Consider the following 57,081-nt stretch of genomic DNA (forward strand, 5'->3'; position numbering starts at 1 on the left):
TGAGACCGCCGACTGCCGGGGTCGAAGTATTGCCACCGGCACGCACACCGATCACCGCGCCCAGACCGTCGGCGCCGCCGATGTCGTTGTCCAGCACATTGCCGCTGACGGTGCCGCCTTCCTGTACGGAGTCCGCGTCAGGCTTGGCGGTGGGCAAATCATCGACGATGTTGACGTTGATCTGCCCGGACGCGGTGCTGCCATCGGTGTCAGTCGCGACGACGTTGAAGTTCTCGGTGATGCTGTTGGTGCCGTCGGCATCCGGATGGGTTTCGTTGTCGACCAGGGTGTAGCTGTAGCTGACCACGCCGGTTTCGGGGTTGAACCCGGTGATGGTCAGCGTGCTGCCCAACGGGGTGGTGATCGATTGTGGGAAACCGACGGCCACGCCACCGCTGACCACGGTAATGCCGCCCACTGTCAGGGTTTGCAGGCCATCGAGTGCAGTCACCGTGAAGGTGCCGCTTTGGGTCAGCGCCGGAGTGTTTGGACTGGTGCCGTCCGTGAGGTTTTTCTCGTAGACCGTGAGTTCACCGCCAGACACGTCGAGGCCGTTGAGGGTCACCCCATCGTCATTGTTGTGGATGTTCAGCACCAGATTGGCCGTGCTGGTATCGCCATCGGCATCGGTCAGCGTGTAGGTGAACGTCTCGGTGCCGTTGCCACCGCCGTGCAGGGCTTTGAAATCGGCGTCGCTGGTGTTCAGGGTGTAGGTGTAAGTGCCGTTGGCATTCAGCACCAGGGTGCCGTACGTGCCGACGAACGTACCGGGGGTGATCGGCCCGGAGTTTTCACCGACCGGCACACGGTCCGCGCCTTGCACATCGTTGGTCAGCACGTTGCCGTTGAGGGTCAGCAAGGACTCCGACGCGGTCGAAAGGTTACTGTCATCCACGCCTTTGGGCAGGTCGTCGACGATGTTGACGTCCAGGCTGCCGTTGGCGGTGGTGCCGTTGTCGTCGACCACGGTGACCGCGAATTGCTCGGACAGGCTGTTGGCACCGTTGGCGTTCGGATGCGCTTCGTTGTCGGTCAGGGTATAGCTGTAGCTCACCACACCGGTTTGCGGGTTGAATCCGGTGATGGTCAGCGTGCTGCCCAACGGCGTGGTGATCGATTGCGGGAACCCTGCGCTCACACCGCCGACCACCACGTTGATGCCGCCGATGGTCAGGGTCTGCACGCCGTCGAGGGCGGTGATGGTGAAGGTGCCGCTCTGGGTCAATGCCGGTGCATCAGAGCTACTGCCATCGCTGAGATTTTTTTCGTAGACGGTCAGTTCACCGCCCTCGACCTCGAGGCCGTTGATCGTCACCCCATCGTCGTTGTTGTGGATGTTGAGCACCAGGTTGGCGGTGCTGCTGTCGCCGTCGGCATCGGTCAGGGTGTAGGTGAACGTCTCGGTGCCGTTGCCACCGCCGTGCAGGGCTTTGAAATCGGGGTCGCTGGTGTTCAGGGTGTAGGTGTAAGTGCCGTTGGCATTCAGCACCAGGGTGCCGTACGTGCCGACGAACGTACCGGGGGTGATCGGCCCGGAGTTTTCACCGACCGGCACACGGTCCGCGCCTTGCACATCGTTGGTCAGCACGTTGCCGTTGAGGGTCAACTGGGTTTCCGACGCCACGCCGTTATCGTCGTCGATGGCTTTGGGCAAGTCGTCGGTGATGTTGATGTCCAGCGACCCGGTAGCGGTGTCGCCATCGCTGTCACTGGCCACCACGGTGAATTGTTCGCTGAGGCTGGTGCCGTCATCGGTGGTGTGGGTTTCACTGCCATTGAGGGTGTAGCTGTAACTCACCACGCCGGTGACCGGGTTGTAACCGGTGATGGTCAAGGTGCTGCCCAACGGAGTGGTGATCGACTGCGGGAAACCACTGGCCACACCGCCGCTGATCACGTTGATCCCGCCGATGCTCAGGCTGCTCAAACCGTCAGGGGCGTTGATGGTGAACGTGCCGTTCTGTGTCAGGGCACCTGGATTGCTGGCCGACCCAGTGGCGAGGCTGGCTTCCTTGACGGAGAGTTCACCGCCTTCCACCGACAGGCCGTTGAGCGTGACCGGGTTGTCTGCCGCCGGGGGAACCTGTGGGGTAACCACTGGCGGCAGCACTGGGGCAGTTACCGCCGCCGGGTCGCCGTCTGGATCAATATCGCCCGCGAGGCGCTCGTCCGGAAACTCGGGGATGCCATTGAACCCGGCAGTGGGAAACCCGATGTTCGGATCGACGCGCCCACCGACCTCTTCGAGCATCACGAAACTGTGCCCGCCCCCTGCCGCACCACCCGGTGCTCCGGTCGATGGCCCGGCCGCCGTGGCTTCGGCGGTTTGCGTCGGGTCGTCACCGGCAGCAATGGCTTTTTGCAGTTGTTCGACATCGCTCAGTTGCGCCTGGCTTGGCGTCACCGCTTCGGCGGTGTCTACGTGAGGCACTTGATTGGCCAGCAATTGAGGGGTCATTTGCAGGCTGCTGCCGCGGCCGAGGGTCAGCTCCTGGCCATTTTGCAAACGCACCGCTACCGCGCCTTCGGCTCCGGTATTGAGTTGATCACCGGCGAACAGCCGGTCGCCCTCGACCAGGACACGACGCGTGCCGTCGCTCGCTACCGCGAACACCTGACCGATGATCTTGCTGACTGTACCGATGAGCGTAGCCATGTGCATTTCCTCCGCTGCCAACCGCTGTCGGCACCTTTTTCTGTTGCGGAGAACATGCACATGGCTCAAGCGGGCTGCCGGGCGGATCGCCCACCGGTCAATGGCGCAACCTGAGTCAGCCACTGCCCTGGCGATGATCTCGCCCTGCGTGTTGCTCACCGGCGGTGGTGAGGTTTTTGACCTCAAATGCCTTTGCAATCAATGGCATCGAAATCCCGAACAAAAACAGTCCGCCCTGTGAGCGTTGCGTAACGGTTTTGAACTACCAGAGTGACAAAAAACCGTCACCCAATCCGCTCCGCGTCCCTCCCCTCCAGCACTTCTCCGCCCATGTCGATAAGTGGATTGGAACTTTCCATCAAGCCCCCGATGAGCGCCCTAAAGCTCATAAAACAAGGGCTTTCGAATTGAACAATGTCTTGGATTTGGCAGAGCGCATAAGTTTTTTTTGGCATAGGCGTTATGAAAAATACTTCTTAGGTTCTCTCCAGAATGTTCTTAGCTCTTCTGTAAAACGCGTGAAACGGTTGACCTATAAATGTCGTCAAATAAATGGCGACTTATAAAGAACCATCAGGACTCCAGGGAGATGCACCATGCGCCTATTAACCCCCCTCTGCAGCGCAGTTTTATTGGCCATGGCCTGCACGTCTCAAGCTCACGCCATGTCATTGACCGAAGCCATCCAGAGCACCATCGCCACCCACCCGGAACTGGCGTCGCGAGTAGACAGCCGTTTGTCGGCTGACGAAGACGTGAAGGTCGCGAAGGGGGGCTTTTATCCATCAGTGGACTTGAATGCCGCGTACGGGCGCGGGTACAGCGATAACACCAACACCCGCGCGTTCGGTAACCATCACACCGAAATCCTCAATTACACCCAGTCGGAACTGCGTCTGCGGCAGATGCTCTTCGACGGGTTCAACACGGCCAACGAAGTCGAACGCACCAAAGGCGTGGTCAACTCCCGAGCCTACTACGCCCAGGGCACCGCCCAGGACCTGGCCCTGCGTACCATCGAGGTCTACCTCGAAGTGCTCAAGCGCCGCGAACTGGTGACGCTGGCCAAGAACAACCTGCAGGCTCACTTGCGCGTCAACGATCAGATCGGCCTGCGTACCGAGCGCGGGGTCGGCAGCAACGCTGACGCCGACCAGTCCACCGCACGTCGGGCACTGGCGGAGAACAACCTCGACACCGCCGAAGTTGACCTGGCGGACGCCGAATCGAACTTCGCGGCTGTGGTCGGACGCCTGCCCGACGAGCTGGAAACACCGCCGTCGACCCGCGGCGAACTGCCGGCCACGCTGCAGGAAGCTCAGCAAAGCATGGTGGAAAATAACCCGTATCTGAAATCCGCCCAGGCCGACGTGCAATCGGCCGAGAGCCAGTACGAAGTCGCCAAGTCGCCGTTCTACCCACGTTTCGACGCCGAGGCGGCAGTGGGCGCGAACAACAACATCGCGGGCGAAGAAGGCCATGACAACGAATGGCGGGTCGGCGTGGTGATGAACTACAACCTGTTCCGCGGCGGCAGCGACAAGGCGCGCCTGCAATCGGATGCGCACAAGATCAATCAGGCGATGGACATCCGCAACAACGCCCTGCGCCAGCTCAACGAAAACATCAATCTGGCCTGGAACGCCATGGTCAACGCCAAGAAACAAACCCCGACCGCCCGTGAATACGCCGACACCAGCAAACGCGTACGCATGGCGTATCAGGATCAGTTCGGCCTCGGCCAACGCACCCTGCTCGATCTGCTGGACAGCGAAAACGAGCTTTACAACGCCAACCGCCGCTACACCGAAGTGCGCTACACCGAAGAGTTTTCGATGTACCGGGTGCTGGCGAACATGGGGCAGTTGTTGAGCAAACAACGGGTCGTCCTGCCCGCCGACGCCATCGCGCAGACCGAAGTGAAAAGCGATGCCCGTCTGCCTGCTCTTAGATAAACACCACCCGCAGGCTGCGGCCGCCCTTAAAGGGTGGACTTGTAGATATCCGTACCCATTGTTGTAGCGCAAACGGAGCGATCAAATTGACCAGCATGGAACCTGGCAACACGGGTGTCGATCCGCGCCTGAGCTTCGATGACCCGCTTCTGGACGGTCTGCTGATTCTCTGCAAACTCCACGGCGCGACGGTCAGTCGCGCCAGCCTGAGTGCCGGGCTGCCAATGGCACACCAACGCCTGAGCCTGGACCTGCTGCCCCGCGCTGCAGCCCGGGCCGGTTTGCAGGCGCGCCTGCTGCGCCGTGATCTGAAAGACATCTCCCCGCTCAACCTGCCCGTGATGCTGCTGCTCACCCATGGACGCACCGCTGTCCTGCGCCGCTATGGCGAAGACGGCCGGGTGCTGATCCTGCCCAGCGAAGCCGACGGTGGCGAACAATGGATCAGCCCGCAAGAGCTGGCAGAACATTACACCGGGCAAGCCTTGTTCGCCCGGCCACGGCACGAACTCGAAGACCTGCGCTCGCCACTGGTGCCCCGGGTACAGGCGTGGTTTCGCGACACCCTGAAACTGTCGAAATGGCTGTACAGCGATGCGATCCTCGCCAGCTTCCTGATCAACCTGTTGGGCCTGATGGTGCCGCTGTTCGTGATGCAGACCTACGACCGCGTGGTGCCGAACCAGGCCACTTCGACCTTGTGGGTGTTGTCCATCGGCTTGCTGATCGGCACCGGTTTCGAACTGGTGCTGCGGGTGGTACGCGCCCACTTGCTGGACACCGCCGGCAAGAAGACCGACGTAATCCTCTCGGCGACTTTGTTCGAACGCATCACCGGCATGGCGATGAAAGCACGGCCGGCGACCATCGGCGGCTTTGCCCAGAGCATCCATGACTTTCAGGGCCTGCGGGAGTTTCTCACGGCCGTGACCCTGACCAGCCTGATCGACCTGCCCTTCGCACTGCTGATGCTGGTGGTGATCGGCCTGCTCGGCGGCTGGCTGGTGGTGATTCCGCTGCTGGCGTTTCCGATCACCATCATCTTCGCCATGATCATTCAGACACGCCTGCGCGACACCGTGCAGAAAAGCTTGAGCCTCGGCGCTGAACGCCAGGCGCTGCTGATCGAAACCCTCGGTGGCCTGGAAACCCTCAAGGCATGCAGCGCCGAAAGCGAGCGCCAGCACAAGTGGGAAAGCACCCACGGCGCCCTCACCCGCCTCGACAGCCATGCGCGCAACCTCTCGGCACTGGCCACCAACGGCACGTTGTTCATCCAGCAGTTTTCCGGCATGGCGACCATCGTGGCCGGGGTGTACAGCATCATTGCCGGTAACCTCAGCGTCGGCGCACTGGTGGCGACCTACATGCTCGGCAGTCGCGTGCTGGCACCGCTGGGGCAAATCGCCGGGCTGATCACCCGCTACCAGCAAGCGCAACTGACCATGAAAAGTACCGATGCGCTGATGTCGCTGCCCCAGGAGCGCGATGCCCGGCAGCGGCCTCTCGAACGCACGCAACTGCGAGGCGCACTGGATGTGGTCGGCGTGACGTTCCACTACAACGGCCAGGCCGCGCCGGCGCTGGCCAACATCAGTTTCAGCGTCAAACCCGGCGAACGTATCGGCATCATCGGTCGCAGCGGTTCGGGCAAAAGCACGCTGGGGCGACTGGTGATGGGTTTTTATGAGCCGCAAGAAGGCCAGCTCCTGCTTGATGGCCTGGACCTGCGGCAACTGGACGTCGCCGACCTGCGCCATCAGATCGGTTATGTCGCCCATGACTTGCCGCTGCTGGCCGGCAGCCTGCGCGACAACCTGACCCTCGGCGCACGTTACATCAGCGACGCCCGCATGCTCGAAGTCGCCGAACTCACCGGCGTCACCGAACTGGCCCGGCAACACCCGCAAGGCTTCGACCGGCCCGTCGGCGAGCGTGGGCAGCTTCTGTCCGGCGGGCAACGCCAGGCCGTGTTACTGGCCCGGGCGCTGCTGCTCGACCCGCCGATCATGTTGCTCGACGAACCCACTAGCGCCATGGACAACAGCAGCGAGGATGTTCTGCGGCAAAAACTCCACAACTGGGTCCAGGGCAAAACCGTGCTGCTGGTCACGCACCGCACATCGATGCTCAGCCTGGTGGATCGACTGGTGGTGCTCGACAACGGGCGGATCGTCGCCGACGGGCCGAAAGAAGCGGTCATCGATGCATTGCGCAAGGGCCGCGTCGGCTCTGCCGCGGTCTAGGAGACGCTCATGTCTGCTTCAACGGATGCTTCCAAAGATCGCGGGTACTTCGAGAGTTTCGGCAAAAGCGCCGAGGCCGAATTCATGCCGGAAACCGCCGGCGCCTCGTTGCAGGACTCGCCGCGCTGGTCACGGGTGACCGTGTGGCTGGCGGCCGCGCTGCTGATCAGCGCGCTGGTGTGGGCCAAATTTGCGGTGTTGCAGGAAGTCACCATGGGCGAAGGCAAGGCGATACCGTCGAGCAAGGTCCAGGTGATCCAGAACCTGGAGGGCGGCATCGTCACTGAGATCTTCGTGCGCGAAGGGCAAATGGTGAACAAGGGCGACACCTTGCTGCGCCTCGATGACACGCGCTACCTGTCGAACAAGGGCGAAAGCGAAGTCGATCGTTATGCACTGACCGCGCAGGTCGAACGGCTGTCGGCGGAAGCGGAAGGCCGGCCCTTCAAGCTGTCGGACGAAGTGATCGCCAAGGCGCCGCAAGTGGCCGAGGACGAGCGCTCTTTGTACGAACAACGGCAACGCCGACTGGCCAGCGAGCAACGCACACTGTCAGAACAACTGAGGCAAAAAACCCAGGAACTGGCGGAATTCCGCTCGAAAGCCGGTCAGTACAGCTCGAGCCTGGCGCTGGTCAATCAGGAGATGAATATGTCCGAGCCCCTGGTCAAGACCGGCGCCGTGTCGCCGGTAGAGATCCTGCGGCTCAAGCGCAGCGCCGTGGAAATCCGTGGCTCGCTGAACGCCACGACCCTGGCGATTCCCCGAGCGGAATCGGCGATTGCCGAGATCAGGAGCAAGATCGACGAATCGGAACAGTCCTTCCGCTCGGACGCGGCCAAGGAGCTCAACGAGAAGCGCACCGACCTGTCGAAAATCACTGCATCGAGCATCGCCATCGACGACCGCGTGACCCGCACCACCGTGACCTCGCCGGTCAAAGGCATCATCAAGGTATTGAAGGTCAACACCATCGGCGGCGTGGTCCAGCCCGGCAGCGACATGCTGGAAATCGTGCCGCTGGAAGACAACCTGCTGATCGAAGCCAAGGTCCGGCCACAGGACGTTGCGTTCCTGCATCCGGGCCAGAAAGCCATGGTCAAGTTCACCGCGTACGACTACACAATCTACGGTGGCTTGAGTGCGAAGCTGGAGTTGATCGGCGCCGACACCATCACCGATGACAAGGGCAACAGCTTCTACCTGATCCAGGTGCGCACCGATAAAAACCATCTGGGCGGGGACGTGAAACCGCTGCTGATCATTCCTGGGATGGTGGCGACGGTGGATATCATTACCGGGGAAAAGACCGTGCTGGATTACTTGCTGAAGCCGGTACTGAAAGCCAGGACCGAGGCGATGCGGGAAAGGTAGTCTTGCCCTGAGAGCTTCGGTGATTGAGCCGCCGCCTTCGCGAGCAGGCTCGCTCCCACAGTTGTTCGCGTTTCTTCTTAAGGAACCCAATCAACAGTGGGAGCGAGCCTGCTCGCGAAGAGGCCGGCGCATACAACGATCATCTGTCAGCATGATTACGCTGGTAAGTCTCCTCCCCCATCGCCGCAATCTGCCCCTCGATCAACGCCTCGAACGGCTTCAGCAACGGCGCAAATGTTGCCGGTGCCTCGAGGGTTTCCAGCGCCTGCGCAATTGCCTCTACTGTCGACAATGCTCCCGGTCCCGGTGCCTTGCGCAGTCGATAGCGGGACACGCCGCCCTCGGCCAGCGTCACCCGAGGCAGCGCCGCCAGCAGCGGATTGAGGTGCAGCATCTTGCGCGCCTTGCGCCAGGTGCCGTCCGGGACCACCAGCAACAGCGGCTCATCGGCGGCGGTATACGCCTGCATCGGTTGCGCGTCCTCGCCGGGAAACAACAGCCGCGCCCGATAACCTGGCTGATTCAGCAGCGCCGGCAAATCCTCAAACACCTCACCGACGATCAGCTCGGCCTTCTGCAACCCGAGCGCTGCCAGTCGTGCGGTGTTCAACGCATGATTGACTTCACTCGGATGCTGCAACAACAGCACCCGGGTGCGGCTGTCGAGGCTGGGAATCAGCGGGCACAGGCAATGGCTTTGCGGGCGCAGGCAACGGGGACATTGAATTCTGGACATCGTCTTTACGCCTGATTCAGTTGTGCTTTGAGCAGATCACGGAAAGTCTGGATCAACGGCTCGCGGCTGCGGCCCCGGCGCACGATCATCGAGAACGGCGCCTGATAGCCGAAAGTCGCCGGCAGCAGCACGCGCAAATCGCCCTTGTCGGCCCAGGCCTGGGCGTAGTGCTCCGGCAGGTAGCCGATGTAGGCGCCGGACAGCACCAGGATCAGTTGCGCCTCCATACTCTCCACCGTGGCGGCGCTGTGCTTGAAGCCGTGGCGGGCCAGTTCGGCCTGGCTCCAGTAGCCGCGACCGACCATGCGCTGTTGGGTGATGACTTGCTCGGGGATGCGCCGCTCATTGAACAGGGGATGCCGCGAGCTGCAATACAGCCAGTGCTGCTCGCGATACAGCGGCATGTACACCAGGCCGCTCATACGCGTGGAGAACGCGCCGATGGCCAGGTCGAGGCGGTTGTCCTGTACGCCGAGCTGCAATTCATAAGGGCTCATGACCGAGAGGTGCAAGTGCACCGCAGGATGTTCCTGGCTGTAGGCGCCGATGGCTTCGGCGAACGGCAAGGCCTTGTCGCTGACGGTGGAGTCGATCACCCCGAGGTTCAGCGTGCCGCGTAGTTCGCCCTTGAGCGCGGCGGCGTATTGTTCGAAACCTTCCAGCTCGCCCAGCAGGCGCAGGGTTTCCTGATGGAACAACTCGCCTTTGCTGGTCAGGCTGAAGCCGCCCCGGCCGCGATGGCACAACACCAGGCCCAGGGCCGATTCGAGCTGGCTCATGTAGGTGCTGATGGCCGACGTCGAGAGGTTGAGCGCTTGCTGGGCGTTGGCGAATCCCTGATGGCGCACCACGCTGACGAAGATGCGCAATAGTTTCAGGTCGGGTAAAGCGTTGGCCATGCGGGCTCCGAATACAAGCTAATTCAGGTTGCTCTTGTGGCGAGGGAGCTTGCGCCCTCGCCTCAGGGCTTCTTTGCAGAGCAAGAAGTCTATCTCCGCTCTCGCCATTAGTTTAGAAAAATCTGAACTAAGTATTTGCCCGTAGCGATTCTTCCCGCCCACTACATTTCGCAGAATCGGCCCACAAGGTTCGCCCGTCCCGTCCGTGAACGGCGCAACCCAATAAATAAAACAACGACGATGAGGCCCTACCCGTGGACAAGATTCTTCACCAACCACTGGGCGGCAACGAAATGCCGCGTTTCGGCGGCATCGCCACCATGCTGCGACTCCCCCATGTTCCTACCGCTGCTGGCCTCGACGCCGCCTTCGTTGGCGTGCCGCTGGACATCGGTACTTCGCTGCGCCCCGGCACTCGCTTCGGGCCGCGTGACATCCGCGCCGAATCGGTGATGATCCGCCCTTACAACATGGCTACCGGTGCAGCACCGTTCGACTCACTGTCGGTTGCCGACATCGGCGACGTGGCGATCAACACCTTCAACCTGCTGGATGCCGTACGGATCATCGAAGAATCCTACGACAACATCCTCGAACACGATGTGATCCCGCTGACCCTGGGCGGTGACCACACCATCACCCTGCCGATCCTGCGTGCCATCCACAAGAAACACGGCAAGGTCGGCCTGGTGCACATCGACGCCCACGCCGATGTGAACGATCACATGTTCGGCGAGAAAATCGCCCACGGCACCACTTTCCGCCGCGCCGTCGAAGAAGGCCTGATTGAACCGGACCGCGTTGTGCAAATCGGTCTGCGTGCCCAGGGCTACACCGCTGACGACTTCAACTGGAGCCGTAACCAGGGCTTCCGTGTGGTCCAGGCCGAAGAGTGCTGGCACAAATCCCTCGCGCCATTGATGGCCGAAGTTCGCGAGAAAGTCGGTGGCGGCCCGGTTTACCTGAGCTTCGACATCGACGGCATCGACCCGGCCTGGGCACCAGGCACCGGCACCCCGGAAATCGGTGGTCTGACGACCATTCAGGCCATTGAGATCGTTCGCGGCTGCCAAGGCCTCGACCTGATTGGTTGCGATCTGGTAGAAGTCTCGCCCGCTTACGACACCACCGGCAACACTTCGCTGCTGGCCGCCAACCTGCTGTACGAAATGCTCTGCGTACTGCCTGGCGTGGTCCATCGCTGAGGATCGGTGATGAACGAACGTGATCAGGTGTTGAAAGCGGCTGCCGATCTGGTTTCCGCCTTCGCCCGTAACGATCGCGAAGCCTACTTCGGCGCGTTCAGCGTCGATGCCAGCTTCGTCTTCTACACCCTCGAACAACCGCTGCTGTCGCGCGATGCCTATCAAGCGTTGTGGGACAGCTGGCGTACCGAGGATGGCTTCGAAGTGCTGTCGTGCACGTCGAGCAACGCCTTCGTCAGCCTGCAGGGTGACGTGGCGATTTTCATCCATGACGTGGCCACCGAACTGCGCATGCAAGGGGAGCAACACTTCAGCCAGGAGCGCGAGACGATTGTTTTCAAGCAACAAGCGTCTGGCCAAGAACAACAAGGCCTATGGCTGGCCTGCCACGAACATTTGTCCGCAATGCCGGAAGGGCTGCCACCCCCTTAGCCAAACAGGTGACGCTCACACACGATGAGCGCGCCTTTATGATCGGAGCAGATCATGAATAACAACAACAACGAAAAAAGCCTTAGCAGCATCGAAACAAACGGGGTCGAACAGATCCCGGACAATGAGCGTACCGCCCGGCCCAGCGACCTGTTTCGCTTGATCTTCGGCGGCGCCAATACCTTTGCCACCGCCGTACTCGGCAGCTTCCCGGTACTGTTCGGTCTGTCCTTTCAGGCAGGCGTCTGGGCGATTGTGCTGGGCGTGGTGCTCGGTGCATTGATCCTCGCGCCGATGGGTCTGTTCGGCCCGATCAACGGCACCAACAATGCCGTGTCGTCCGGCGCACACTTCGGCGTGCACGGGCGGATCGTCGGTTCTTTCCTGTCGTTGTTGACCGCTATCGCGTTCTTCTCGCTCTCCGTCTGGAGTTCGGGCGACGCACTGGTGGGTGGCGCCAAACGCCTGATCGACCTGCCGGAAACCGACCTGACCCTGGGCCTGGCCTACGGTCTGTTCGCGCTGTTGGTACTGACGGTGTGCATCTACGGTTTCCGTTTCATGTTGTGGGTCAACCGCATCGCAGTGTGGGCGGCCAGCCTGCTGTTCCTACTGGGCATCTTCGCGTTTGCCCCGGCGTTCGACAGCCAATACGCCGGCACCGTGGCCATGGGTCAGGCGGGGTTCTGGGCGGCGTTCATCGGTGCAGCATTGGTCGCCATGAGCAACCCGATCTCCTTCGGTGCATTCCTCGGCGACTGGTCGCGCTACATCCCCCGTGAAACGCCGAAGGGCCGGATCATGGTCTCGGTGATTGCCGCGCAACTGGCGACGCTGATTCCTTTCCTGTTCGGCCTCGCCACCGCGACCATCGTGGCGATCAAGGCACCGGACTATATTGCGGCCAACAACTATGTCGGCGGCTTGCTGGCAGTTTCGCCCACCTGGTTCTTCCTGCCGGTGTGCCTGATTGCGGTGATCGGTGGCATGTCCACCGGCACCACCTCGCTGTATGGCACCGGGCTGGACATGTCCAGCGTGTTTCCTCGGGTGCTGTCGCGGGTCAAGGCCACGCTGCTGATCGGTGTGATGTCGATTGCCTTCATCTTCATCGGTCGCTTTGCGGCGAACCTGGTGCAGAGCGTGTCGACTTTCGCCGTGTTGATCATCACCTGCACCACGCCATGGATGGTGATCATGATCATCGGCCTGCTGGTGCGTCGCGGCTTCTACTGCCCGGATGACCTGCAAGTCTTTACCCGTGGCGAAAAAGGTGGCCGCTACTGGTTCACCCACGGCTGGAACTGGCGCGGCATGGGTGCCTGGCTCCCGAGCGCGGCCGTCGGCCTGTGCTTCGTCAACTTGCCGGGGCAGTTCGTCGGCCCGCTGGGCAACCTGGCCGATGGCATCGACATCAGCTTGCCGGTGACCCTGGGCCTGGCCTCGGTGGTGTACCTGGTGCTGCTCAAGATGTTCCCGGAAGCGAACGTGGTGTTCGGCCCGAATGATTCACGCAGCAAGAGCACGGACCCGCTCGTAAAACCGGCGATGCACCCAGTCGCCTGATTTTTAGCCTCACATAAAAAAGACAATCGGAGACACGCCATCATGGCTTTGGATTTATTCGTCGTACTCATTTACGCCGCCGCGATGCTGATACTCGGCTACTGTGGCATGCGCAAGGCCAAGACCCATGAAGACTACCTGGTTGCGGGCCGAAACCTCGGCCCGACCCTGTACATGGGCACCATGGCTGCCACGGTCCTCGGCGGCGCGTCCACCGTGGGCACCGTACGCCTGGGCTACGTGCACGGTATCTCCGGTTTCTGGCTCTGTGCCGCACTGGGTTGCGGGATCATCGCGCTGAACCTGTTCCTGGCCAAACCCTTGCTCAAACTGAAAGTGTTCACCGTCACCCAGGTGCTGGAAAAACGCTATAACCCAATGGCCCGTACCGCCAGTGCGACCATCATGCTGGCTTACGCCCTGATGATCGGCGTGGTCTCCATCCTGGCCATCGGCACCGTATTGCAAGTACTGTTCGATCTGCCGTTCTGGGTTTCCATACTGGTGGGTGGCGGTATCGTCGTCATCTATTCGACCATCGGCGGCATGTGGTCGCTGACCCTGACCGATATCGTGCAGTTCGGTATCCAGACCGTCGGCCTGATGTTCCTGCTGTTGCCGATCTGCCTATACCGCGTGGGGGGCTGGGACCAACTGGTCGCGCAACTGCCGGCCGCCAGCTTCAACTTCACCAGCATTGGCTGGGACACCATCATCACCTACTTCATGATCTACTTTTTCGGCATTTTGATCGGTCAGGACATCTGGCAACGGGTATTCACCGCCAAGAGCGAAAAAGTGGCGAAGTACGCCGGTACGTCAGCCGGTATCTACTGCATCATCTACGGTCTGGTTTGCGCCTTGATCGGTATGGCTGCTCACGTGCTGATACCGGACCTGGACAACGTCAACAACGCTTTCGCGGCTATCGTCAAAGTCTCGCTGCCAGACGGCATACGGGGCCTGGTGATCGCTGCTGCACTGGCGGCCATGATGTCCACCGCCAGCGCCGGCTTGCTGGCAGCGTCCACTACCCTGACCGAAGACCTGCTGCCGAAACTGCGCGGCGGTAAAGAGTCGAACATCAGCACCAACCGCTTGTTCACCCTGCTGACCGGCCTCGTTGTGCTGGGCATCGCCCTGGTCGTCAATGACGTCATCAGCGCCTTGACGCTGGCCTACAATCTGCTGGTAGGCGGCATGTTGATCCCGCTCATGGGTGCAATCTTCTGGAAGCGCGCCACCACCGCCGGAGCAATCACCGCCATGGCGATGGGCTTTATCACCGCCCTGATCTTCATGTTCAAGGACGGAATGGATGCCAACTCGCCGATCTACTACAGCCTGGGTGTCAGCCTGGTGAGCTTCGTGCTGGTCAGCCTGATGTCCCGTCGCCCCGCGACACTGGCCAGCGCCGTTTGATCTGAACATAACGACTTGATGCTTTCTTCGACGGGTGTGGCGTCGGTTGCCACACCCGTTTTTTTCATCCGCAGAAAACCCGTGAAGCGGGTTGACCAGCGGCAACGCCTGCACCGTTGAAGCCTGCTGTACTCAATGGCAGGAACAAGCCCGCAGGGACAAAAAACCGCTTCAGCCTCGAAGAACCGCCATGAACAAAGCCGCCGTACGCGCCGCCGTGCATCGATTCATCAGCCGCTCGCTCGAAGGCCGGGATGACTTCGACGACAACGCCAGCCTGGTGCAATTGGGATTGGATAAAGCGGATATCGAGGACCTCATCTTCCACCTGGAAGACGAGTTCGGTTTGACGGCCTTCACCGCCGAGGAAGACCGGATGCTCAAGACCGCCAGGACGGCAAATGACTTGAGTCGGTTTCTGATGGAAATCGGGCGGCATTGACACCCTGCATGAGCCTTTCGACCGCCAGGCTCACAGCCTGCGGCAGCGCCTGCAGGTGCACCGACAATCGCAGCATCAGAGCAGCACCTGCAGGCGCTGCCGAAGACTGCGATCTATTCAGCCCTTGATGGACTTATCGACGGCGCTGCTGGCGTCGGCGCTGTTCGTCATCTGTACGGATGGGCACAGGTTGCAGAGGCGGTTCGATCAAACCGAGTGCGACACCCAGGTCGTGCAGCCAGTTCTGGATTTTCTCTTTCATGATGCCCCCTTCAGGGTAGTGCCGAGCGGCCAAAATTCTGTAGCCCCTTCGCACTGATAATAGTCCGAAGTCCGGAGCAATGCTCGCCGAAAGTGGCAATGATCTGTTACTGAATGGATCACAATCGAACGCCATTAAATCATGCAATCGCCCGGGTCTGGCTTTGCGCCGACGGATAGACCGCTTGCTGCTCCTCGATCCACGCGTTCAGGTTGGCGCCGACCATGCCCTTGCGCCACATCAGCCAGGTGGTGGCGCTGGCAAATGGCTCGGGTAACGGATGCACCGCCACACTTTCACGGCCCGGCAGGCTGGCGAGCATCGACTCCGACATCATCGCCACGCCGGAGCCGGCAATCACACACGCGAGCATCCCCGGGTAGGACTCGATTTCCATCGCCCGGCCCATGACCGCGTGATCGTGGGAGAACCAGGATTCCAGGCGCATCCGATAGGAGCAGCCCTGACGAAAGGTGAACACCGAACGCCCTTCGATGTCCCGCGCACTGAGCACCGGCGGGTGGTCGGCCTCGCTGATCAGCACCAGCCGCTCCTCGCACAACAGCACGCCGTCGATCACTGCCAGTTCTGGCGGCCCGTCCACCAGCGCCGCATCGAGGCGGCCGGTGAGCAAACCTTCCAGCAGTTCACCGCTCGGCCCGGACTGCACTTGCAGGTTCACCGCCGGATAGCGCCGGTGGTAGCGCGCCAACAACGCCGGCAGGTGAATCGCGGCGGTGCTGTACATCGTGCCAAGGACGAAGTCGCCAGCCGGTTGCCCACCCTGCACCGCCGCGTTGGCTTCATCGTGCAAGGCGAACAATTTGGCGGTGTAGTCCAGCAGGACTTTCCCCGCAGGCGACAATTGCAAACGCTGACGCTCGCGCACGAACAATTCAACGCCAAGTTGCTCTTCGAGCTGCTTGAGCCGTGTCGACAGGTTGGATGGCACCCGGTGCAGGCGTTCGGCGGCGCGGGTGATGGAGCCTTCTTCCGCCACCGCCTGGAAGATTCGCAACTGGCTGAATTCCACACCTTTCTCCAAACATGAACAAGTCACCAACTATTGTTCTTTAAAAAAGAAAGTCAATCACTCCCGGCCTGACGGTCGTCGACCTTCCCGGCTCAGCTTTGCCCCAGTACTTTGCGCAAACGGCGGCGGACCCACTGCTCAGCGCTGACAAAGGTGATCCCCAGCAACACCAGCACCGCGCCGATCACAAAGTTCAGGCTCAATTCTTCACCCAGCAGCAACACGCCGAACGTGACACCGAACAGCGGCGTCATGAAGGAAAACACCGCCAGATTAGCCGCCAGATAGCGGCGCAACAGCCAGAACCAGATCAGATAGCTGAAGAACGACACCACCACGCCTTGAAACAGCACGCTGGCCACCGCCACGGGGGTCAGGCTGACATGGGTGATCTGGCCGCTGAGCAGCGCGATCAATACCAGGCCGACAAACCCGACAAGCAACTGATAGAACAACGTCAGCGTCACCGGCGCCTCCGACAACCGCGAAGCGCGCACCACCACGGTTGTTGCGCCCCAAGCCGCACCCGCCAGCACGCCCAGTGCATCGCCGAGCAGCATGCGGCGGTCAAGGTTGTCCCAGGAAACCCCTCCGGCAAACGCGATGCCGATCCCGATGAACGCCAGGATAATCCCCAGCCATTGCACCGGTCTCAATCGTTCACTGGGCAACAACCAATGCACGCCCAACGCGGTGAAAATCGGCGCGGTGTAGAGAAACACCGACATGTGCGCCGCGGTGGTCAGTTGCAGTCCTTCAGAGATAAAGAAAAACTCCACGCCAAACAAGGCACCGGCCAACAGCCCGCCTCGCCATGTAGCGCTGACCTGATCCCAGCCACCCTTCCAGCAGATCAACAATCCTACGAGCAATGCAGAAATGCCCGACCGAGCCGCCGCCTGCATGACCGGCGCGATGTCGGGCGCCGCCCACTTGATCATCACCTGCTGGACACCCCAGACCAGGCACAACCCCAGCATCACTTGCAGGGCAAATCCATCGGCGCTGCGCCGGGTGGCGCTCACCTTGAAACCTCGACAACACAGAACATGGCAGTGGCTCGACAGTAAAAAGCAAAGCCCCGGCCTGCTTGTTGACCAAGCGGTGCCGGGGCGAATTTTCATGCTGTCGATTATTAACCAGATGGCGTGAAATTGCCGCCTGTCACAGACCTTTATGTAGCGGGTTGCGTCATCCCGCCGTGGCTAGCGCAACGGGCTGCTGCGCCTGTTCACGTTTGGCCAGAATGAAAAACAGCACGCCACCGAGGAAACAACCAGTGAACCAGGCAAAGTTGGCCATTGGCTGCAGGATTGGGGTGAAAGTAATCGCCACCCCCATCAGCGTGGCCGGCACCAGCGCCTTGACCGCTGTCCAGTTCACCCCGCCGCTGTAGTAATAACGCCCGCCCGGGCCGTCATTGAACAGCGCATCGACGTCGATCTGTTGTTTTTTGATCAGGTAGTAATCCACCAGCAGGATGCCGAACAACGGGCCGATGAACGCCGCCAGTACATCGAGGGTGTAGTGGATCACTTCCGGGTTGTTGAACAGGTTCCATGGCGTGATGAAGATCGAAGCCACTGCCGCGATCATGCCGCCGGCGCGCCAGCTGATTTTGCTCGGGGCGACATTGGCGAAATCGAAGGCCGGGGAAACGAAATTGGCAACGATATTAATGCCGATGGTCGCGGTGACAAAAGCGAATGCACCGAGCAACACCGCCACACTGTTGTCGATGCGCGCCACGGTGGCAATCGGGTCGTGAAGCATCTCACCGAACACCGGCAAGGTCCCGGAAACAATCACCACGGTCACCAGGGAGAACGCCAGAAAGTTTACCGGCAGGCCCCAGAAGTTGCCGCGACGCACGTCTTTCATACTCCGGCAGTAACGACTGAAATCACCGAAATTCAGAGTCGGACCGGAAAAGTACGACACCACCAGGGCCATGGCCACGATCACTTGTCCGAAAGCTTCCCAACCCGACAGGGATTTTTCCGCGAGGGTGAAACTGATGTTGCTCCAGCCGGCCTGCCAGACAATCCACCCTGCCAGCAGGAACATGACGCCGTATACCACCGGCCCGGCCCAGTCGATGAACCGACGGATCGACTCCATTCCGGCCCAGAACACCAGCGCCTGAACAAACCACAGGCTGAGGAACTCGAACCAGCCGAGATAAGACAAACCGGCGAAGTGCGGTTCGGCGTAGGCAGCCATCGAAGGGAAGAAGCGCAACACCACGATGATTAGCGCACTGGACGCCAGGTACGTCTGAATGCCGTACCAGGCCACGGCAATCAGCCCGCGAATAACCGCCGGAATATTCGCCCCGAACACGCCGAAAGCCAATCGACAGATCACCGGATAGGGCACTGCTGCTTGCTGGCTGGGTCGGGCCACCAGATTGGCGATCAATTGCACGATGCAGATACCGCCGAGCAACGCGATCAACACCTGCCAACTGGCCAGACCCAGCGCAAAAAGGCTGGCCGCAAATACATAGCCGCCAACGCTGTGCACGTCGCTCATCCAGAACGCAAAGATGTTGTACCAATTCCATTTCTGCGGCAGCGGTCCCAGGTCCTGGTTATACAAGCGCGGGCTGTAGCCGTTGGGCATTTGCTCGGTCATCGCGGAGCTCCTCGAAAGCGCCCCCGTGTCGATGTGACAAGCACACTGCGTACGGGAGTCGTCATGGTTTGTATACGAGTCCCTACGCAGAATGCGTGCCATATGTAGGAAAGGTGTGACGAATCGCGGCTTTCGGGTGATTTAACGAGGGTCAAACCGGGAGCATTGCGGGAGATTTGTGCCCACCCACAGGGCATCCGCGCTTATAAACGGTGCAAAGATTTTGTATACATGAAGGATGAGTGACTGCAACCCTATCAATTGCGAGCAGGCTTGCTCCCACATTGCTCCGGCTGGCGCGGACCAGATGTGTGGGAGCGCGCCAGCACTCAGGGGTGCTGGCTGTAATGCAACATCAGCTCAGTTCAATGCGATCGGCATGAATGACAATCTGGCCATTCTTGTACAACGCACCAATGGCTTTCTTGAAGTTACCTTTGCTGACCCCGAACAGGCTGCTGATGACAGTCGGATCGCTCTTGTCGCTGACTGGCAGAGTTCCGTTATTTTCGCGCAACTTGGCGAGGATCTTCGAGTTCAGGCTGGTGGCCGCTTCCTGGCCGACCGGTTGCAGGCTCAGGCTGATCTTGCCGTCGGTGCGAACTTCCTTGATAAAGCCCTTCTCTTCTTTACCGGCGCGCATGAACTTGAATATTTCGTTCTTGTGGATCAGGCCCCAGTGCCTGTTGTTGATGATTGCCTTGAAGCCCATATCGGTGGCTTCGGCAACCAACAGGTCAACTTCCTGACCCGCCGTGTAGTTGGCCGGCGTCTTGTCCAGGTAGCGGTCCAGACGCGCTGTCGCGGTGATGCGGCGGGTGTGCTTGTCGAGGTAGACATGCACCACCACATATTCACCGGCTGTCAGCTGACGCTTTTCTTCCGAATACGGCAGCAACAGATCCTTTGGCAGCCCCCAATCCAGGAACACACCGATGCTGTTGACTTCAACAACTTTCAAACTGGCGAATTCACCGACTTGAACTTTCGGCTTTTCAGTAGTTGCGATGAGTTTGTCATCGCTGTCCAAATATACAAATACGTTGAGCCAGTCTTCATCTTCGCTTGGAATATCTTTTGGAATATAACGGTTCGGCAAAAGAATCTCGCCGTCCGCGCCACCGTCCAGATATAAACCGAAGTTAGTGTGTTTAACCACTTGCAAACTGTTGTAACGCCCGACTAAAGCCATGTCCAATACCCTCATTGCGTGGCGGCATTCTACCCGGTTTTGCAGGCCGCGTTCGGTGGCCGGTCCGGCGGCAGGAGAAAAACCTGCGCAGGCCTTAATTTTTCCGGGTTTTGCGCTAACAAACGGCCGCTCGTCTGACCGAACCGTCGACTTCCGCGCCGGCCGGAGCAGTGCATAAAGCGTTTTTTCAGAGACTTGTTTTTATTTAAAACAGCGACTTAGGGAAATATACCAACAACAATCCGCCATTTATTTTGCTCCTATGCCGTATTCCGCACGGGATATTTGCCAAGCAAATTGCGGGTATTTCCTGTACGATGCCTGGCCAAGTTAATTTTCTACAGGTTAATGGCCGCCATGCGCGTAAAAGCATCCAACAGCAAAGCAAAGCCAGCTCCAGCCGTCGAAACCAGCGAGTCGATCAACAGCCAGATCGCTGCATTCCTCAAATCCGGCGGTGAAATCCAGCAAATTGCCAAAGGCGTCAGCGGCCAGACGTTCGGCCCGTCCAAGCAGATCACGCTGGGCAAGAAGTAAACACCACGCGTTACCTGGTCCCTGAGCGCTTTGAGCATCGAAGCGCCTGGACTGGAACACTCGCAACAACCTCCCCGACCCCCTCAATATTGTAAAAATCGACGAACGGCCCTCGATGGCTGTCATTCGTCGGTATCCTTGCACGCGTCTAGATCAAGCGTTCCAGTGGGCCAAACCGCCCGCACTCGCTGTTCATGGAGTGACGCATGCTCAAATCCCCCTGTTTATCATTACTGCTCGGCGGCCTGTTGGCTTGCCCTTTCGCCCATGGGCAAGTGTTCCAGCGCGAACTGGGGGATTTCGACCTCAAGCTCGGCACCAGCCCCAGTCGCAGCATGGCCCAAGGCCTGGTCAAACCCTCCGCCGCCGGTTCGTTCCATGGTGGCCTGGACCTGACGCATGACAGCGGTTTCTACTTCGGCCAGTGGTCACCCAGCATGGGAATCACCCCGGGGAAAAATCTCGAAATCGATTCCTACGCGGGTTTTAAACAACCTTTCGACCAAACCTTGGGCTACGAGGTGGGGATCATTCACTACAGTTACCCCGAAGTGGACACCCTCGACAGTCAGGAACTGTTTGGTGGTTTGACCTTGCTGGGCAGTCGCTTCGGCGTCGCCTTGAGCAACGACCCGGATAAACAGAACAGCACCTTGTTCGCCGACCTCAGCGGCAATCAGCCTTTCGGTATCGGGATCAGCATGAAGTACACCACCCACCAGTTGAATGCGCCGGTGGCGGTGGACGGTGGTTACGTAGGCAGTTTCACCGATTGGTCGGTGAAACTGTCCCGTCCTTTCATGGGCATCGACCTTGACCTGATCTACAGCGACTCCAGCCTCAGCGGCAGCTATTGTTCGGCCTATTCAGGGCACAACAGCCAATGTGACGGACTCGTCACCCTCAAGGCCGAACGCAGCTTCTATTGATTCGCTGAACTGCCGGCCTCATCTTGCGTTCACATGAGAATCAGATCCCGAAGCCAGGCTTTCGCAAGGATTCGCCCATGTCTCGCTGGTTGAAATACATCACTTTTGTGCTCATGTTCAGCCTCACCCTCGGCGGATGCAGCCGCATGGGCCTGGCCTATCGCAACCTCGACGTGATCATTCCCTGGACGCTCGGCGACTACCTGGACATGAACGGCGAGCAAAAAGGCTGGTTCAACGAACGCCTCAAAGAACACTTGAGCTGGCACTGCACCACGCAAATGCCCAGCTATCTCGATTGGCTCGACCGTTTGCAAAGCATGGTGGCCAGCAATCAGGTAACCGATGACGCGCTGCAGGCCCGTGCGACCGAAGCCAAGCAGGCAATCGCCGAAACTGCACGGGAAATCACTCCCTCAGCCGTGGAATTACTGCAAGGTCTGGATGACAAACAGGTCGCGGAAATGAACGAAGCGTTCGCCAAGGACCAGCGCAAGCGTGAGGTGCAATATCTCAAACCGTCTCTCGATCAGCAGATCAAGGAACGTGGCGAGCGCATGGAAAAACGCCTCAATGACTGGCTCGGCCCGCTCAGCCCGACGCAGCGGCAACGCGTTGCGGCGTGGTCGAACGCGCTGGGCGATCAGAATACGCAGTGGATCGCCAATCGCGTTCATTGGCAGAAGCAGTTCAGTGCAGCGGTGGCCCAACGCCAGAGTCCGGAATTCCCACAGCGAATCGAGACACTTCTGGTTGACCGAGAGCGTTTATGGACGCCGGAATATCGTCAGGCCTTCGCCAAAACCGAGGCCCAGGCACGTTCGCTGTTCGTTGAACTGATGACAGAAAGTACACCGACGCAACGTCAGCGTTTGCAGACAAAGATTGAAGGGGTGAAGAAGGATTTCAGTGACCTGAAATGCCTGAAAGCGGCCAAGCAGAGTTAAAGATCAAAAGATCGCAGCCTGTGGCAGCATCTACAGGGGTCGAGTGATTCTGTAGGAACTGCCGCGGGTTGCGATCTTTTGCTCAGGCAATCTGCGCCTTCGAGGCCACTTCATCGAACGTCAGCTCATCCAGCGCATCTTCTTGCTCGTCCAGCACCTGCCGCGGATGGTCATTGCCCGGAATGCTACTGTCGATCAGACTCAATAAACTTGAGCCTCGGGGCGTCAGGATGTAATTGGAACCGGTACCGCCCTGCTCCTCCGGCCGAGACTCGATATAGCCTCGCTCCAGCAGTAATTTTTCGTACTCCCCCGCCACCGCTTTCAAATGGTCAAGGTTCTCCGTGCGCTCACCTTCCGACGCTTTTTCCGCAGCGTATTGCTCGGCATAGGGCCGTGGGGTAAAGCTGGCTTCACCGCGCTGCACTTCGTGCAACAGGCGTTCAATCAAATCCCAATTGTAAGTCGTCATCCTGCAACCTCCGGTGCCCGAGAGTGGGGCCTTCATAGGTTGTGACCGGTATGCCCGACGGCCGTTCACCTGAGTTTATTGTCACGACCGACCGGCGGCGTGTCGAATTCCAGGCAAGCCGAACGACTAGGCTGTGTAAGTCCCCTCCCAGCCCCACGCAGGAGATATCACCATGAACGTCCAGAATCATCCCGTCGTGTCCCGGGAAGAATGGCTCGCCGCTCGCAAACAGCACCTGGCCCACGAAAAAGCCTTCACCCGCGAACGAGACAAACTCAGCGCCGAACGCCGCGCCCTGCCTTGGGTGAAAATCGACAAGGACTACCACTTTCAGGGCCCCAATGGCGAACTGAAGCTCGCCGACCTGTTCGGCGATCACAGTCAGTTGGTCATTTATCATTTCATGTTCGCCGAAGGCTGGGACGAAGGTTGCCCGGGATGCTCATTCCTTTGCGACCACATCGATGGTGCCAACCAGCACCTGGCCCACCATGACGTGGCCGTGGTGGCGGTGTCCCACGCACCGTTCGGCGAATTTCAGGCGTTCAAGCGACGCATGGGCTGGAAGTTCGATTGGGTCTCGTCAGAAGGTTGCGACTTCAACTACGACTTTGGCGTCTCGGCCAGAGCCGAAGACGTCGCCGCCGGAAAAGCGACTTACAACTACGAAAAAACTGACGGCTCCGAGGAAGAACTCCCAGGCCTCAGCGTGTTTTATCGCGACGACGCCGGCGAAATTTTTCACACCTACTCCACCTATGCCCGAGGCCTGGACCTGTTGGTAGGTGCCTACAACTACCTTGATTTGACGCCCAAGGGGCGCAATGAAGAGGAAATCATGGAGTGGGTGAAACATCACGACAAGTACGATGACGCTGCCCCGGCCAGTTGCTGCCACAGCGGGTGAAAATGCGCCTGAACTTTTTTCCTCTTTCAGGCCTCAACCGGTTAACCCGCCTTAACCGGAACTGAGGCCTGACTCATGAAAACCCTGCTCAAACTCACCCTCGCCGCCTCCCTCGCTTGCGCCCTGCCCGCCTGGGCCTGTACCCCCGAAGAGGCCACGGCCAAACGCGAACAATTGGCCAAGGAAGTCACCCGACTCACCGAACAGAATCCGGACAAGGCAAAGGAGATCAACGATGAGTTGCAGAAGATGGATCTAGGCACCGCTTCCAAGGATCTGCCGGACAAGTGCCAGTTGATTGATCAGCGCCTGAAAGAGTTGGGTTCGGCGCAGAAGAAAGCCGAGACCTGATGAACGCCGATCATAAAAAAACCGGACGTTTTTCCGGTTTTTTTATGATCGACTAAAGCGCTTACTCAGCCGCCGGCGCTTCCGGCTTGCGGCGCTTGAGCGGGGCCATGCCGTCCTTGCTCACCAGCGAATCGCTTTTCGGGCGATTGGCGCTCTTGCGCTTGGTCGGGGTCTTGGCGGCGACTTTTTTCTTGTCACCCTTGGCGTCGGTCTTTTTCTTTTTTACGCCAACAGCCTTGCCCGAAGCCTTGACCTTTTTCGGTCCGCCGTAGGTGCCTTTGACTTCCTTGATGGTGCGGCGCTCGAAGCTCTGCTTGAGGTAGCGCTCGATGCTCGACATCAGGTTCCAGTCGCCGTGGCAGATCAGCGAGATGGCCAGGCCATCGTTGCCGGCGCGACCGGTACGACCGATACGGTGTACGTATTCGTCGCCGCTGCGCGGCATGTCGAAGTTGATCACCAGGTCCAGGCCGTCCACGTCCAGGCCGCGAGCGGCGACGTCGGTGGCCACGAGGATTTTCACCCCGCCCTGCTTCAGGCGATCGATCGCCAGTTTGCGATCCTTCTGGTCTTTCTCGCCGTGCAGCACGAACGCTTTGTATTCCTGCGCCACCAGACGACCATAGATGCGGTCGGCCATGGCCCGGGTGTTGGTGAACACGATGGCCTTCTGATAGGTCTCGTTGGCCAACAGCCAGTTAACGATTTGTTCTTTGTGCTGGTTGTGGTCAGCGGTGATGATTTGCTGACGGGTGGTTTCGTTCAACTGGCTGACCGCGTTGAGCTGCAAGTGCTCAGGGTTGTTCAGGACCTTGGCGATCATCTCGCGCAGGCCGGAACCCCCGGTGGTGGCGGAGAACAGCATGGTCTGCTGACGGTGGGTGCATTCGTCGACCAGACGCTGCACATCGTCGGCGAAGCCCATGTCGAGCATACGGTCGGCTTCGTCGAGCACCAGCACTTCAACTTCTTTCAAGTCGAGGTTGCCAGCGTTCAGTTGCTCGATCATCCGGCCCGGCGTGCCGATCAGGATGTCCGGCACCTTGCGCAGCATGGCAGCCTGGACCTTGAAGTCTTCACCACCAGTGATCAGGCCGGACTTGATGAAGGTGAACTGCGAGAACCGTTCAACTTCTTTCAGGGTCTGCTGGGCCAGTTCACGGGTCGGCAGCAGGATCAGGGTCTTGATGCTGACGCGGACTTTGGCCGGGCCGATCAGGCGATTGAGGATCGGCAAAACGAATGCAGCGGTCTTGCCGCTACCGGTTTGCGCTGTCACCCGCAGGTCACGCCCTTGGAGCGCCAGCGGAATGGCCGCTGCTTGCACAGGCGTTGGCTCGACAAATTTAAGCTCGGCCACGGCTTTGAGCAGGCGTTCGTGCAAGGCGAATTCGGAAAACACGGGTGCTACCTCGAAGAAATGCAAAAAAACAGCTGCATAGGGTACCGGTTTCGAGCGCCCAGGCCGAGTTTCTTTATGCAATCGACCGTAAACAGTGGCTTTTTTGTTGCCTGATTTGTCCCCAAACGCAATACAAAGCGTCTTAAATGCTCTAATCGCCCGTCGCGTCTCATAGAAGAATCGTTTTTGCACATGGATATCAAACAGCTCTGGCTCAATGCCCAAGACCTTTGGGGCACTCTCGACCAACATCCGCTCCTGCATGCCAGCCTGGCGCTGATGGTGTTGCTGATCATCGCGCTGCTCCTCGGACGAGTGGCCCGCTACCTGATTCTGCACGCCAGCCGAATGCTCGGCCGTCAGCCCGCCCTGCACTGGGTCAACGACCTGCGCCACAACAAGGTGTTTCAACGCCTGGCGCAAATGACACCGTCACTGGTGATCCAGTTCGGCCTGCACCTGGTGCCGGAGCTGAGCAAAACGGCGATGGTGTTCCTCGGCAACGTAGCGTTGGCGTTCACCATCCTGTTCCTGCTGCTGTCCGTCACCGCCCTGCTCAATGCGCTGCTGGACATCTACGCCCGCACCGAACATGCCCGCACGCGCTCGATCAAGGGCTATGTGCAACTGACGAAAATGGTCTTGTACGTGTTTGGCGCGATCATCATCGTCGCCACATTGATCGATCGCTCGCCGCTGTTGCTGCTGTCGGGTCTGGGTGCGATGTCGGCGGTGATCCTGTTGGTCTACAAGGACACCTTGCTGTCTTTCGTCGCCAGTGTGCAGTTGACCAGCAACGACATGCTGCGCGTCGGCGACTGGATCGAGATGCCACAGGTCGGCGCCGATGGTGATGTGGTGGACATCACGCTGCATACGGTCAAGGTGCAAAACTTTGACAAGACCATCGTCTCGATCCCGACCTGGCGCCTGATGTCCGAGTCGTTCAAGAACTGGCGCGGCATGCAGCAGTCAGGTGGCCGACGGATCAAGCGCAGCTTGTTCATCGACGCCAGTGGTGTGCGTTTCATCCGCGATGACGAAGAATTGAAACTGTCCCAGGTGCATCTACTGACCGACTACATGAGCCGCAAGAAGGCCGAGCTTAAGGCCTGGAACGAAGCCCAGGGTAATGTCGCCGCCATGTCGGCCAACCGCCGACGCATGACCAACATCGGCACGTTCCGCGCCTATGCACTGGCCTACCTGAAAAGCCACGCCGAGATCCAGCCGAACATGACCTGCATGGTCCGGCAGATGCAAACCACCGCGCAGGGCATTCCACTGGAAATCTATTGCTTCACCCGCACCACGGCCTGGGCCGATTACGAGCGGATTCAGGGGGATATTTTCGACTATCTGCTGGCGGTGCTACCGGAGTTCGGACTGAATCTGTATCAGCAACCGAGCGGGACGGATTTACGCGCCGGGCTGCTGCCGGCCGTGTTGGGCACGAGCCACATTCCCGAGGCGGAAAAACACGTGATGTGACACCACAAAAAACTGTGGGAGCGAGCTCGCTCCCACAAGGTTTAGTTGACGGTCAAAGATTTGCGCATACCCAGCCGACTGATCCAGACCGCCATCAGAATCACCGACCCACCCAGCAGCAACCGTCCCAGGTCCTCATGCTGATTCCAGATCAGCAGATTGATCAGCAACCCTACCGGCACATGCAGATTGTTCATCACCGCCAGCGTCCCGCCATTGACCAGGCAAGCACCTTTGTTCCACCAGTACAGCCCCAATGCGGTCGAAACAAGGCCGAGGAACAACAGCACGCCCCATTGCAGCGGCGCCTCCGGCCAGAAGTTCTGTTTACCGAACAACAGAAACGCCGGCAACACCACCGCCAGCGCGCCCAAGTAGAAGTAACCGAAGCGCCGGTAGTGCGGCAGATCGCTGGGATGGCGTGCCACCAGGTGCCTGTAAAGCACCTGCCCGGCGGCATAGGTGAAGTTGGCCAATTGCAGCAGCAGGAAGCCCATGAAGAAATCCGGATTGATCCGGTCGTAGCGAATCACCGCCGCGCCCGCCACCGCCACCAGTGCAGCGACCAGCGCCCAGGGATTGAAGCGACGGTTCAGCGCATCTTCGATCAGGGTCACGTGCAACGGCGTGAGGATGGTGAATAGCAGCACTTCCGGTACCGTCAACACGCGAAAGCTCAGGTACAGGCAGACGTACGTCACCCCGAACTGCAGCGCGCCGATCAGCAACATGCCGCGCATGAACGCCGGCTCGACCGAGCGCCAGCGCGTCAGTGGAATGAACACCAGCCCCGCCAGCAGCACCCGTACCAGTACCGCGAAGTAACTGTCGACATGACCGGCCAGGTACTCGCCGATCAAACTGAAGGAAAACGCCTGGATCAGCGTGACAAAAAGTAGATAGCCCATGCTCGCCTCGTTTTGAATGGCGGCGAAGATAGCGGGTTTTGCCGATGATCGCGAACGCTAAACCAACACAAACCCTGTGGGAGCGAGCCTGCTCGCGAAGACGCTACGCCAGACACATGGATGCTGGATGTGCCGACGCTTTCGCGAGCAGGCTCGCTCCCACAGCGTTGCGTGGATGCCTATAAATCGCAGGCAAAAAAAAGCCCGATCTCGCTAAAGCGTTCAATCGGGCTACAGCACTCAGGAGCAATAAGTGCAAAGGGAGGTTCGATGCGCGTACAGGCTTGAAGGGGTGCGCCAGGTCACTAGACCATCCAGCGATTATCTGGCGATTAACGGGTCAGGCCACTTGCGAAAGCCTGGCATTGGCCTGGTTCAGGCCTTTCTCCTGGAAGTCGCCCCCCAGGTTCATGCCTTCGGCGTGGATGAACGTCACGTCGTGAATCCCGATGAACCCCATGACCTGACGCAGGTACGGCTCCTGGTGATCCGCCGTGCTGCCGGCGTAGATACCGCCGCGGGCCGTCAGCACGTAGGCGCGCTTGCCGCTGAGCAGACCTTGGGGGCCGGTTTCGGTGTATTTGAAGGTCACGCCGGCACGCAGCACATGGTCGAGCCAGGCCTTGAGGGTGCTCGGAATGGCAAAGTTATACATCGGTGCGGCCATGACCAGCACATCGGCGGCCAGCAGCTCATCCGTCAGCTGATTGGAGCGCTCCAGCGAAACCTGTTCGATGTCGCTGCGTTGCTCGGCAGGTTTCATCCAGCCACCCAGCAGGTTGATGTCCAGATGCGGCACCGGGTTGACGGCCAGGTCACGAACAGTAATCTGATCGTTGGGATGAGCGGCTTTCCACTGGCTGATGAAGGTCTGGGTCAGTTGACGGGAAACCGAGTCTTGCTGACGGGCACTGCTTTCAATGATCAGAACGCGGGACATGGGATGTAGGCTCCATCTGAGAATGCTGTAAGTCGATGGAGTGAAGGTTAAACAGAGTCATATCGATGAAAAAGCGCAAATAACTGCTATAAACCATCAATAAATTCGTTTATAAGCGGAGCATGCCCGTCAGGTTTGCTCCGTTTTGTTTTATTTCGGGGTGCAGATCAACTCGATACGCAGCTTGATGATGTTGCGATTGAACTTGGCGGTGGCGCTTTTGTGCTTGCCGGCCGGTACCTCGATCTTGCGGGTTCGTGGTGCTTCCGGGCCATTGCTGAACACCGCCTTGCAGCTCGCGTCGACGTCACCATAGTTGGCCACCCGAATGGAGCCGATATCGCTATCGGTGTCGAAGGTTTCGTAATCGATCTTCAGGCCGTTGAGGTCTTTTTTCACATCGATCGGGTACGCCATCGCCGTTAGCGGCAACAGCGCCAGCAACACACAACACATTTTTTTCATTCAGCAGTCTCCAATAAGAACTGCCCAGCTTAGGACAAGAGGAGCTCATCATGAAAGCGCCCCGCGTGACCCTTGATCAATGGCGAACACTTCAGGCCGTGGTCGACCACGGTGGTTTCGCCCAGGCCGCCGAAGCGCTGCATCGCTCGCAATCGTCAGTCAGCTACACAGTAGCGCGGATGCAGGACCAGCTCGGCGTACCTTTGCTGCGCATCGACGGGCGCAAAGCCGTGCTGACCGAAGCCGGTGGCGTGCTGCTGCGCCGCTCCCGGCAACTGGTGAAACAGGCCAGTCAACTGGAAGACCTGGCCCACCACATGGAGCAAGGCTGGGAGGCCGAAGTGCGCCTGGTGGTCGACGCCGCCTACCCGAGCGCCCGCCTCGTCCGCGCCTTGACCGCGTTCATGCCGCAAAGCCGCGGATGTCGGGTGCGCTTGCGCGAAGAGGTGTTGTCGGGCGTGGAAGAAGTGCTGCTCGAAGGTGTGGCCGACCTGGCCATCACCGGGTTCAGTATTCCAGGCTACCTGGGTGCGGAATTGAGCGACGTCGAATTTGTCGCCGTCGCCCACCCCGAACATTCCCTGCATCGCCTCAACCGCGAACTGAATTTCCAGGACCTCGAAAGCCATATGCAAGTGGTCATCCGCGACTCTGGTCGCCAGCAACCACGGGACGTCGGCTGGCTAGGCGCCGAACAGCGCTGGACCGTCGGCAGCCTGGCCACCGCCGCGACATTCGTCGGCAGCGGCCTGGGGTTCGCCTGGTTGCCACGGCACATGATCGAACGGGAACTCAAGGAAGGCACGCTCAAGCTGCTACCGTTGGATCAGGGCGGCAGCCGTAATCCGAGTTTTTACCTGTATTCGAACAAGGACAAACCGCTCGGGCCCGCGACGCAGATTCTCGTCGAATTGCTGCGAACCTTCGACACCGCACCACTGGACGCACCGTTCGCCGCCCCCGAACAAGCCTGACACGGAGTGTATGCATGGCCTATTTCGAACACGAAGGTTGCAACCTGCACTATGAGGAATACGGCCACGGCACGCCGTTGCTGCTGGTCCACGGGCTAGGTTCAAGCACTTTGGACTGGGAAAAACAGATCCCCGCGCTGGCTGCCCGCTACCGGGTGATCGTCCCGGATGTGCGTGGCCACGGGCGCTCCGACAAACCTCGCGAGCGCTACAGCATCGCCGGCTTCAGTGCCGACCTGGTCGCGCTGATGGAGCATCTGAACCTGGGCCCGACACATTATGTGGGACTGTCCATGGGCGGCATGATCGGTTTTCAACTCGGTGTCGATCAGCCACAACTGCTGAAAAGCCTGTGCATCGTCAATAGCGCGCCCGAGGTCAAGCTGCGCAGCCGCGATGATTACTGGCAGTGGTTCAAGCGCTGGAGCCTGATGCGCGTACTCAGCCTGCGTACCATCGGCAAAGCCTTGGGCGGCAAGCTCTTCCCCAAACCCGAGCAGGCAGATTTGCGACAAAAAATGGCCGAACGCTGGGCAAAAAACGACAAACATGCTTATCTCGCCAGCTTCGATGCCATTGTCGGTTGGGGTGTTCAGGAACGACTGTCGAAGGTGTCCTGTCCAACCCTCATCGTCACCGCCGACCACGACTACACTCCGGTCGCGCTGAAAGAAAACTACGTAAAACTGCTGCCCAATGCGCGGCTGGCAGTGATTGCCGATTCGCGTCACGCCACCCCGCTGGACCAACCCGAACACTTCAATCAGACGCTGCTCGAATTTCTCACCGCAGTCGACACTACCCATCAGGATCACTGACCCATGCTGAAAAAAATCGCCCTCGCCGCTGGCTCCGTTCTGTTCGCCGCCAACCTGATGGCGGCAACGCCTGCCAAGGCGCCGCACGTTTTGCTGGAAACCACCAACGGCCAGATCGAAATCGAACTGGACCCGGTCAAAGCCCCGATCAGTACCAAGAACTTTCTTGCGTACGTCGACAGTGGCTTCTACAACAACACGATTTTCCACCGCGTGATTCCGGGCTTCATGGTCCAGGGCGGCGGTTTTACCCAACAGATGCAGCAAAAAGAAACCAAGGCGCCGATCAAGAACGAGCACAACAACGGCCTGGTCAACGTGCGTGGCACCTTGTCCATGGCGCGCACCTCGGTGCCTGATTCGGCCACCAGTCAGTTCTTCATCAACGTCAAGGACAACGACTTCCTCGACCAGGGTGACGGCTACGCAGTGTTCGGCAAAGTGGTCAAAGGCATGGATGTGGTCGACATCATTGTCAACTCGCCGACCACCGTGCGCAGCGGCATGAAAGACGTACCGGCTGACCCGGTGTTCATCAAGTCGGCCAAGCGCATCGACTGAAACCAGGCTGGACAAGGATGTCCGAGCCGTTGCCGGTGCACCCGGCAACGCTCAAACCGTTGAAGGAGAGCCCGTTCGCGGGTAAATAACCGATGCTTTATCGCCGTTTTGAACAACTGATCGACATCTTCCGCGACGCCCCGACAGCCGCACCGCCGGATCGCGTCCTGCCCTTCTATACCTATTACCTCAAGCAGGTCTGGCCGAGTTTCGCCGCCCTGCTGATCGTCGGCCTGTTCGGCGCATTGATCGAAGTGGCGCTGTTCAGTTACCTGAGCCGCATCATCGACCTGGCTCAGGGCACACCCAACGCTGATTTCTTCAAGGATCACGCCCTGGAACTGACCTGGATGGTGGTGGTAGCGCTGATCCTGCGACCGGTGTTCGTCGGCCTGCATGACTTGCTGGTGCACCAGACGCTGAGCCCCAGCATGACCAGCCTGATCCGCTGGCAAAACCACAGTTACGTGCTCAAACAGAGCCTGAATTTCTTCCAGAACGACTTTGCCGGGCGCATCGCCCAACGCATCATGCAAACCGGCAACTCCCTGCGCGACTCCGCCGTGCAAGCGGTGGACGCGCTTTGGCACGTGTTGATCTACGCCATCAGCTCGCTGGTGCTGTTCGCCGAAGCCGACTGGCGCCTGATGATCCCGTTGCTGACCTGGATCGTCGCCTTTATCAGCGCCCTTTACTACTTCGTGCCACGGGTCAAGGAACGCTCGGTCGTGTCCTCCGATGCGCGCTCCAAGCTCACGGGGCGAATCGTCGATGGCTACACGAACATCACCACGTTGAAGCTGTTTGCCCACACCCATTTCGAACAGCAATATGCCCGCGAAGCGATCAAGGAACAAACCGAAAAAGCCCAGCTGGCCGGTCGTGTGGTCACCAGCATGGACGTGGTCATCACCAGCATGAACGGCCTCTTGATCGTCGGTACCACCGGCCTCGCCCTGTGGCTGTGGACGCAGTCGCTGATCAGCGTGGGCGCCATCGCCCTGGCCACCGGGCTGGTAATCCGTATCGTCAACATGTCAGGCTGGATCATGTGGGTGGTCACCGGCATTTTCGAAAACATCGGCATGGTTCAGGACGGTTTGCAGAGCATCTCGCAACCGGTCAGCGTCACCGACCGCGACCAGGCCAAACCCCTGACCGTGGCCAAGGGCGAAGTGCGCTTCGAGAACGTGGACTTCCACTACGGCAAGCGGAGCGGGATCATCGGCGGGCTCAACCTGACGATCAAACCCGGCGAGAAAATCGGCCTGATCGGACCGTCCGGTGCCGGCAAATCAACACTGGTCAATCTGCTGTTGCGCCTCTATGACGTAGAAGGCGGGAAGATTCTCATCGACGGCCAGAACATTGCCGATGTCAGCCAGGAAAGCCTGCGCGAGCGTATCGGCATGATCACCCAGGACACGTCGCTGCTGCACCGCTCGATCCGCGACAATCTGCTTTACGGCAAACCTGACGCCACCGATACCGAACTCTGGGAAGCGGTACACAAGGCCCGGGCCGACGGGTTCATCCCAACGCTGTCTGACGCTGAAGGCCGCATCGGTTTCGATGCCCACGTGGGTGAGCGCGGGGTGAAACTCTCTGGTGGTCAGCGTCAGCGGATCGCCATTGCACGCGTGCTGCTCAAGGACGCGCCGATCCTGATCATGGACGAAGCCACATCGGCACTGGACTCGGAAGTCGAAGCGGCCATTCAGGAGAGCCTCGAAACCCTGATGCAGGGCAAAACCGTCATCGCCATTGCCCACCGGCTCTCGACCATCGCCCGCATGGACCGCTTGGTGGTACTGGAGAACGGCAAGATCGCCGAGACCGGCAGCCATGCTGAATTGCTCGCATTGGGCGGTTTGTATGCGCGGCTGTGGCAGCATCAGACGGGTGGGTTCGTGGGGATCGATTGATTCCCTGAATCAATACTCGCGCCTACAGAAGTCGAGTAATGCCTAAAACTCCAAAAAACCGCCAGACGCCTTGAACAACGGGGGCTGGCGGTTTTTTACGCCTGCTGGAATTCTGAAAAAACCGTGCTGTACTTACTTCAACGTTCTGAAGATGGTTCTGCAGTCCATCGGCTGGGCTCAAGGCTGCATAATCTCGAAAGGACACACTCCTATGTCTCTGTTAAAACGTTCGGCGACTGAGTTGGTAGGTACTTTCTGGCTGGTGTTGGGGGGTTGTGGCAGTGCAGTGCTGGCCGCTGCGTTCCCGGATGTCGGTATCGGTTTGCTGGGGGTATCCCTGGCGTTTGGCTTGACGGTACTGACCATGGCATTCGCCATTGGCCATATATCCGGTTGTCACCTCAACCCGGCGGTGTCATTGGGGTTGGTGGTTGGCGGACGCTTCCCGTCCAGGGAACTGCCGGCCTACATCATTGCGCAGGTCATTGGCGGCGTGATTGCAGCCGCCCTGCTGTACTTCATTGCCAGCGGCAAACCCGGTTTCGAGCTGGCGGGAGGCCTGGCGTCCAACGGCTTCGGCGAACATTCCCCTGGCGGCTATTCGATGGCGGCGGGGTTTGTCTGTGAGCTGGTGATGACCGCCATGTTCATCCTGATCATCCTCGGCGCCACCGACAAGCGTGCGCCCGCGGGGCTTGCGCCGATTGCCATAGGTCTGGCCCTGACCCTGATCCACCTGATTTCGATCCCGGTCACCAATACTTCGGTCAACCCGGCGCGCAGCACAGGCCCGGCGTTGATTGTCGGCGGTTGGGCGATTCAGCAATTGTGGATGTTCTGGGTGGCGCCGCTACTCGGCGCAGTCGTCGGTGGTGTGCTTTATCGCTGGTTGGGCAAGGAAGAAACCTGACCGGGCATCTCGAGGATCAGCCTTGCCGGTAAGGCAAGGCCGTCCTCGCCTCGTCCGCGTAGGCCAATACCCCAATCCGCTCTTGCTGCAGAAAATCCTTCACGGCCGCTTTCAATCCCGGATGACGCAAGTAATGCCAGGAGTGCGTGATGACGGGCTCGAACCCGCGAATCAACTTGTGTTCACCCTGCGCGCCGGCATCGAACCGCTGAAAGCCATGGGCAATCGCGTAATCCATGCCTTGATAAAAACAGGTCTCGAAGTGCAGGCGATCGAACTCCGCCAGACATCCCCAGTAACGCCCGTAAAAACTGTCGCCCCCAACCAGACTGAAGGCCATCGCCACCGGCCGTGAGCCTTGCCTGGCCAACACCACGCGGATGGACTGCGGCATGCGCTCAGCCAACAAACTGAAAAACGCTCGTGTCAGATAGGGTCTTTGCCGACGCACCGCGTAGGTATTGGCATAGCAGGCATAGACGAAATCCCACAACGACTCGGTCAATTCCCGGCCTTCGAGCCACTCGAAATCGAACCCCTGCCCCGCCACCTGTTCCCGCTCCTTACGCATCTGTTTGCGCTTGCGTGAGCTCAGTGCATCAAGAAAATCCTGAAAGTCTCGGTAACCACGGTTTTGCCAGTGGTACTGGCACCCGACACGTTGCAGCCAGCCCGGCTGCCCGGCAAGTGCGGCGTCGGTGAATGGGTCGGTGAAGTTGATGTGCGCGCTGGAGAGTTGTTCGATTTCAAGATAGCCCGGCAGGCTGTTCAATAGTTCGAAACCGTCATCGACGCTGGCGGCCAGCAAGCGCGGGCCGCCTACCGGACTGAAGGGTACGGCGGTCAACAGCTTGGGGTAGTAATCGATTCCGGCACGTTCGCAGGCGTCCGCCCAGGCGTGATCGAACACGTACTCGCCGTAGGAATGCCACTTGCGATAACTGGGCAAGGCAGCGATGAGATGATCACCTTCGATGTGCAGCAAATGCTCGGGTTGCCAGCCGGAATGAGGCCCGACGCTGCCGCTGTCTTCCAGCGCACTCAGGAAGGCGTGACATAGAAATGGCTGTGTCTCGGGCACCAACACATCCCACGTTTGCGCAGCGATGTCGGACAGACTTTCCAGGCGTTGCAACGGCATTACACATCTCACTCATTGATGGCGTGGAAGCTTCGCGAGTATCGCCTATCGCCATCCATTGCACACGATCAATTCGACGACAACGCTCTAATTCAATAGTTCGCAACAACTTTGCTTCGTCATCGACATGACATCACATTGCCACCGCCTTGTCATAAACCATCGCGATACTGGCGCCTGTTTTTAGAGCGTCGGGTTCTAACCCGGCCACTGTTTTCCGTCCATCAATGGTCGGTTGTGCCCTGGATGGCTCAGCCATCCACTCTCATCTTCGGAGATTGATATGCGTCTTGCTTCCACGAAAACTGCGGCAGCCCTGTGTGGCGGTCTACTGCTGGCCATGAGTGTTCCAGCCAGCGCCGCAGTCGACGCCAAACTGCTCGACATGCTCAAGGCAAACGGCTCGATTACCAACGCGCAGTACGGCGAACTGCAAGCCGAGCTGGCCCGGGATCAGAAAGAACAGCAAATCGCCCGCCAGGCTCAGCAAGAGACCAACGAGCAGATCGCAGCGACCGCGAAGAAAACCAACGAACTGAGCTCTTTCGACCAGAAACTGGCGTGGGCGGCCAAGACCCAATTCAAGGGTGACGTGCGCTTCCGTCAGGAAAACGTGCACAACGATGGCGTTTCGAACAACAAAGACCAGGACCGTCAGCGAATTCGTGCCCGTCTGGGTGCCTACACCGAAATCAACCCGCAAGTCGACACCGGTATCCGCATCGCCACCGGCAACAACGATGACGCGCGTTCCACCAACCAGAGTCTGGACAACTACTTCGACAAGAAGCAGATCTGGCTGGATCAGGGTTACGTCGACTACCACCCTGACGCCATCAAGAACCTGCACATCGTTGGCGGCAAGATGCCACAGCAATGGGTGAGCATGGGCGACGTGATCTGGGATGGCGATATCAGCCCTGAGGGTCTGTCGGTCTCGTACAAATACCCGCTGAGCGGCAGCACCGAGCTGTTCGGTAGCGCCGGTCACTACACCCTCAAGGACAACGTCGACGGCGATGGCGTGCAATTCAAACACGACCTGCGCCTGTACGCAGGTCAGCTGGGTGCGCGCTTCGGCATCACCGACAACCTGAAACTGACCCTGGGTGGCAGCATCTACGGCTACGACAACGACGACGACATCACCGCGGGCGGCACCACAATCCCGGCTGCACTGGCCGTCAACGGCAACAGCCCGAACGAGCAGTTCAAACTGTTCGAAGGTTTTGGTCAGCTCGACATCGGCGGCTTGCCAATGCCGCTCTCGTTGTACGGTCAGTACGTCAACAACGACGACGCCAGCAACGATCAGGATACTGCCTGGCTGGCCGGTGTGAAGACCAAGGTCTACGGTTTTGCCATCGACTACAACTACCGCGACGTACAGCGTAACTCCGTGGTTGGTGCTTTCACCGACTCCGACTTCGCCAACGGCTTCACCGGTTCGCGCGGCAGCAAGTTGAAAGTGAGCTACGAGTTGGACAAGAACTTCAACCTCGGCGCGACCTACTTCATGGCTAACTCCGACTACACCAACGCCACGCTCAAAGACTCCGACATCAACACCCTGCAACTGGATGCTGAAGCGAAGTTCTGATTCACCCCGCTGTACGACTCGGGCAAGGAAGCCCGAGGCGTTTTTTCAGTCTTGCGTTGGTCTGACGGTCCCCATCATCCGTCCGCCGGACCAGCGCGAGTCTGTTTACTGACCTAACGCCCTATCGCATCAATTCAGCGACGATCCTCTACCCGCGAGTGGCTTTTGCTCCAGTCGGTCAACAGGCTGTACGCCACTGCCAGCAGCGTCGGACCAATGAAGAGCCCGATGAAGCCAAACGCAATCAACCCGCCAAACACCCCTAGCAGCACAATCACCAGCGGCAAGTTCCCGCCGCGACTGATCAGGTATGGCTTGAGCACGTTGTCCACGCCACTGATGATGAAGGTGCCCCAGATCCCGAGGAAAATCGCCATCCCGTAGTCGCCTTTCCAGGCCAGCCAGGCGGTGGCCGGAATCCATACCAGCGGTGGCCCCATGGGAATCAGGCTGAGCATGAACGTGACGATACCGAGCACCAAAGCCCCCGGCACTCCGGCAATCAGGAAGCCGATCAGCGCCAGTACGGCCTGGGCCGCGGCCGTACCGATCACGCCGTTCACAACCCGCTGCACCGTACCCGCCACCAATTCGATGTAGTACCCGGCGCGCTTGCCGATCAGGCGCTCCAGCAAGCCATGGACAAATGCCGCCAGTCGTGGCCCGTCGCGATAGAAAAAGAACACGAAGACAATACTCAACGTCAGTTCGAGAATGCCGCCGCCAATTTGTGCGCTGCGCGCCAGCAGCCAGTTGCCGACCTGACCGAAGTAAGGCTTGAGCGAAACCATCATGGCCGCGCCCTGCTGATCGATACTGTCCCAGATCCCCACCAGGCGACCGCCTACCAGCGGAATGCTACCCAGCCAGGCCGGCGCTTCCGGCAGGCCATCGACCTGCACATCCTTGATGAACGCCGTAGCGTCACGCACATGATCCGCCAGGTTGAAACCCAGCCACACCAACGGCGCCGCCACCAGCAACATCCAGCCCACGGTCAACAGCCCCGCTGCGAGGGATTCTCGACCATCGAGCCAACGGGTCAGCAAGCGCATCAGTGGCCAACTGGCAAATGCCAGCACCGCGCCCCAGAACAACGCCGACCAGAACGGCGCCATCACCCAGAGACTCGCGCCAAACAGCACCAGGAGCAGGATCTGCACCAACAGCCGATCGTTATTGATCATCTATAGTCTCGAAAAAATCAGTCAGCAAAAGAGTCGGCGAACGCGCTGCACGCGTTCGCCGGGTAAAGCCTAGCGCAATAGCTGGATGTGCAGGCCTGAACCTTCGACGCTGCCGGTTTCCAGCCGCGCGGCACGCACGCCCTGAACGATCAGCGCCTGCCGCCAGGCTTCAGCGCTCGGCCCGGAGACACTGACCCGCAAAGTCGTGTCAAGGTTCAGGCCGCGGGAGATCAAGCGCAGCCAGGTGTCATCCGGTGCGTTCGTGAGTTGGGGGAAGTCGAGTTCGCCGGTGCTTTTGAGTTCACGCAGCAAGGTCGCCGAGGTTGGCAGCAAATCGCCCAGCGGCGCGGCGGCTTCAAACTGTTCGACGTGCAGGTAGGCCTTGCGATTGCCGCGGGTGATGCTGTAGAGCGCCACCAGGGTGTTTTCTTTGGGTGCGGCCAGGCGCAACAGCAAGTACGCCTGCTCATTGTCGGCGCCGTAGAGCTTGGCGTTGCCGAACACTTCGTTGGCCCACAAGCTGCTTTCGCCGCAATCACGGGCCTGGCACCAGAACAGCAACTGCGCGTCCTGTTGCTGCAAGGCTTCGCGAGCGGCCGTGAAGGCTTCGGTGGACGAATGCTCCGGTGGCAACTCGTAAGTCACCGACGTTGCATTGCCACGGGCGCTGACCTGGCCATCGAAACGCAACTGACCGCTGATCTTGCGAATCGACCCCAGCGGGTAAATTCGCTCGATCTCGACCGCAGGGCGATAGTCGACGATCTGCGCATCGACCATGCGCGGCACGATCGGCAAATCCTGACTGCCCGGCATATCAGCGGCAATCAACAAAGGACTGAAACTGCACAGCGCCAGCAGACTGAAGGAACGTATGAATAGACTCATCGGATCAGCATGGCCTGGGCTCCCTTGACGACACTCGCTTCATCCGCGCGTTGCGGCACCAGCAAACCACGCTTGACCGCAGGACGGGCTTCCATGGTCGCCATCCAGCGTTGCAACGCCGTCAAGCCCTCCACCGACACCCCCGACCACTCGTAGCCACGTACCCACGGGAAGGTCGCAATGTCGGCGATGCTGTACTCGCCGGCCAGAAATTCAACGGCTTGCAGGCGCGTGTCGAGAACTTCATAGAGGCGGCGGGTTTCATGTTGATAGCGATCAATCGCCCCCTGGAGCTTTTCCGGAAAGTACCGGAAAAACACGTTGGCCTGGCCCTGCATCGGGCCGATACCCCCCATCTGGAACATCAGCCACTGCATGACCACCGAACGCCCCTTGGGGTCGGCTGGCAACAATTTGCCAGTCATTTCAGCGAGGTAAACCAGGATGGCGCCGGACTCGAACACGGCAAAATCGCCATTGGCGCGATCGACAATCGCCGGAATCCGGCCATTGGGGTTGATCTTGAGGAAGTCCTCGGACTTCTGTTCCTTTTTATCGAAACTCAGGGCATGCACCGTGTAGGGCAGGCCGAGTTCCTCGAGCACGATAGAGACCTTGTGGCCATTCGGGGTCGCAGCGGTGTACAGATCTATCATGGTTGTCTCCCATTTCAACCCGCCCAGCCTCGACAGTTGCCCGGTGCAAGTCAAGGAATGGCGAAGAACCGATTGAAACAGTCTGCGACAAGGTCGGCACCGGCTTCATCATTCAGATGCAAATGATGGCCGCCTGGCAGCTGTTCACGGCTAAAGGGTAGACGCTCCAGCAATTCAGGATGCCTGGCGAGCATGCCGTCGGCAGCCACCACCAGTTTTGCCGGACAACTGAGCCGCTGGACGAAGGCCATTGCCTGTTCGGTCGTAAGACGCAGCGGTGATGGCAGTGTGAGGCGATTGTCGGTGCGCCAAGTGTAACCGCCCGGTACCGGCATCAAGCCACGTTGAGCCAACAGCTCGGCGGCTTCGCGGCTGACCGCCACCAGCCCTTTCATGCGAGCCTCGACGGCACGGTCGAGGGTAGCGTAGACCGGTTTGCGTTTTTCCCGCAGATCCAGCTGCGCTTGCAGGGCCATGCCCATGCGTTCGGCAGCATTTTCGCCCTTGTCTGTAGGAGGAATGACGCCATCGATCAGGGCCAGATGCGTAACACGTTCCGGCAGCGACCCGGCAATGATCAGGGAAGCGATCGCGCCCATGGAGTGCCCCAGCAGCGCAAAGCGTTTGAGTCCCAATTGTTCGGCGACTTGCAGCACATCGTGGGCATAGTCCCACATGGCGTAGCCCGCGCCGGGCGGCCGATGCCCCGAATGGCCATGCCCCGCCATGTCCAGTGCAATGATGCGCAAGCCTTTGAGCTTCGGCGCCAACCGGGCAAAGCTGTTGGCGTTGTCGAGCCAGCCATGCAGGGCAATCACTGGCAAACCGTCTTCGGGGCCGAACAGGTGCGCCGCCAATTCAATGTGCGGCAGGCTCAGGCGGACTTCTTCGACGACATTGCTCATGCGCAATCCTGTTGGCGAGCGTCCCAGCGGCTGAACAGGTTTTTCAGCAGTCGGGCGGTGTCCTGCGGACGCTCGAGTGGAAACATGTGGCCACCGGGCATGGTCAGAACTTCACCCTGCGGCAGGCGTCCGACCGAACTGACGTGATGGCGCATCACCACTCGGCTGTTGTGGCCGCGCACCACCGCCAGCGGCACCTTCAACTGTCGTGTGCTGCCGGGGCTGGTGTGTGGCACTCCGCGGAAGATGCTGATTTCCGTCGCAGGGTCGAACCGCAGGCGCAGTTTGTTTCCGACCTTGTGCAAACCGTGCTGCAGGTAGGCTTCAAAACATTCGGCGTCGAAACCGCGAAACAAGGTTTTACCGGCGAAATAGCGGCGGGCGCTGTCCAGGTCGGCGAATTCCTCGCGCCGCCCCAGGGTGCGACCGGCCGGGGTCAGGCGATCGATGAAACCGAAACGTTTGGCGGCGCGGATCACCCATTGATCGGTGCGGGTCAGCACGGGTGAGTCGAGCATCACCACCCCACGATAGAGATGAGGGCAGCGCAGCGCTGCGTGCTGGTGCAATACGCCACCAAACGAGTGGCCGACGCCCCAGACCGGCTCCGGTTGTCGCTCCAGGTGATGAATCAGCTCATCCACCAGGTTGTACCAGTTGTCGTCCGCCGGAAAACGCGGGTCATGGGCGTGCTGCTCCAGATGCGTCACCTGATACTCGGGCGCCAGCGCCGCGAACAGTTTGCCGTAGGTGCCCGAAGGGAACCCGTTGGCGTGGGCGAAAAATATCTGTTGCGACATACCGACGATCCATCCACGAAAACAGAACCCGATTGTCCGTAAGTCGGCGCCCCGCAGCAATGACCGTAACTGACAGGAATGATGACAGTCCGGTCAAACCCATGAACCTGTGGCGAGCGAGCCTGCTCGCGTCCGGCTGCATGGCAGTCGCCACGAGCAGATGCCCCGGGTGAAGGTGATTGGGGCCGCTTCGCGACCCAACGGGAGCAAGCTCCCTCGCCACAACAGAGGGATCAACGCGCTGGCGGATTCTCACCCAGCGGCACCACCGCCATGGTCAACCGCGACACGCAACTGGCCTTGCCCTCATCGCTGGTCAGCCGAATGTCCCAGACATGGGTCGTGCGCCCGATGTGAATCGGCTTGGCCACCGCCGTCACTCGCCCACTGCGCAGGCCGCGCAAATGGTTGGCGTTGATTTCCAGGCCCACGCAGTAAAACTTGCTGGCGTCGATGCACAGGTAACTGGCCATGGAGCCCACGGATTCGGCCAGCACCACCGAAGCACCGCCGTGCAGCAAACCGTAAGGCTGATGGGTGCGGTGGTCGATGACCATGCTCGCGGTCAGCGACTCTTCATCGAAGGTTTCGAAACGGATGTCCAGCACTTCGCCGATGGTGTTTTTCTGGATTGCATTCAGCTGTTCGATGTTGGGGGTGGTGCGCCACAGACTCATCGCTGTTTTCCTTATTGGTTTTGTTCGTGACTCAATCCTGCCACAGCACCGCTTCACTGCGCTCGCTCCATTCTTCGAATTGCCCACCGTAAGCCGCTTCGATGACGTTGCGCTTGATCTTCAGGGTCGGCGTGAGAAAACCGTTTTCCACCGCCCAGCTGTCCTTGACCACCACCAGACGCCGCAAGCGTTCGTGCTTGTCGAGCGCGCCGTTGACCTCTTCGAGGAGTTTTTCCAGGCTTGAATGCAACCCTGCACGCGCCTCCTGTTGCCCGACGGCCGAAAGCACGCACAGCCCCAACGGCGCGCTCAAGCCATCCCCCACCACACAAACCTGTTCAATGCGCGAATGCACCGCCAGGCGATTTTCAATCGGTGCCGGCGCCACGTATTTGCCCTTGCTGGTCTTGAAGATTTCCTTGAGGCGCCCGGTCAGGCGCAGGTTGCCTTCGGCGTCCTCTTCACCTTTGTCACCGGTACGCAGGAAACCGTCCTCGGTAATGGTGTCAGCGGTTTTCTGCGGCTCCTTGAAGTAGCCGAGCATGGTCGCGCCGCTGCGCACCAGCACCTCGCCCGAATCCTCAATGCGCACTTCGACCTCGGGGCACGGCTTGCCGATCCAGCCGGGTTTGTTCTGGCGGGGCAGGCAGATGTGCGAGTAACCACAGCTTTCGGTCATGCCGTAGACCTCCAGTACGTCCAGCCCCAGTTTGCGGTACCACAGCAGCAAGGTCAGAGGCACCGGCGCCGCGCCAGACAAGGCCACGCGCAGCGCATCGAGCCCCAGCCCGGCGAGGACCTTATGCCCTACCCGCTTGCCGATAATCGGCAAACCGAGCAAAAAATCGAGGCGTTTTGCCGGGATCTTGCTGTACACGCCCATCTGGAATTTGGTCCAGATGCGTGGAACGCCAAACAGCGCAGTCGGCCGCGCACGTTTCAGGTCGGTGAGAAAGGTGTCGAGGCTCTCGGCAAAAAATACGGTTTGCCCGGTATAAATAGAGGCCAGCTCGACGAACATCCGTTCGGCCACATGGCACAGCGGCAGGTAGGACAACAGCCGGTCCGACTCGTTAAGGCCAAACAACGAAGTACCGCGCGTGGTGGCGAACCCCAGGTTACCGAAGCTGTGCATCACGCCTTTCGGCATGCCGGTGGTACCGGAGGTGTAGATGATCGTCGCGAGTTGATCGGCGGCAGGCTTGGGGTCGTCCTGGATCGGCGAGCTGACTTGCAGGTCGGCCCAGCTGAAATCGAAGGTGCCCGGCGGATGCAGCGGCAGACTGATCGTCACCAGTTCCGGGCTGACCCCGCGGGACATCCCGGGCCAGTCGTCGAGTTTGCCAATGAACGCCAGCGCCGCTTCAGAATGCTCCAGCACCTGGGCCACGGATTCGGCCGTCAGGTTCGGATACAGCGGCACCGAGACATGGCCTGCCATCCAGATCGCAAGGTCGGCAATGATCCAGTGCGCGCAATTCTTCGAAATCAGGGCGATGTGGCTGCCTTGGGGCAATTCCCGGGCCCGCAACCAATGTGCCGCGCAGCGGGCCTGATGGCCGACATCGGCCCAGGTCAGGGTCTCGACTTGCCCACCACCGATGGGCTGAACCAAAAAACGCTGGCGCGGATGACGCGCCTCACGTTCGTAGAAAACGTCCAGCGGCAAACGAAAGGCAGCAGACATGCGACTCGCTCCTGTTTTTTTGGTCTGGAGCAAGCGTAGTCAACCAAGCAAGTGCTTGGTTAAATATTTGTAAGGAAAAAACAGATCACCCGATCGCAGCCTCCGGCAGCGCCTTTTAAAGGCGCACCCTCCAGTGTGGAGGCTGCCGCAGATTGTGATCAGGTGCTTTCAGGGATGCTTGATGCTGTCGAGCTTCATTGACCCGACCAGCAGTTCGTCACCGCTGAGCTCTGCCAGCCCGGCGGTGCTGACCCTCTCCGGCGGATGCCCGGCGCCATGCTGCAGGTAGCTCAGCAGATTCCCGACCAACGGGTTGTGGCTGACCAGCAGCACATCGCTTACCGCGACCATCTGTTCGGCCACTTTGTCCGGGTCGGTGTCCGGGGTCAGCCATTCGACGGTGCGGATTTCCGGCTCGAAACCCAATGCTTCGCGCACCAGCTGCGCCGTTTGCTGTGCCCGCAGGTACGGGCTGGCGTAGATGGCACTCAGCGGTTGGCCGATCAATTTTGCAGCGCTGCTCAGCACTTCCTTTCGACCGTGTTCCGTCAATTCGCGCTCCGAATCGTGAGCGCGGGAGCCGTGTGGCACGGCTTCACCATGACGCAATACCCAGAGTTTCATAGCTTGGGTTCCTCATCTCGGGCCGGATGCGCAGCAGGCGCCACGACGTGCGGCGCTTCACCTTCCGGCGTACGCGGCGTCGGCCAATCGGCGAACGGCCAAGGCTTCTGGTCGCTGTGAAAACTGCCGAAACGACCGATCTGCGCCAGGAACTGGCTCAGACTGTCGCCGAAGTTCATCAAACTGGCGCTCGGCGCGCCGTAAATCAAACGATAGATCAATTGCACCAGCACCACGGCGCCAAGGATGAATTGCGCCACTTGCCAGACCAGCACGAAAACGACCATCCACAACACCCGCAGCAGAATGGATTCGTACTTGGCTTCTACTTTCTGATCGTTCATGTCTCACTCCGTTCCGGTTAGGTGGTGGGCTCAGTTGAATCCGCTGGTGGAAATAAAGTCGACATCGGTTTTCGGCTCGCCGCGCATCAGCAGTTCGATCACCTGTTCGAGCGTGCGCCCTTCGAACAGAATCGCGTGCAACCCGGCGACCAGCGGCATGTACACGCCCACTTCCTGTGACTTGGCCTTGAGCACCTTGAGGGTATTCACGCCTTCGGCCACTTCGCCCAGTCGATTGACCGCCTCTTCCAGGCTCAAGCCCTGACCGAGGGCAAAGCCGACCTGATAGTTGCGGCTTTTTGGCGACGAGCAGGTCACGATCAAATCGCCTACACCCGCCAGGCCGAGGAAAGTCATCGGGTTGGCGCCCTGATTCACTGCGAAACGGGTCATTTCCGCCAGTGCCCGGGTGATCAGCATGCTCTTGGTGTTTTCGCCCATCTCCAGTGCCACCGCCATGCCGGCGATGATCGCGTAGACGTTTTTCAACGCCCCGCCCAGCTCCACGCCGAAGCGGTCGGCGCTGGCGTACACGCGAAAGGTGCGGCCATGCAGCACGGCCTGGACCTGCTCGCAGAGTGCTTCGTCTTCGCTGGCGACCACCGTCGCGGTCAGCGCGTGTTCGGCGATCTCGCGCGCCAGGTTCGGCCCGGACAGCACGCCAATGCGCGCTTGCGGGGCGATCTCTTCCAGAATCTGGCTCATCAGTTTGAAGGTGTGGGCTTCGATGCCTTTGGTCAGGCTCACCAGCATCTTGCCGCGCAGGCGTTCGGCGTGCGGCGCCAGTACCGAGCGCAGTGCGCTGGACGGCAGCGCCACAAAACATAGATCGCAGGCTTCAAGGGTGGCTTGCAGGTCGGTCACCGGCATTACGCCGGGCAGAATCTTGATACCCTTGAGGTAACGCGGGTTCTCACGATTGACCCGAATGGCCTCGGCCTGTTCGGGATCGCGCATCCACTGCAGGACCTGATGCCCGTTTTCGGCCAGCAGGTTTGCCACGGCGGTACCAAAACTTCCGCCTCCCAGGACCGCAATCGGGCGCTGTTCAGTCATATGTATTCCGTTAATCCATACCAGTGGCGATGCCGGCATTATACGGAGCGCCCCAGTGTCGGCCAGCCCCTGCGTCAATTACCGGCGCATGTTGAAAGAAGCCGGATAAAACCGAGGAAAATGCTGACATCGTGACTGGAAAAGTCGACGGCCTCGGTTAACATGCGCGCCATCAATTGTTAACAAGGATGTGTGGTGTCACTGGGTTCCGCTTCTCCCCGCTCGCCGTTGGTACTGGCGCTGGTCTTCAGTTCGCCATTGCTGGCTGACGATTTGTTCCTCGACAGCGAGCCGTTGCCGCAGGTGCTGACGGCCACGCGGCTGAAACAGTCGCCGGCTGCCGTACCCGGGAGCATGACCGTGATCGACAGCGCGCTGATCAAAACCAGTGGCGCCCGGGACATCAGTGAAGTGCTGCGGCTGGTGCCGGGGATGATGATCGGCAACATCAGCGGCAACCAGGCGACGGTGAACTATCACGGCACCAGCGCCAGCGAAGCGCGACGCCTGCAGGTGCTGATCGACGGTCGCTCGGTGTACCGAGCCGGCCTGGCCACGGTGGACTGGAGCGACATTCCGGTGGCCATGGAGGATATCGAGCGCATCGAAGTGTTCCGCGGCCCGAACACCGTCAGCTATGGCGCCAATGCATTGATGGCGGTGGTCAATGTCATCACGCGCAACCCGGCCGATAGCCATGGCACGCGGATGAAGGTCACTCGCGGCCAGCGCGGCATCAGTGACTTTTACGCCAGCCAGGGCGTGGGATGGCGTGACGGCGATATGCGCTTGTCCCTGTCCGGCCAGCAAGACGACGGCTTCGACAGCGACCGCAACGGTGCCGATTATCGCGACAGCCGCCGTTTGAATCGTTTCAACCTCGCCGTCAGCCAGGCGCTCGACGAACGCCAAAGCATCGATTGGCAGTTGAACGCCAAAGAAGGCAGTAACCAGCGGCCTTATACCTACCGGCCAGTGTTTTCGGGAGTTACCCGCGCCGGCGACAATTCCGACGTCAGCGCCAAGGACTACGCCGGTTCGTTGCGCTGGAACCTCGACATCAATCCCGATCACAGCCTCTACATACAGGGTTCGGCCCAGCATTGGGATCGTCAGCAGACCTGGCGTGCGTGCGATGCCGAGGTGTCGTTCAGTCCGCAACTGACCGAACTCTGGCAGCTCAACCCCAATTACACCGAACGCCTGGCACGCAACATCGAAAGCTTTACCGGCCCCGGCGCCCCTCCCGGCGATCCAGCCCAGCAGGCGCTGGCCAACCAGGCGCTCGCCCAATGGCGCAATGGCGCCCGGCAGACCCTCTGTGGCGACATCGACCAAAGCACCCGGGAAACCCGCTACGATCTGGAATTGCAGGACACCCTGAGCCTTTCCGATAGTCTGCGACTGGTCAGCGGCTTGAACTATCGTTATGACCGGGCAGATTCCGAGACTTACTTCAATGGCACGCTTGATGACACGACGTGGCGGGCATTCGGCCAACTCGAGTGGCGCGCCAGCGAACACTGGTTGCTGCAAGGCGGGGCCATGTTCGAAGACACCCAGTTGATCGGCAGCTCGCTGACTCCCCGCGTGGCAGTCAATTACCTGATCAACCCGCGTCACGGCTTGCGTGCGGTGTACTCCGAAGCCATCCGTTCGCCGGACATGTTCGAGAACAGCGTCAACTGGAGCTACCGTGTTACCAACCTGCAACCCGCTGCCTATGGCCAGTCCAGCGCGCGCTATTTCGTCAAGACCCGTGGCCCCGGCGATCTCGACCAGGAACACATGCGCTCTCGTGAACTGGGCTACAACGGTTACTTTGCGCAAGAGAGGCTGGCGGTCGATGTGAAGCTGTTCCACGACGAAATCACCGGCATGATCAGCGAACCGCTGCGCAACAATCAGTTCATCGCCAGCAACGCCAACACGGCCCGATTTTCCGGAGCGGAAACTCAGCTTGACTGGCGAGTCGGCACAGCCGACCGTCTGCGTTTCACCTATGCCTACATCAATGCCGACGCGAGCAATCCTCAGGATGCACAACAGACCGCACGCCACAGTGGCTCCACCGGCTGGATGCGTGACTGGGGAAAAGGCTGGAACAGCGCGCTTTTCTATTACGGTGACGACGCCTTGAACGGCTACCGATTCGAACGGATCGACACGCGTATCGCCAAACGTATCCGCCTGGGCAAGGCCAGCCTGGAACTGGCCGGTGTGCTTCAGCAGCGCCTGGATCATCAACCGACCACCTTCGTCGACAACCATTATGACGAGCGCCGAGTGATGTACTTCAGCGCGGAGCTGGCGCTTTAAGATGGCCCAGTGTCCGCCACGCCTGACGCCAGGCATGAGCCATCTGCTGGCCATGCTGTGCCTGGTGATCAGTGGTTGGTTAGGCAGCCTTTCGGCCAATGCCGCGGACATTCTGTTGACTGGCGCCGAAGACAGCGCCGGCGCGCAATCCTTCGTCGAGGCACTGCGCGAGTTGCGGCCCGCGGACAGCGTGCGTTTTCAGCCGCTGGCCGATCTGCCGGCGCCGGGCAAACTGCCGGCGGATATCCGTTTGATCCTGCTCGACCTGCCAAGCCTCGATTGGCGCCTGCAAGACAGCCATGGCCCGGCGACTCTGGTGCTGCGCATCAGCCGCCTGCAAGCCCGGCAACACTTGGGAGACGCACAGCCCCCGCGCCTGAGTCTGCTCTGGAGTGATCCGCCCCTGGATCGCCAATTGCGCCTGACCCGACTCCTCCTGCCCCAAGTGAAACGGATTGGCGTGCTGTATGACAATCACAGCGAGTTCCTCTTGAAGGAGCTGCGTCAGGCTGCACGCCCGCTGGGACTTGAGGTGGTCAGCGAACGCTGGGACAACACTCAGGACAGTCGCCCCTTGCAAGCCTTGCTCGACAAAAGCGACGTGTTGCTCGGCCTCGATGATCCCGACCTGTACAACTCGAAAACCGCGAAAAACCTGTTACTGAGCAGCTATTCACGACAACTGGCGCTGATCGGCCCCAACGCCGGGTTCGTCAAGGCCGGAAGCCTGGCCAGCAGTTACAGCGATCAAGGCGATTGGCTGGCGATTCTCGATGGATTGCTCGACCAGCCAACCGCCACCTGGCCGCGCACGTATTATCCGCCGCGCTTCAAAGTTTCAAGCAATCCGCAGGTCGCTCGTTCATTAGGTATTGAACAGATAAACGAAGCATCTGTCGCAACACTGTTGGCTGAAGGAGAACGCCGCCCATGACCTTCCGTCGCCGTTGGGACATCAATACCCGCACCCAGATCATCAGCCTCGGCCCGGCGCTGCTGCTGACGTTGCTGTTGATCAGTTTCTTCACTTTCGTGCGGATCCAGGACCTGCGCCAGGAGCTCAACCACACCGGCCAACTCATCGCCAACCAACTGGCGCCCGCCACGGAATACGGGGTGATTTCCGGCAACAACGAAGTGCTGGAAAGCCTGCTCAAAGCCACGCTTGCCACGCCCAACGTGCGTTTTCTAGAGATCCAGGACAGCGCCAACCGGATTCTGGTGTACGTCGAGCAGCCATCGGCAAGCCATAGCCACCCGCATCAGGTCGAAGTGTTCCAGGCACCCGTGCGGCTGCAGCAGGTTCCGCTGCACAACGATTTTTTCCAGAACAGCAAAGTCGCCACCACCGCGCCCGCCGAGGATTATCTTGGCCGGGTGATCGTCGGACTGTCCAACGACGCGTTCAGCCAGCGCCAGCAGGAAATTCTGCTCAAGGCGGCCATTCTGGCGCTGTTCGCCCTGCTATTTACCTTCCTGCTGGCCCGGCGCCTGGCCGGGAGCCTGTCGCAGCCGATCCGAGATATCGGTAACGCGGTCAAGGCGATCCAGGACGGCGACTACAAGACGCCGTTGCCGATCGTCGACGACACTGAACTGGGCGCACTGTCGCAACACATCAACAACCTCGCCAGCGGCCTCGAACAGGCCAGCCGCGAACAGCATCAAGCAATGGCGCAACTGATCCAGACCCGCGAAGAGGCGGAAAAAGCCAACAACGCCAAGTCGGACTTCCTGGCCATGATGAGCCACGAGTTGCGCACGCCCATGAATGGCGTACTCGGCATGCTGCAACTGCTGGAAACCACCGAGATGACCGAGGAGCAGGTCGAGTACGCGGCGCTGGCCTCGGAGTCCACCGAACACTTGCTCAAGGTCATCAATGACATTCTCGATTTCTCGCGGATCGAACGCTCGGAGCTGGAGCTGGAGCACATCCCGTTCAACCTTGCCGACCTGATCAGCGCCTGCGCCCAATCCTTCCAGCATAGCGCTGCGCAACGCGGGCTCGAATTGCAGTTGCAGATCCCCGACGACATGCGCGGGTTGCAAGTTCAGGGCGATCCGACGCGGATTCGCCAGATTCTGGTGAACCTTGTCGGCAATGCGTTGAAGTTCACAGAACAAGGCCGCGTGACGATCGAACCGCAGTGGCAATCGCTGGACCACGAGCTGCTGTGGTTTACCTGCAGCGTGCGCGACAGCGGCATCGGCATTCCGGCCGACAGCCTTGAGTTGATGTTCAATGCGTTCCAGCAGGCCGACAGCTCTATTTCAAGACGCTACGGCGGCACCGGCCTGGGCCTGCCGATTGCCCGCACGCTCGCCGAACGCATGGGCGGGACGTTGCGGGCCCAGAGCGAAGAAGGTCGTGGCTCGGTATTCACGCTGGAAATCCCGCTGGCGCTCTATCAACAGGCATTGCCGGTACTGGCCTCACGCACGCCCACGGGCAATGGCGATGGTGAGGGCCGCAATGTGCTGCTGGTCGAAGACAACCCGGTCAATCAAACTGTCATCGAGGCCATGCTGCGCAGCCTGGGCTTTACTGTCAGCGTCGCTGCCGATGGCGCGCAGGCCGTGCGCAGTGCCGAAACTCTGATTTTCGAAGCGATCCTGATGGACTGTCGCCTGCCGATCATCGATGGTTATGAAGCGACCCGACAGATCCGCCAATTGCCCGGTTGCACCACCGTGCCGATCATCGCCCTGACCGCCAATGCCTTGCAGGGCGACAGGGAGGCCTGCTTGTCGGCAGGTATGAACGATTACCTGGCCAAGCCGTTCAAACGCAATGATCTACAGCAAATTCTGCAGCGCTGGGTGCAGTAGTACAGGCCTTTCGACCATCTGTGACTGGCGTGAAAGGCGAAAGTGCGGCAGTCTTAGGCACCCGAACAGGCCCGAAAAGGGGCTTGAATAAAAATTTCAGTGCACAAGTGTACATTCATGTCCTTGGTGCTGTGACTTTCACCACAACGCAATAGTCTATGAGTAGGCTGCCGGTTCGAGGCATGAACGCTTCAATCGGCCGGGAAGATTTGCCCCACCTGCCGCATGGGACTATTGAGGAGCTCGCATGACCAAACAAAACGCCTTTACCCGGGAAGATCTGCTGCGCTGCAGTCGCGGTGAGCTGTTCGGCCCAGGTAACGCGCAACTGCCCGCCCCGAACATGCTGATGGTTGATCGCATCACACTGATCAGCGAAGAGGGTGGCAAGTACGGCAAAGGTGAATTGGTCGCCGAGCTGGATATCAATCCGGACCTGTGGTTCTTTGCTTGCCACTTCGAAGGTGATCCGGTGATGCCGGGCTGCCTGGGCCTCGACGCCATGTGGCAACTGGTCGGCTTCTTCCTGGGCTGGCAGGGCCTGCCGGGCCGCGGTCGTGCATTGGGTTCGGGCGAAGTGAAATTCTTCGGTCAGGTCCTGCCGACCGCCAAGAAAGTCACCTATAACATTCATATCAAACGCGTCCTCAAGGGCAAGCTGAACCTGGCCATCGCCGACGGTTCGGTGACTGTCGACGGTCGCGAAATCTACACCGCCGAAGGCCTTCGGGTCGGCGTGTTCACCTCCACTGACAACTTCTAAGGGTTATTCGCATGCGCCGCGTCGTTATCACTGGTCTGGGCATCGTTTCGTGCCTGGGCAATGACAAAGAGACCGTCTCCGCTAACCTGCGTGCAAGCCGCCCTGGCATCCGGTTCAACCCGGAATATGCTGAAATGGGTCTGCGTAGCCAGGTTTCCGGCTCCATTGACCTCAACCTTGAAGAACTGATCGATCGCAAGATCTATCGTTTCGTCGGCCACGCGGCAGCTTATGCCTACCTGGCCATGAAAGACGCCATTGCTGACTCCGGCCTGACCGAAGAGCAAGTATCCAACCCGCGTACCGGCCTGATCGCCGGTTCCGGTGGCGCATCGACCCTGAACCAGATGGAAGCGCTGGACATCCTGCGCGAGAAAGGTGTCAAGCGCGTCGGCCCATACCGCGTAACGCGGACCATGAGCAGCACCGTTTCCGCCTGCCTGGCCACTCCGTTCAAGATCAAGGGCCTGAACTACTCCATCGCTTCTGCCTGCGCCACCAGTGCTCACTGCATCGGTACCGCCATGGAACAGATCCAGATGGGCAAGCAGGACATCGTTTTCGCCGGCGGCGGTGAAGAAGAGCACTGGAGCCAGTCGTTCCTGTTCGACGCGATGGGTGCCCTGTCCAGCAAACGCAACGACACCCCGGAAAAAGCTTCCCGTGCCTACGACGCCGACCGTGACGGTTTCGTCATCGCTGGCGGTGGCGGCATGGTCGTGGTTGAAGAGCTGGAACACGCTCTGGCCCGTGGCGCGAAGATCTACGCGGAAATCGTTGGCTACGGCGCGACGTCCGACGGCTACGACATGGTTGCCCCGAGTGGCGAAGGCGCGATCCGCTGCATGCAGCAGGCGCTGTCCACCGTCGACACCCCGATCGACTACCTGAACACCCACGGCACCTCGACTCCGGTCGGCGACGTCGCGGAAATGAAAGGTGTGCGTGAAGTGTTCGGCGACAAGGCTCCAGCCATCAGCTCCACCAAGAGCCTGTCGGGTCACTCCCTGGGCGCCGCCGGCGTTCACGAAGCGATCTACTGCATGCTGATGATGGAAGGCAACTTCATTGCCGGCTCCGCCAACATCGACGAGCTGGACCCTGAAGTGGCCGACCTGCCGGTGCTGACCAAGACCCGCGAAAACGCCACCATCAACACCGTGATGAGCAACAGCTTCGGTTTCGGTGGCACCAACGCCACGCTGGTGCTGAAGCGCTGGGAAGGCAAGTAATTCCCCGCTGCTGAGCTTCACAAAAAAACGCCCCGACTGGTTCGGGGCGTTTTTTTATCCCTCAAAAACTCTCCCTTGTGGGATCGACCCGCTCGCGAGGGCGGCGTGAGCGTCGATAATTTTGTTGAACTTGATGCACTCTTCGCGAGCAGGCTCGCTCCCACAGGGTCAGCGTTTTGCCCACCGGTCTTGAGCATGAACATGAAGCTTTTGTCATGAAACTTGAGGCCCTGCGACTGAATGTCGCGTATTTCAAGGCCTGCAGGATTTTTTCCGGTTTTGCAAAAATCCCTTTCCAAATTCAGTCGTTTACTTAGCAAGCTACCAAATCATATAACTGAGTCCTGCACACGCCTTGCTGCAGATAACAGAGATTGGAGCTAGCAGATGACTGTAAAAGTAACTGAACGCGACGATTCACATATGTCCCATGAAGGCGTAGCCGCCGGCATTCGGATCTGGGACGTGTACCAACAAGACCTGCTGGTCGGGATGTTCCACTCAGAGACTGACGCTCACAATTACAAGGCCGAACTGGAAACCCAGGAGCAACAACGAACGCTACGCTCCGCTTGAGCAATGACAGCATTGAAAACGACAAACCCCGCCATGAGCGGGGTTTGTCTTTAATGCAGACTTGAACGGCTTACCACATCAGATCGTCAGGGATCTGATAGGCCGCGTACGGATCGTCCTCAGTGCTGACCTCCTCGGTCTTGACGTTCAGTTGCACGATCCGCTGCGGATCGCGCTCCTGGATCTTCAATGCCGCTTCACGCGGAATGACTTCATAGCCGCCAGCGTGATGGACGATGGCCAGCGAGCCATTGCTGAGCTTGTTACGCATCAGCGTGTTGACCGAGAGGCGCTTGACCTTCTTGTCGTCGACGAAGTTGTAGTAGTCCTCGGTCGTCAGCTTCGGCAGGCGCGAGGCTTCGATCAATTGCTTGATCTGCGCAACACGGGCCTTGGCCTCGGCTTTTTCCTTCTGCTGACGATTGAGCTCCTGATCGCGCTTGACCTTCTCGGCCACGGCTTCCTGAGCGGCACGTTGCTGGGAATCATCCAGTTCAGCCTGACCTTTGTGGGCCAGACGCTGTTGCTTCTGTTTGTCTTTGCTGACCTGCTTGGCCTGCTTCTGGTTGACCAACCCTGCTTTGAGCAACTGGTCGCGAAGGGAAATGCTCATGGTGCTTATTACTCACTTAGGCAACTGCTCAACCGCAGCTGGGCACATTCTTTTCCTGACGTTTGGCTTCACCCCACAGGGCGTCCAACTCTTCGAGGGTGCAATCTTCTATGGGACGCAGGGTATCGCGCAATGCCTGTTCGATAAAACGGAAGCGTCTTTCGAACTTGTTGTTGGCGCCACGCAGCGCGGTTTCGGGATCGACCTTGAGATGTCGCGCCAGATTGACCACGGAAAACAGCAGGTCGCCAATCTCGTCGGCCACCGCTTCAGGATCGTTCTCGGACATGGCTTCGAGAACTTCGTCGAGTTCTTCGCGCACCTTATCGAGTACCGGCAGCGCGTCCGGCCAGTCGAAACCGACCTGCCCTGCACGCTTCTGCAATTTTGCCGAGCGTGACAACGCCGGCAACGCAGTGGGCACGTCATCGAGCAACGACAGCTGCTCGGGCGCCGAGGATTTCTGCGCACGCTCCTCGGCCTTGATCTCTTCCCAGCGCTGCTTGACCTGCTCTTCATTCAAGCGCGGGATGTCCAGCGGTGCATAGATATCGCCCGTAGGGAACACGTGGGGGTGTCGACGGATCAATTTGCGGGTGATGCTGTCGACCACGCCATCAAACTCGAAACGCCCTTCTTCCCGGGCGAGCTGGCTGTAATAAACCACCTGGAACAGCAAGTCGCCCAACTCACCCTGCAGATGATCGAAGTCGCCCCGCTCGATGGCGTCGGCGACTTCGTAGGCTTCTTCAAGTGTGTGCGGGACGATGGTGGCGTAGGTTTGCTTGATGTCCCACGGGCAACCGTACTGCGGGTCGCGCAGGCGGTTCATGAGGTGCAGCAAGTCTTCAAGGCTGTATGTCATTTTTCTGTCTCACCACAAAAACCTGGCGTGCCAGCGATGGCATCACCTCGAGGCTCCAGAGAGACCGAGTTGTCTGCATCGCTGGCAGGCCAGCTCCCACAATGAATCGAAGTCATCTTCAAGGCGTACGGTTACGCCGGGTTTCGATGATGTTCGGCAATTGGGAAATCCGTCCCAGCAACCGCCCCAACGCGTCCAGCCCCGGAATCTCGATGGTCAGGGACATCAGCGCGGTGTTGTCCTCCTTGTTCGACCGGGTGTTGACCGCGAGCACGTTGATCCGCTCGTTGAGCAGCACCTGCGAGACGTCACGCAGCAGGCCGGAACGGTCGTAGGCACGAATGACGATGTCCACCGGATAGGTGAGTACCGGCACCGGCCCCCAGCTGACCTGGATGATCCGCTCCGGCTCGCGCCCGCCCAGTTGCAGCACCGAGGCGCAGTCCTGGCGGTGAATGCTGACGCCACGACCCTGGGTGATGTAGCCGACGATGGCGTCCCCCGGCAGCGGCTGGCAGCAGCCCGCCATCTGGGTCATCAGGTTGCCCACGCCCTGGATCTGGATGTCACCGCGCTTGCCCGGCTTGTAACCGGTGGCCTTGCGTGGAATCAGTTCCAGTTGCTCGTTGCCGCGCTCCGGCTCGACCAGTTGCTGCGCCAGGTTGACCAGCTGTGCAAGGCGCAAATCGCCAGCGCCGAGGGCGGCAAACAAGTCTTCGGCGGTTTTCATGTTGGCTTTGTCGGCCAGCTTTTCGAAATCCACCGCCGGCAGGCCGAGGCGATTGAGTTCGCGCTCAAGCAGCGTTTTACCGGCCGCGACGTTCTGGTCGCGGGCCTGCAATTTGAACCAGTGAACGATCTTCGCCCGCGCCCGCGAGGTGGTGACGTAACCCAGGTTCGGGTTCAGCCAGTCACGACTCGGGGTGCCGTGCTTGCTGGTGATGATCTCGACCTGTTCACCGGTTTGCAGGCTGTAGTTGAGCGGAACGATGCGCCCGTTGATCTTGGCGCCACGGCAGTTGTGGCCGATTTCGGTGTGCACGCGGTAAGCGAAGTCCAGCGGCGTCGCGCCCTTCGGCAGGTCGATGGCGTGACCGTCCGGGGTGAAGATGTAGACCCGGTCAGGCTCGATATCGACACGCAGCTGTTCCGCCAGACCGCCGATGTCGCCCAGTTCCTCGTGCCACTCGAGCACCTGACGCAGCCAGGAGATTTTCTCTTCGTAGTGATTGGAACCAGATTTGACGTCGGTGCCTTTGTACTTCCAGTGAGCGCAAACCCCCAGCTCGGCCTCTTCGTGCATGGCGTGGGTGCGAATCTGCACTTCCAGCACCTTGCCCTCAGGCCCGATCACCGCCGTGTGCAGCGAGCGGTAGCCGTTTTCCTTCGGGTTGGCGATGTAGTCGTCAAACTCTTTCGGGATGTGCCGCCACAGGGTGTGGACGATGCCGAGCGCGGTGTAGCAGTCACGCATCTCCGGCACCAGCACGCGCACGGCGCGCACGTCGTAGATCTGGCTGAACTCCAGCCCCTTGCGCTGCATTTTGCGCCAGATCGAATAGATGTGTTTGGCCCGGCCACTGATGTCGGCATCGACGCCGGTGGCCTGCAATTCGTTTTTCAGCTGGCTCATCACATCGCTGATGAAACGCTCGCGATCCAGTCGCCGCTCATGCAGCAACTTGGCGATCTGCTTGTACTGGTCAGGTTCGAGGTAACGGA

General features: G+C 59.7%; 53 protein-coding genes (1 of these 53 only partly in view). 26 read left to right on the forward strand and 27 right to left on the reverse strand.

Annotated features, from left to right (window positions below; all coding sequences use genetic code 11):
* A partial coding sequence (locus tag BVK86_RS24200) for a retention module-containing protein (RefSeq protein WP_139315801.1) occupies positions 1-2,656 on the reverse strand: 2,656 nt, incomplete at its 3' end.
* Between the two features lie 596 nt (positions 2,657-3,252).
* Here BVK86_RS24200 and BVK86_RS24205 point away from each other — a divergent pair.
* The 3 genes from BVK86_RS24205 to BVK86_RS24215 all read left to right on the forward strand — a co-directional run bounded on the left by BVK86_RS24205 (position 3,253) and on the right by BVK86_RS24215 (position 8,231).
* A complete protein-coding gene (locus BVK86_RS24205) occupies positions 3,253-4,611 on the forward strand; it encodes a TolC family outer membrane protein (protein ID WP_075948783.1) in 1,359 nt (452 codons plus the stop codon).
* A gap of 86 nt (positions 4,612-4,697) precedes the next feature.
* Positions 4,698-6,857, forward strand: coding sequence for a type I secretion system permease/ATPase (locus tag BVK86_RS24210; RefSeq protein WP_075948784.1), 2,160 nt, complete (start codon positions 4,698-4,700; stop codon positions 6,855-6,857).
* Positions 6,858-6,866: 9 nt separating this feature from the next.
* A complete protein-coding gene (locus BVK86_RS24215; protein WP_075948785.1) occupies positions 6,867-8,231 on the forward strand; it encodes an HlyD family type I secretion periplasmic adaptor subunit in 1,365 nt (454 codons plus the stop codon).
* A gap of 139 nt (positions 8,232-8,370) precedes the next feature.
* On the opposite strand, the gene BVK86_RS24220 is transcribed toward BVK86_RS24215, so the two are convergent.
* Both BVK86_RS24220 and BVK86_RS24225 read right to left on the reverse strand, forming a co-directional pair.
* Complete coding sequence (locus tag BVK86_RS24220; protein ID WP_075948786.1) at positions 8,371-8,967, reverse strand: tRNA-uridine aminocarboxypropyltransferase; 597 nt, start codon at positions 8,965-8,967, stop codon at positions 8,371-8,373.
* Positions 8,968-8,972: 5 nt separating this feature from the next.
* Complete coding sequence (locus tag BVK86_RS24225; RefSeq protein ID WP_075948787.1) at positions 8,973-9,866, reverse strand: LysR family transcriptional regulator; 894 nt, start codon at positions 9,864-9,866, stop codon at positions 8,973-8,975.
* A gap of 254 nt (positions 9,867-10,120) precedes the next feature.
* On the opposite strand from BVK86_RS24225, the gene speB reads away from it, so the two are divergent.
* The 5 genes from speB (at position 10,121) to BVK86_RS24250 (ending at position 14,933) form a co-directional block, all read left to right on the forward strand.
* Positions 10,121-11,071 carry an agmatinase gene (speB, locus tag BVK86_RS24230; protein WP_075948788.1) on the forward strand — a complete coding sequence of 317 codons (951 nt, stop codon included), beginning with the start codon at positions 10,121-10,123 and terminating at the stop codon, positions 11,069-11,071.
* Between the two features lie 9 nt (positions 11,072-11,080).
* On the forward strand, positions 11,081-11,503 hold the full coding sequence (locus BVK86_RS24235; RefSeq protein ID WP_075948789.1) for a YybH family protein: 423 nt from the start codon (positions 11,081-11,083) through the stop codon (positions 11,501-11,503).
* Between the two features lie 54 nt (positions 11,504-11,557).
* A complete protein-coding gene (locus BVK86_RS24240; RefSeq protein WP_075948790.1) occupies positions 11,558-13,069 on the forward strand; it encodes a purine-cytosine permease family protein in 1,512 nt (503 codons plus the stop codon).
* Between the two features lie 42 nt (positions 13,070-13,111).
* Positions 13,112-14,491, forward strand: coding sequence for a sodium:solute symporter family protein (locus BVK86_RS24245; RefSeq protein ID WP_075948791.1), 1,380 nt, complete (start codon positions 13,112-13,114; stop codon positions 14,489-14,491).
* A 190-nt stretch (positions 14,492-14,681) separates the two neighbouring features.
* Positions 14,682-14,933, forward strand: coding sequence for a phosphopantetheine-containing protein (locus BVK86_RS24250; protein ID WP_075948792.1), 252 nt, complete (start codon positions 14,682-14,684; stop codon positions 14,931-14,933).
* A gap of 133 nt (positions 14,934-15,066) precedes the next feature.
* On the opposite strand, the gene BVK86_RS30345 is transcribed toward BVK86_RS24250, so the two are convergent.
* From BVK86_RS30345 to BVK86_RS24270, 5 genes are all read right to left on the reverse strand, one after another.
* Complete coding sequence (locus BVK86_RS30345; protein WP_007914492.1) at positions 15,067-15,195, reverse strand: PA1414 family protein; 129 nt, start codon at positions 15,193-15,195, stop codon at positions 15,067-15,069.
* Between the two features lie 139 nt (positions 15,196-15,334).
* Positions 15,335-16,228 carry a putrescine utilization regulator PtrR gene (ptrR, locus tag BVK86_RS24255; RefSeq protein ID WP_075948793.1) on the reverse strand — a complete coding sequence of 298 codons (894 nt, stop codon included), beginning with the start codon at positions 16,226-16,228 and terminating at the stop codon, positions 15,335-15,337.
* 92 nt (positions 16,229-16,320) lie between these two features.
* Entirely contained in the window at positions 16,321-17,253 is a 933-nt protein-coding gene (locus tag BVK86_RS24260) for a DMT family transporter (RefSeq protein WP_075948794.1), read from the reverse strand.
* A 166-nt stretch (positions 17,254-17,419) separates the two neighbouring features.
* Positions 17,420-18,865 carry an NCS1 family nucleobase:cation symporter-1 gene (locus BVK86_RS24265; RefSeq protein ID WP_075948795.1) on the reverse strand — a complete coding sequence of 482 codons (1,446 nt, stop codon included), beginning with the start codon at positions 18,863-18,865 and terminating at the stop codon, positions 17,420-17,422.
* A gap of 355 nt (positions 18,866-19,220) precedes the next feature.
* A complete protein-coding gene (locus BVK86_RS24270) occupies positions 19,221-20,057 on the reverse strand; it encodes a CvfB family protein (RefSeq protein WP_075948796.1) in 837 nt (278 codons plus the stop codon).
* A gap of 348 nt (positions 20,058-20,405) precedes the next feature.
* Here BVK86_RS24270 and BVK86_RS24275 point away from each other — a divergent pair, with 348 nt between their 5' ends.
* The 3 genes from BVK86_RS24275 to BVK86_RS24285 all read left to right on the forward strand — a co-directional run bounded on the left by BVK86_RS24275 (position 20,406) and on the right by BVK86_RS24285 (position 22,470).
* Positions 20,406-20,594, forward strand: a complete 189-nt coding sequence (locus tag BVK86_RS24275) for a hypothetical protein (RefSeq protein ID WP_172668627.1) — start codon at positions 20,406-20,408, stop codon at positions 20,592-20,594.
* 206 nt (positions 20,595-20,800) lie between these two features.
* Positions 20,801-21,523 (forward strand): TorF family putative porin, encoded by a 723-nt coding sequence (locus BVK86_RS24280; protein ID WP_075948797.1) that lies wholly within the window; start codon positions 20,801-20,803, stop codon positions 21,521-21,523.
* A 77-nt stretch (positions 21,524-21,600) separates the two neighbouring features.
* The gene (locus tag BVK86_RS24285) at positions 21,601-22,470 is read left to right on the forward strand and encodes a DUF6279 family lipoprotein (RefSeq protein ID WP_075948798.1); all 870 of its coding nucleotides are present in this window, start codon (positions 21,601-21,603) and stop codon (positions 22,468-22,470) included.
* A gap of 82 nt (positions 22,471-22,552) precedes the next feature.
* Here the strand turns inward: BVK86_RS24285 and BVK86_RS24290 are convergent, their stop codons facing one another.
* Positions 22,553-22,942, reverse strand: coding sequence for a transcriptional regulator (locus BVK86_RS24290; protein WP_075948799.1), 390 nt, complete (start codon positions 22,940-22,942; stop codon positions 22,553-22,555).
* A 172-nt stretch (positions 22,943-23,114) separates the two neighbouring features.
* Between BVK86_RS24290 and BVK86_RS24295 the strand changes: the two genes are divergently transcribed.
* Together BVK86_RS24295 and BVK86_RS24300 are read left to right on the forward strand one after the other, a co-directional pair.
* Entirely contained in the window at positions 23,115-23,849 is a 735-nt protein-coding gene (locus BVK86_RS24295) for a DUF899 domain-containing protein (RefSeq protein WP_075948800.1), read from the forward strand.
* Between the two features lie 75 nt (positions 23,850-23,924).
* Positions 23,925-24,200, forward strand: coding sequence for a hypothetical protein (locus BVK86_RS24300; protein WP_075948801.1), 276 nt, complete (start codon positions 23,925-23,927; stop codon positions 24,198-24,200).
* Positions 24,201-24,261: 61 nt separating this feature from the next.
* On the opposite strand, the gene BVK86_RS24305 is transcribed toward BVK86_RS24300, so the two are convergent.
* Positions 24,262-25,602, reverse strand: coding sequence for a DEAD/DEAH box helicase (locus BVK86_RS24305; protein ID WP_075948802.1), 1,341 nt, complete (start codon positions 25,600-25,602; stop codon positions 24,262-24,264).
* A gap of 192 nt (positions 25,603-25,794) precedes the next feature.
* On the opposite strand from BVK86_RS24305, the gene BVK86_RS24310 reads away from it, so the two are divergent.
* On the forward strand, positions 25,795-27,093 hold the full coding sequence (locus BVK86_RS24310) for a mechanosensitive ion channel family protein (RefSeq protein WP_075948803.1): 1,299 nt from the start codon (positions 25,795-25,797) through the stop codon (positions 27,091-27,093).
* A gap of 41 nt (positions 27,094-27,134) precedes the next feature.
* On the opposite strand, the gene BVK86_RS24315 is transcribed toward BVK86_RS24310, so the two are convergent.
* The 3 genes from BVK86_RS24315 to BVK86_RS24325 all read right to left on the reverse strand — a co-directional run bounded on the left by BVK86_RS24315 (position 27,135) and on the right by BVK86_RS24325 (position 29,406).
* Entirely contained in the window at positions 27,135-28,001 is an 867-nt protein-coding gene (locus BVK86_RS24315) for a carboxylate/amino acid/amine transporter (protein WP_075948804.1), read from the reverse strand.
* Between the two features lie 340 nt (positions 28,002-28,341).
* Entirely contained in the window at positions 28,342-28,941 is a 600-nt protein-coding gene (locus tag BVK86_RS24320) for an FMN-dependent NADH-azoreductase (protein ID WP_075948805.1), read from the reverse strand.
* 150 nt (positions 28,942-29,091) lie between these two features.
* Positions 29,092-29,406, reverse strand: a complete 315-nt coding sequence (locus BVK86_RS24325) for a 3-phosphoglycerate kinase (RefSeq protein WP_075948806.1) — start codon at positions 29,404-29,406, stop codon at positions 29,092-29,094.
* A gap of 50 nt (positions 29,407-29,456) precedes the next feature.
* On the opposite strand from BVK86_RS24325, the gene BVK86_RS24330 reads away from it, so the two are divergent.
* The 5 genes from BVK86_RS24330 (at position 29,457) to aqpZ (ending at position 34,594) form a co-directional block, all read left to right on the forward strand.
* A complete protein-coding gene (locus BVK86_RS24330) occupies positions 29,457-30,380 on the forward strand; it encodes a PA3225 family LysR-type transcriptional regulator (protein WP_075948807.1) in 924 nt (307 codons plus the stop codon).
* A 14-nt stretch (positions 30,381-30,394) separates the two neighbouring features.
* Positions 30,395-31,198, forward strand: coding sequence for an alpha/beta fold hydrolase (locus BVK86_RS24335; RefSeq protein WP_075948808.1), 804 nt, complete (start codon positions 30,395-30,397; stop codon positions 31,196-31,198).
* 3 nt (positions 31,199-31,201) lie between these two features.
* Complete coding sequence (locus BVK86_RS24340) at positions 31,202-31,759, forward strand: peptidylprolyl isomerase (RefSeq protein WP_075948809.1); 558 nt, start codon at positions 31,202-31,204, stop codon at positions 31,757-31,759.
* Between the two features lie 92 nt (positions 31,760-31,851).
* Positions 31,852-33,684 (forward strand): ABC transporter ATP-binding protein, encoded by a 1,833-nt coding sequence (locus tag BVK86_RS24345; protein ID WP_075948810.1) that lies wholly within the window; start codon positions 31,852-31,854, stop codon positions 33,682-33,684.
* A 211-nt stretch (positions 33,685-33,895) separates the two neighbouring features.
* The gene (gene aqpZ / locus BVK86_RS24350) at positions 33,896-34,594 is read left to right on the forward strand and encodes an aquaporin Z (RefSeq protein WP_075948811.1); all 699 of its coding nucleotides are present in this window, start codon (positions 33,896-33,898) and stop codon (positions 34,592-34,594) included.
* A 16-nt stretch (positions 34,595-34,610) separates the two neighbouring features.
* Here aqpZ and BVK86_RS24355 read toward each other — a convergent pair whose 3' ends face one another.
* Complete coding sequence (locus BVK86_RS24355) at positions 34,611-35,735, reverse strand: GNAT family N-acetyltransferase (RefSeq protein ID WP_075948812.1); 1,125 nt, start codon at positions 35,733-35,735, stop codon at positions 34,611-34,613.
* A gap of 283 nt (positions 35,736-36,018) precedes the next feature.
* Between BVK86_RS24355 and BVK86_RS24360 the strand changes: the two genes are divergently transcribed.
* Positions 36,019-37,335 carry a putative porin gene (locus BVK86_RS24360; RefSeq protein WP_075948813.1) on the forward strand — a complete coding sequence of 439 codons (1,317 nt, stop codon included), beginning with the start codon at positions 36,019-36,021 and terminating at the stop codon, positions 37,333-37,335.
* Between the two features lie 134 nt (positions 37,336-37,469).
* Here BVK86_RS24360 and BVK86_RS24365 read toward each other — a convergent pair whose 3' ends face one another.
* The 10 genes from BVK86_RS24365 to BVK86_RS24410 all read right to left on the reverse strand — a co-directional run bounded on the left by BVK86_RS24365 (position 37,470) and on the right by BVK86_RS24410 (position 46,159).
* Positions 37,470-38,522, reverse strand: coding sequence for an AI-2E family transporter (locus BVK86_RS24365; RefSeq protein ID WP_075948814.1), 1,053 nt, complete (start codon positions 38,520-38,522; stop codon positions 37,470-37,472).
* Between the two features lie 69 nt (positions 38,523-38,591).
* Entirely contained in the window at positions 38,592-39,398 is an 807-nt protein-coding gene (locus BVK86_RS24370; RefSeq protein WP_075948869.1) for a DUF4892 domain-containing protein, read from the reverse strand.
* 8 nt (positions 39,399-39,406) lie between these two features.
* A complete protein-coding gene (locus BVK86_RS24375) occupies positions 39,407-40,066 on the reverse strand; it encodes a glutathione S-transferase family protein (protein ID WP_075948815.1) in 660 nt (219 codons plus the stop codon).
* Positions 40,067-40,116: 50 nt separating this feature from the next.
* On the reverse strand, positions 40,117-40,971 hold the full coding sequence (locus BVK86_RS24380) for an alpha/beta hydrolase (protein WP_075948816.1): 855 nt from the start codon (positions 40,969-40,971) through the stop codon (positions 40,117-40,119).
* Positions 40,968-41,771 (reverse strand): alpha/beta fold hydrolase, encoded by an 804-nt coding sequence (locus BVK86_RS24385; RefSeq protein WP_075948817.1) that lies wholly within the window; start codon positions 41,769-41,771, stop codon positions 40,968-40,970. The genes BVK86_RS24380 and BVK86_RS24385 overlap by 4 nt, the downstream gene beginning before the upstream one ends.
* Before the next feature lie 233 nt (positions 41,772-42,004).
* Complete coding sequence (locus tag BVK86_RS24390; protein WP_075948818.1) at positions 42,005-42,448, reverse strand: hotdog fold thioesterase; 444 nt, start codon at positions 42,446-42,448, stop codon at positions 42,005-42,007.
* 31 nt (positions 42,449-42,479) lie between these two features.
* Positions 42,480-44,135, reverse strand: a complete 1,656-nt coding sequence (locus BVK86_RS24395) for an AMP-binding protein (RefSeq protein ID WP_075948819.1) — start codon at positions 44,133-44,135, stop codon at positions 42,480-42,482.
* A 168-nt stretch (positions 44,136-44,303) separates the two neighbouring features.
* Positions 44,304-44,759 (reverse strand): phosphohistidine phosphatase SixA, encoded by a 456-nt coding sequence (gene sixA / locus BVK86_RS24400; RefSeq protein WP_075948820.1) that lies wholly within the window; start codon positions 44,757-44,759, stop codon positions 44,304-44,306.
* Positions 44,756-45,103: a DUF4389 domain-containing protein gene (locus tag BVK86_RS24405; RefSeq protein WP_075948821.1), complete on the reverse strand. Its 348-nt coding sequence runs from the start codon at positions 45,101-45,103 to the stop codon at positions 44,756-44,758. The genes sixA and BVK86_RS24405 overlap by 4 nt, the downstream gene beginning before the upstream one ends.
* Positions 45,104-45,133: 30 nt before the next feature.
* Positions 45,134-46,159 (reverse strand): NAD(P)H-dependent glycerol-3-phosphate dehydrogenase, encoded by a 1,026-nt coding sequence (locus BVK86_RS24410; RefSeq protein ID WP_075948822.1) that lies wholly within the window; start codon positions 46,157-46,159, stop codon positions 45,134-45,136.
* 195 nt (positions 46,160-46,354) lie between these two features.
* Between BVK86_RS24410 and BVK86_RS24415 the strand changes: the two genes are divergently transcribed.
* The 6 genes from BVK86_RS24415 (at position 46,355) to BVK86_RS24440 (ending at position 53,881) form a co-directional block, all read left to right on the forward strand.
* The gene (locus BVK86_RS24415) at positions 46,355-48,478 is read left to right on the forward strand and encodes a TonB-dependent receptor plug domain-containing protein (RefSeq protein ID WP_075948823.1); all 2,124 of its coding nucleotides are present in this window, start codon (positions 46,355-46,357) and stop codon (positions 48,476-48,478) included.
* A gap of 1 nt (position 48,479) precedes the next feature.
* Complete coding sequence (locus BVK86_RS24420; RefSeq protein WP_075948824.1) at positions 48,480-49,412, forward strand: ABC transporter substrate-binding protein; 933 nt, start codon at positions 48,480-48,482, stop codon at positions 49,410-49,412.
* Positions 49,409-51,310: an ATP-binding protein gene (locus BVK86_RS24425; protein WP_075948825.1), complete on the forward strand. Its 1,902-nt coding sequence runs from the start codon at positions 49,409-49,411 to the stop codon at positions 51,308-51,310. Before BVK86_RS24420 ends, BVK86_RS24425 begins: the two co-directional genes overlap by 4 nt.
* 247 nt (positions 51,311-51,557) lie before the next feature.
* Positions 51,558-52,073 (forward strand): 3-hydroxyacyl-[acyl-carrier-protein] dehydratase FabA, encoded by a 516-nt coding sequence (gene fabA, locus BVK86_RS24430; protein ID WP_003227150.1) that lies wholly within the window; start codon positions 51,558-51,560, stop codon positions 52,071-52,073.
* Positions 52,074-52,084: 11 nt separating this feature from the next.
* Positions 52,085-53,305 carry a beta-ketoacyl-ACP synthase I gene (fabB, locus tag BVK86_RS24435; protein ID WP_008016529.1) on the forward strand — a complete coding sequence of 407 codons (1,221 nt, stop codon included), beginning with the start codon at positions 52,085-52,087 and terminating at the stop codon, positions 53,303-53,305.
* 387 nt (positions 53,306-53,692) lie between these two features.
* Positions 53,693-53,881, forward strand: a complete 189-nt coding sequence (locus BVK86_RS24440) for a hypothetical protein (RefSeq protein WP_075948826.1) — start codon at positions 53,693-53,695, stop codon at positions 53,879-53,881.
* Between the two features lie 70 nt (positions 53,882-53,951).
* On the opposite strand, the gene BVK86_RS24445 is transcribed toward BVK86_RS24440, so the two are convergent.
* From BVK86_RS24445 to relA, 3 genes are all read right to left on the reverse strand, one after another.
* The gene (locus BVK86_RS24445) at positions 53,952-54,494 is read right to left on the reverse strand and encodes a DUF2058 domain-containing protein (RefSeq protein WP_075948827.1); all 543 of its coding nucleotides are present in this window, start codon (positions 54,492-54,494) and stop codon (positions 53,952-53,954) included.
* Positions 54,495-54,522: 28 nt separating this feature from the next.
* Positions 54,523-55,359, reverse strand: a complete 837-nt coding sequence (mazG, locus tag BVK86_RS24450; RefSeq protein ID WP_075948828.1) for a nucleoside triphosphate pyrophosphohydrolase — start codon at positions 55,357-55,359, stop codon at positions 54,523-54,525.
* A gap of 118 nt (positions 55,360-55,477) precedes the next feature.
* Positions 55,478-57,081: the 3' portion of a GTP diphosphokinase gene (gene relA, locus BVK86_RS24455; RefSeq protein ID WP_075948829.1), read on the reverse strand. It continues 640 nt past the right edge of the window; only the last 1,604 of its 2,244 coding nucleotides appear in the window; the start codon falls outside the window, past its right edge — the gene reads right to left on this strand; it ends in the stop codon at positions 55,478-55,480.

This window comes from Pseudomonas reinekei, assembly GCF_001945365.1.
GTDB classification, from domain to species: domain Bacteria; phylum Pseudomonadota; class Gammaproteobacteria; order Pseudomonadales; family Pseudomonadaceae; genus Aquipseudomonas; species Aquipseudomonas reinekei.

Bases quoted from the DNA above. Each gene is read 5' to 3' on its own strand.
- fabB (WP_008016529.1), top strand. From the start codon at position 52,085: ATGCGCCGCGTCGTTATCACTGGTCTGGGCATCGTTTCGTGCCTGGGC.
- BVK86_RS24290 (WP_075948799.1), bottom strand. From the start codon at position 22,942: ATGACGACTTACAATTGGGATTTGATTGAACGCCTGTTGCACGAAGTG.
- fabA (WP_003227150.1), top strand. From the start codon at position 51,558: ATGACCAAACAAAACGCCTTTACCCGGGAAGATCTGCTGCGCTGCAGT.
- BVK86_RS24365 (WP_075948814.1), bottom strand. From the start codon at position 38,522: ATGATCAATAACGATCGGCTGTTGGTGCAGATCCTGCTCCTGGTGCTG.
- BVK86_RS24315 (WP_075948804.1), bottom strand. From the start codon at position 28,001: ATGGGCTATCTACTTTTTGTCACGCTGATCCAGGCGTTTTCCTTCAGT.
- BVK86_RS24420 (WP_075948824.1), top strand. From the start codon at position 48,480: ATGGCCCAGTGTCCGCCACGCCTGACGCCAGGCATGAGCCATCTGCTG.
- BVK86_RS24330 (WP_075948807.1), top strand. From the start codon at position 29,457: ATGAAAGCGCCCCGCGTGACCCTTGATCAATGGCGAACACTTCAGGCC.
- BVK86_RS24445 (WP_075948827.1), bottom strand. From the start codon at position 54,494: ATGAGCATTTCCCTTCGCGACCAGTTGCTCAAAGCAGGGTTGGTCAAC.
- aqpZ (WP_075948811.1), top strand. From the start codon at position 33,896: ATGTCTCTGTTAAAACGTTCGGCGACTGAGTTGGTAGGTACTTTCTGG.
- sixA (WP_075948820.1), bottom strand. From the start codon at position 44,759: ATGAAACTCTGGGTATTGCGTCATGGTGAAGCCGTGCCACACGGCTCC.
- BVK86_RS30345 (WP_007914492.1), bottom strand. From the start codon at position 15,195: ATGAAAGAGAAAATCCAGAACTGGCTGCACGACCTGGGTGTCGCACTC.
- BVK86_RS24375 (WP_075948815.1), bottom strand. From the start codon at position 40,066: ATGATAGATCTGTACACCGCTGCGACCCCGAATGGCCACAAGGTCTCT.
- BVK86_RS24270 (WP_075948796.1), bottom strand. From the start codon at position 20,057: ATGGCTTTAGTCGGGCGTTACAACAGTTTGCAAGTGGTTAAACACACT.
- BVK86_RS24345 (WP_075948810.1), top strand. From the start codon at position 31,852: ATGCTTTATCGCCGTTTTGAACAACTGATCGACATCTTCCGCGACGCC.
- BVK86_RS24425 (WP_075948825.1), top strand. From the start codon at position 49,409: ATGACCTTCCGTCGCCGTTGGGACATCAATACCCGCACCCAGATCATC.
- BVK86_RS24310 (WP_075948803.1), top strand. From the start codon at position 25,795: ATGGATATCAAACAGCTCTGGCTCAATGCCCAAGACCTTTGGGGCACT.
- BVK86_RS24360 (WP_075948813.1), top strand. From the start codon at position 36,019: ATGCGTCTTGCTTCCACGAAAACTGCGGCAGCCCTGTGTGGCGGTCTA.
- BVK86_RS24320 (WP_075948805.1), bottom strand. From the start codon at position 28,941: ATGTCCCGCGTTCTGATCATTGAAAGCAGTGCCCGTCAGCAAGACTCG.
- BVK86_RS24295 (WP_075948800.1), top strand. From the start codon at position 23,115: ATGAACGTCCAGAATCATCCCGTCGTGTCCCGGGAAGAATGGCTCGCC.
- BVK86_RS24340 (WP_075948809.1), top strand. From the start codon at position 31,202: ATGCTGAAAAAAATCGCCCTCGCCGCTGGCTCCGTTCTGTTCGCCGCC.
- mazG (WP_075948828.1), bottom strand. From the start codon at position 55,359: ATGACATACAGCCTTGAAGACTTGCTGCACCTCATGAACCGCCTGCGC.
- BVK86_RS24265 (WP_075948795.1), bottom strand. From the start codon at position 18,865: ATGACCGAGCAAATGCCCAACGGCTACAGCCCGCGCTTGTATAACCAG.
- BVK86_RS24240 (WP_075948790.1), top strand. From the start codon at position 11,558: ATGAATAACAACAACAACGAAAAAAGCCTTAGCAGCATCGAAACAAAC.
- BVK86_RS24225 (WP_075948787.1), bottom strand. From the start codon at position 9,866: ATGGCCAACGCTTTACCCGACCTGAAACTATTGCGCATCTTCGTCAGC.
- BVK86_RS24205 (WP_075948783.1), top strand. From the start codon at position 3,253: ATGCGCCTATTAACCCCCCTCTGCAGCGCAGTTTTATTGGCCATGGCC.
- BVK86_RS24300 (WP_075948801.1), top strand. From the start codon at position 23,925: ATGAAAACCCTGCTCAAACTCACCCTCGCCGCCTCCCTCGCTTGCGCC.
- BVK86_RS24440 (WP_075948826.1), top strand. From the start codon at position 53,693: ATGACTGTAAAAGTAACTGAACGCGACGATTCACATATGTCCCATGAA.
- BVK86_RS24390 (WP_075948818.1), bottom strand. From the start codon at position 42,448: ATGAGTCTGTGGCGCACCACCCCCAACATCGAACAGCTGAATGCAATC.
- BVK86_RS24245 (WP_075948791.1), top strand. From the start codon at position 13,112: ATGGCTTTGGATTTATTCGTCGTACTCATTTACGCCGCCGCGATGCTG.
- BVK86_RS24275 (WP_172668627.1), top strand. From the start codon at position 20,406: ATGGCCGCCATGCGCGTAAAAGCATCCAACAGCAAAGCAAAGCCAGCT.
- BVK86_RS24385 (WP_075948817.1), bottom strand. From the start codon at position 41,771: ATGTCGCAACAGATATTTTTCGCCCACGCCAACGGGTTCCCTTCGGGC.
- BVK86_RS24215 (WP_075948785.1), top strand. From the start codon at position 6,867: ATGTCTGCTTCAACGGATGCTTCCAAAGATCGCGGGTACTTCGAGAGT.
- BVK86_RS24250 (WP_075948792.1), top strand. From the start codon at position 14,682: ATGAACAAAGCCGCCGTACGCGCCGCCGTGCATCGATTCATCAGCCGC.
- BVK86_RS24355 (WP_075948812.1), bottom strand. From the start codon at position 35,735: ATGCCGTTGCAACGCCTGGAAAGTCTGTCCGACATCGCTGCGCAAACG.
- BVK86_RS24380 (WP_075948816.1), bottom strand. From the start codon at position 40,971: ATGAGCAATGTCGTCGAAGAAGTCCGCCTGAGCCTGCCGCACATTGAA.
- BVK86_RS24405 (WP_075948821.1), bottom strand. From the start codon at position 45,103: ATGAACGATCAGAAAGTAGAAGCCAAGTACGAATCCATTCTGCTGCGG.
- BVK86_RS24220 (WP_075948786.1), bottom strand. From the start codon at position 8,967: ATGTCCAGAATTCAATGTCCCCGTTGCCTGCGCCCGCAAAGCCATTGC.
- BVK86_RS24410 (WP_075948822.1), bottom strand. From the start codon at position 46,159: ATGACTGAACAGCGCCCGATTGCGGTCCTGGGAGGCGGAAGTTTTGGT.
- BVK86_RS24395 (WP_075948819.1), bottom strand. From the start codon at position 44,135: ATGTCTGCTGCCTTTCGTTTGCCGCTGGACGTTTTCTACGAACGTGAG.
- BVK86_RS24335 (WP_075948808.1), top strand. From the start codon at position 30,395: ATGGCCTATTTCGAACACGAAGGTTGCAACCTGCACTATGAGGAATAC.
- BVK86_RS24235 (WP_075948789.1), top strand. From the start codon at position 11,081: ATGAACGAACGTGATCAGGTGTTGAAAGCGGCTGCCGATCTGGTTTCC.
- BVK86_RS24325 (WP_075948806.1), bottom strand. From the start codon at position 29,406: ATGAAAAAAATGTGTTGTGTGTTGCTGGCGCTGTTGCCGCTAACGGCG.
- BVK86_RS24280 (WP_075948797.1), top strand. From the start codon at position 20,801: ATGCTCAAATCCCCCTGTTTATCATTACTGCTCGGCGGCCTGTTGGCT.
- BVK86_RS24285 (WP_075948798.1), top strand. From the start codon at position 21,601: ATGTCTCGCTGGTTGAAATACATCACTTTTGTGCTCATGTTCAGCCTC.